We start from the raw sequence: 55,707 nt of genomic DNA, 5'->3' as shown, positions 1-55,707 counted from the left end.
CTTGGGCCGGGAGCGACCGGTTGTCAAGGGCGGTTGCCTCCCGGGGCTGCAAACGTACGCTCGCGGGACGGGGGATGGCACCGAGGAGGATCGCACCATCGTGAAGGCAAGTCAGCAGCGTCTCGTCGGCGGGTTCGGGAGGGATGCTGATGGTCGCGGGTGAGGGGCACCGGGGCCGATCGCTGATCACCCCCGACACCGAGAGGAACGACGCGTCGGCACGAGCGCTCGCGGACGCGGCCCATCTCCAGGAGTTCGGTCGCGACATCCCGTCCACCATCGACTGGTGCGTGAGAGTCGGCCGGAGCGCACCGTCTGCGGGCGCCGGCGAGACGGCGATGCTGTGGGATCTGCTGGCGGCGACCGCGCGGCGCGACGTCGCGGCCGCCCGCGTGCTCGAACCGCACCTCGACGCCCTCGGCATCCTCCGGCAGGCGGGAGCCGACCGCGACAGCGATCCGTGGCACATCTCGCGGATCGGCGCCGACGAGCACTCGTCGTGGGGCGTGTTCGCCGCCGAAGGCGCGGGCATGCGCGTCGACGCGCGCGAGACCGATGCCGGCTGGACACTCACCGGCACGAAGCCCTGGTGCTCTCTGGCGACGCACCTGTCGCATGCCCTCGTGACGGCGTTCGTCGGCGACGAGCGGCGGCTGTTCGCGGTCGCGCTGCGCGGGCCGGGCGTCAGCCCGCACAACGGGCCGTGGGTGGCGCGCGGACTGCCCGACATCGTCAGCGCTCCCGTCGACTTCGACCACGCCCCGGCGGCGCCGATCGGCGAAGTCGGCTGGTACCTCACCCGTCCGGGCTTCGCGTGGGGCGCGATGTCGGTCGCCGCGTGCTGGTGGGGCGGCGCCCTCGGGCTTCGCGACGCCCTCCGCGTCGCAGCGTCATCGGAGCGGGCCGATCAGGTCGCGCTGGTGCACCTCGGACGAGCGGATGCGGCGCTCTGGGCTGCCCGCGCGGTGCTGCGGGAGGCGGCCGACCTCGTCGACGCGCGGGCGGGGATCGATGAGCGACTGCTGGCCGAGCGGGTCCGCGGCGCGGTCGTCCACGCGGCCAGAACGGCGCTCGCCGAGGCGGACGCGGCGCTCGGTCCGGGCCCGCTCGTGTCGGACCCGGCCTATGCGCGCCGGGTCGCCGATCTGCACCTCTACCTCCGGCAGCATCACGGCCTGCGCGATGCCGCCCGGCTGGGCCGGCTCGCCGTCGAGAGCGAGGTCGAGGCGTGATGCCCACGTTCAGCCACCTCGATCCGGGCACCCCGGAGGCGCTCTGGCGCGACGAGATCGCACGACACGGCCTGCAGCCACTGAAACCCGACTTCGACCTCCTCGTCGTGGTCGCCGCCCACCCCGACGACGAGACCCTCGGCGCCGCAGGCCTCATGCGTCGCGCAGCGGGAATGGGTGCGCGGGTCGTGGTGGTGGTCGCAACCGATGGCGAGGCATCCCATCCCGACTCGACCACCCACGCTCCCGCGACGCTCGCCCGACTGCGCCGTGACGAGGTGCGCGAAGCCGTCGACCTGCTCGCGCCCGACGCCGACATCAGATTCCTCGGGCTGCCCGATGGCGGCCTCGACCGGTCCAAGGCCGAGCTGCGTGAGCGCCTCGGCGCGATCTTCGATCAGCACCGCAGAGTCGACCCGCAGCGGGTGCTGGTCGCCGTCCCCTGGGCGGGTGACCGCCACCGCGACCACCGGATCGCCGCCGACGTGGCCGGCACCATTGCCGGCCAGCGGCGTCTCGATCTCCTGGAGTATCCGGTGTGGGCCTGGCACTGGGGCTCGCGCGACGACCTGCCGTGGGAGCGGATGGCCGCGCTCACGCTCACGTCGGACGAGCTCCAGGCCAAGCGCGACGCCCTCGCCCGCCATGTCACCCAGGTCGCGCCCCTGTCGGGCCGGCCGGGCGACGAGGTGCTGCTGCACGCGGGCATGCGGGAGCACTTCGATCGCGAAGTCGAGATCTTCGTCATGCCGGCGGGGGAGGAAGACCCGGAACAGAGCCTCGACGCGCAGTGGTTCGACGAGTTCTACCGCCGCAATGGCGACGATCCGTGGGGTTTCGAGACGCGATGGTACGAGGAGCGCAAGCGGGCGCTGCTGATGGCGGCGCTGCCCCAGCGCGAACTCGGGCGCGTCTTCGAGATCGGCTGCGCGACCGGACTGCTCACGCGCGAACTCGCCGATCGGGCGCGATCGGTGATGGCGATGGATGCCGCGACCCCGGCCGTGGCGGCCGCGCGCTCGCGGCTGGAGGGCACGCGCGGGGTCACGGTGCGACAGGGCGGCATCCCCGCGGATTGGCCGGAGGGCAGCTTCGACACCATCGTGCTCTCCGAGGTCGGCTACTACCTGTCGCCGGCCGATCTGCAGCGCACCTGCGCGCTGATCGAGCAGTCCCTCGCGGATGACGGATGCCTCGTCGCCTGTCACTGGCGTCACGCCGTTGCGGAGTACCCGCAGTCCGGTGACGCGGTGCACGAGACCCTGCGCGCGGTCGCCGCGTGGGAGACGGTCAGCCTGCACACCGAGAAGGACTTCGTGCTCGAGGTCTTCGCCCGTCGTCCCGCGCAGTCGGTGGCAGAGCGCGAGGGGCTCGCATGAGCCGCACCGAAGCCGACGTCATGATCGTCGTCGTGCCAGTCCGCGACGAGGAGCTGCTGCTGGAGGCTTCGCTGTCGGCGCTCGTCGATGCGGTGGACGCGGCGTCGTACGCCGGGATCCGCACCGAGGTGCGCGTCGTGCTCGACAGGTGCACCGACGCCTCCGCCAGGATCGCGGCCGACTTCCGCTTCCCCACGCTCACCTCCGACGCGGGGCGCGTCGGGGCTGCGCGGGCGCTGGGCGTCGACCACGCCCTCGGCGCAATGGCCGGCACATCGATCGACCGCATCTGGATCGCGAACACGGATGCCGATTCCCGCGTCCCCGTGGGATGGCTCACGCACCTCCGAGCGATGTCGCAGACCGCCGACGTCTGCGTGGGAACGGTGCGGCCCGACTTCGACGACCTCTCCGCGGCGCAGCGCGCGCTCTGGTTGCGCACCCACACGCCCGGCCGCCCCAACGGCCACGTGCACGGCGCCAACCTGGGGCTGAGCGCTCGCGCGTATCTCGCCGCCGGCGGCTTCGCGCCCCTTGGGGAGCACGAAGACGTCGACCTCGTCGCCCGCTGCCGCAACCGAGGCGCTCTGGTCGTGGCCAGCGATGCGGCCGAGGTGCTCACGTCAGGCCGTCGCGCCGGGCGGACCCCCGGAGGCTACGCGCGCTATCTGCGGCAGCAGGCCGCGGATCTCGCGCTCGACGCCGCCGGCGGGGGAGAGGACTGAGCCGTGTGCTATGGTTGTATGTTCCCTTCGGGAGCGCGCGTCCGTCTCTCTGCCTCAACGTGGAGACGCAGACCTGGACGCCTCCATCCTCATCCGCGGCTTCTGCACGCCGCACGTCGCGAACGCTCTCGCCGCTTCGCGCCCCTCGAACGAAACACATGATCATGCATACCCCCACGCCGGCGCTCGCCTGGCGACAGGCCGACGACGATGTCTTCGTCGCGACCCGCGCCGACGAGTACGCCGGCTTCATCGACGTGACGCCGCAGGGCTTCCATGCCTACGGCGCGCGCGGCGAGGATCTCGGCCTCCACACGACGCCGGACCTCGCGCGCGCGGCGGTCGCGGCATCCGTCGCCTCATCGACGACCGCGTCGTCCCTCCACCGTCCGCACCGCATTCGTAGGCGCGGCACCCCTGGTCGCTCGAGCGGCCCGAAGAATAGGAAAGACACGATGGCCACTGGCACCGTGAAATGGTTCAACTCCGAGAAGGGCTACGGCTTCATCGCACCCGATGACGGCTCGGCCGATCTCTTCGCACACTTCAGCGCGATCGCGGGTGAGGGCTTCAAGGAGCTCCGCGAAGACCAGAAGGTCGAATTCGACGCTGAGCGTGGCCCGAAGGGCATGCAGGCGGCGAACATCCGCCCGCTCTGATCCGCACGCACAGGCGCCCGCACCGGCTTCGGCCGGGGCGGGCGCTTCTGCTTCCTGAGCATCGCCGCAGAGTCCCGACGTATGCCGGCCGCGGGATGCAGCGACACGTAGCCTGGGGGCAGCGATGGGCAACCGCCTCTGGCTTTCAACGGCCGAACGGTCCCCACCGGAACTGGTGCATCATCTCCTCCACCGTCCTCGAGCCGCGGCTCGGTCCTGTTCGTCAGACCTACGCCGGCACCACGGAATTCCCCCCGATGGCCCGCGCCTACACCGAGGTCTCGCAGGTCGTCCGCGAAAGCGGCCTGCTCGCACGCACACCCTGGTTCTACGCCATCGTCGGTCTCGCCGTCGCGCTGGGCTTCGGCGGCGCGATCACCGGGTTCGTGCTGCTCGGCGACAGCTGGTTCCAGCTGCTGATCGCCGGCGCGCTGGGCATCCTGTTCACGCAGGTCGCCTTCCTCGGCCATGAGGCCGCCCACCGGCAGATCCTGTCGTCCGGACCGGCCAACGACCGGCTCGCGCGCCTCCTCGCCAACGGCGTCGTGGGGATGAGCTACTCGTGGTGGACGTCCAAGCACACTCGCCACCACGCGAACCCCAACCGGGTCGGGAAGGACCCCGACATCGAGGTCGACACGATCTCCTTCCTGGATGCCGACGCCGCCGGCGCTCGCGGCATCCGTCGCCTGATCACCCGGCGTCAAGGCTGGCTGTTCTTCCCGCTGCTCACGCTGGAAGGGCTGAACCTCCACTTCCTCGGCCTGCGGCACCTCGTCGGCCGTGAGGCCGTGAAGGGCCGCTGGACCGAGCTCGGCCTCATCGCCGCGCGGTTCGCCGTGATCTGGACGCCGGTCTTCGTCTTCCTGCCGCTCGGGATGGCCTTCGCGTTCCTCGGCGTGCAGCTGGCCGTCTTCGGCGTGTACATGGGGGCGTCGTTCGCCCCCAACCACAAGGGCATGCCGGTCATCGCGAAGGACGCGAAGCTCGACTTCTTCAGCAAGCAGGTGCGCACCTCCCGCAACGTCAGCGGCGGGTGGTGGGCGACCTGGCTCATGGGTGGACTCAACTACCAGATCGAGCACCACCTCTTCCCGAACATGCCGCGGCCGCACCTGGCCCGCGCGCGCGAGATCGTGATCGAGCAGTGCCGTGCGCTCGACGTTCCGTACGCCGAGACCACGCTGTGGCGCTCGTACGGGATCGTCATCGGGTATCTCAACCGTGTCGGACTCGCAGCGCGCGACCCGTTCGACTGCCCCGTCGTCGGGACCTACCGCCGGGCCTGACGACGCCGTGGACATCGTGAAGAGCCCGGGCGCGCACGCGGATACGAACCCGGGCTCTCGTGTGTGGGCCCCGTAGTAGCTTTCCCGTGATGACGCATCTTCGACTGCTGGGAGCGGGGCGCTCGGCCGACGTCTTCGCGATCGACGAGACATGGGTCCTGCGTCGCACCCGCGACGGAACGGACACCGGTGCCGAGTCCGCGATCATGACCTTCGTCGCGCAGTCGGGGTTCCCGGTACCGCGGCAGAAGGTCCGCGTCCCGGGTGCGCGTCCCGAAGACCTGGTGCTCGAGCGACTCCGCGGACCGACGATGGCGGACGCCGTCCTGGCCGGTGCACTGGATCCGGCGACCGCGGGCGGCCTGCTGGCGGAGCTGCTCGATCGGCTGCACGCCATCCCGGTGCCTGACGCGGCCGATCGTGACGACCGCGTGGTGCACCTGGATCTGCACCCCGAGAATGTCATCCTGACCGCCCGCGGGCCCGTGGTCATCGACTGGACGAATGCGACCGTCGGTCGGCCCGGGGTCGACCGCGCGATGTGTGCGCTGATCCTCGCGCAAGTGTCCCTCACGATGCCGTCCGCTCCGGGCGCCGCCGTGCGAGCCACGCTGGCGGCGCTGTGCGAGGAGCTCTCGGCGAGCGGAGGAATCAGCGGTGAAGATCTGAGCATCGCGGTGGACCGACGGGTGAGCGATCCCGGCCAGACATCCGCCGAGCGCGATCTGATCCACGCCGCGCGAGCGCTCGTGGCGAGTGAGGCGGGTCGCGACGCGGCGCGGTGACCGCAGCATCACGGGTCAGGCGACCGCCACATCCGCTGCCGCGGCCTGGATGTGCTGGACACCAATGTGGACACCGTATACATTGAGTCAGTGTCCCAGGTGATCCTCTACGCGTCGATGTCGCTCGACGGCTTCTCGGCCGGTCCGGACGATGACCTCACTGTGCTCCACGGCTGGGCGTTCGGGGACGAGACGATGGCGATGCACCCGCAGGTCACCGCCGAGTTCTTCGCCGCCGGCGCGGTGATCTTCGGCGCCCGCACCCTGCGCGCGGGCGACGCGGCCTGGGGCGACGAGCCGATCTTCCCGATGCCGGTGTTCGTCCCGATGCACGAACGCCGGGATCCGGTGGTCAGGAACGGCGCGCTGTTCACCTTCGCCCCGTCGGCACAGGAGGCGCTGCGCGGCGCGCTCGGGGCGGCCGGCGATCGAGACGTCTACATCATGGGCAGCGCCAACGTCGCGCAGCAGCTGATCGCCATCGACGCCGTCGATGCCTTCGAGCTCGCGATCACCGGAGTGGTGCTGGGTGCCGGGGTCAAGCTCTTCGATCGCCTGCCGCACCTTCCGCTCCGGCTCGAGCCGACCCGCGTCCTGGCGTCGAAGAGGATCACGCACATCAGGTACGACGTGCTGCGGTGACGAGCCGTCTGCCGCCGACGGCGCGGCGGCTCATGCGGCGTCGATCCCCAACGCCGAGAACCGGTCGCGTCCGAGCGGGGTGACGGTGAGCGCCCGGTCGTCACGGCGACGGCGCAGCCATCCGGCCTCGAGCATCCCCGAGAGCACCGCAGCGCCGATCTTCCCGGCGATGTGCGGTCGGCGCTCCGTCCAGTCGAGACAGGGGCGCACCATGGGGCGGGACGACGGGGCGAGCGTGATCGGCACCCCGAGCACGTCGCCGACCGTCGCGGCTTCCACGGTGAGCGACCACACGCCGTCCCGGTCGGCGATCCACTCCTCCGAGAACGCCCGATCGACGAGAGCGATCGCGAGGTCACCGGCGAGGTGGTCGTAGCACCGGCGTGCGCGGCGCAGCGCGGTGCGCCGGTCGTGCGCGGAGAGCGAGGAGACGGAGTCCTCGCCGGAGAGCCGGAGGATGCCTTCCACCGTGTCGGCGACGGTCGGGTCGGCCAGGCGCACTTCGCGCGCGCGGCCGACCGTCTCGATCTCGACCAGGCCGGTCTCCGCCAGGCGCGAGATGTGCGCGCTCGCGGTCGACGGGGCGACCCCGATCCGTGCGGCGAGGGCGCCCGCGGGCAGCGCCGTGCCGCCCATGAGCTCCCGCAGGATGCGCAGCCGCATGGGCTCGGCGAGTGCTCGCGCGAGTTCGTCGAGCGACGGTCGCGCCCGTTCGGTCATGTCAGCGCCCTCCGTGCGGCCTCGACGTCGTCCACGACGAACACCTTGCGGTTGTCGTGGTCACTGTACTGAGCGTGCACGCGGATCCCCGCGTCCGCCAGCGCGGTCATCATGCGACCGAGGGCGCCCGGGCGGTCGGCGGGCAGAGGCGCCACCACCACCTCGCTGCTGGCCGCGCCGACGATTCCGGCATCCGTGAGCGCGCGGACGGCGGCGGCGCCGTCGTCGACGAGGTAGTGCGCGACCTGCCCCCACACCCCGCCTCCTTCCAGCCCGACGCCCGCCGCGCCGAGCATCGTGCCGATGCGCGCGATGTCCGGCGCGATGTCATCGACGAGGATGCTGACGTCGTTCACGGCGCGACCTCCACGGTGATGTCCATCTCGACGGATGCCGCGAGCGAATGCGCGATGAAGCAGCCGGCGTGGGCGTCGTGCATGAGCTGCACGATCCTCTCCGGTTCGCCCTCACGCACCGTGACCGTCGGACTCAGGATGATCTCGGTGATCCGCATGGGGTGGCTTCCCGAGGGCATGATCGCGGTCGCCTCATCGCGGTAGTCGATCACGTCCACGCCGGCCCGCGCAGCGACGGCGAGGAACGACAACAGCTGGCAGGAGATCGCCGCCGCCAGCAGCAGCTGCTCCGGGTTCGGCAGCGAGGCGTCGCCGAGGAACGCCTGATCCGCGCTGAGCGACAGCGACGACCCACCGGCCGACACGACGTGTTCGCGGCCGTAGCCGGCGTAGCCGGCGCCGGTCGATCCCGACCACTGCAACGCTGATTCGTAGACGTGAGCCTTCATGCCCCCACGCTATGGCGGGGACGTTTCGATGGCCGTCGAAGTGTCGCCGAGCGCGGTGCGGGTTCCCGCTGCACGGGCATGCAGGCCGCTCAGCCGCGGCGCAGAGGGCCCTCGATGAACGCGGAGAAGGCCGGGAGAGACGGTCGGCCGACCTACCAGATGGTGCCGCCGCCGACCGAGATGCCGGCCCACGTCAGCGCGATGAAGATGCCGGCGAAGACGACGGGCGCGATCCCCTTGCCGCTGCGAGCCAGGCCCTTCAGCAGGGCGATCACGGCGAGGACCGCGGCGACGATCGAGAGCCCGCCGCCCAGGATCAGCCCGATGAACAGGGGGATGGGCATGAGCACGAGGCCGGCCAGCGCGAACCAGAATGCGGCCCAGGCCGTCGGGTTGGAGCGGCGTTCGACGGAGGAGGACATCTCCCCATTATCTCGAACCCGCCGCCCGGAGCTCCGGAGGCTCGGCGGATGTGCCCGTGGCGAGGCACAGCGAAGCCGGCCCGGCTTCGCTGAGTCGAATCCGGAAAGAGAGCGATCTCGTCAGATATCGGCGCGCGCCCGGCGCCATTCGATGAGGCCCGCAGGCGGAGATGACGGATGCCTCGACCCGGCGCGCGCGCGGGGTCGAGGCATCCGATCTCCAGCCTCAGCGACCGGTGGAGGTCATCTGGCGAGCGCCTCCGAGAGCTTCACGCGGGCGCCCATGCGCAGCAGCGAGTTCTCGTAGATGCGCGCGCCGATCACGATCGCCCCGACGCACGTCGCCACGAGGATCGCGAGCGAGACGAGCGGCTCCCACCACTGTGCCTCACCGAGGAAGATGCGCATCGGCATGCCGACGGGGGCCGAGAACGGCACGTACGACATGATCGCCAGCACAAGCGGGTTGTCGTTGAAGAAGATCACCAGGAAGTACGGCGCCATGATGAGCATCGTCAGGGGCGTAGTGGTCGACCCGACGTCCTCCATGCGCGAGACCATCGCCGCCGCAGCTGCGAACAGCGACGCGAGCAGGATGAAGCCGAACAGGAAGAACACCGCGAACCACGCGATGGGTCCGCCGAGACCCTGGAGGAGCTCGGTCTGATCGGTGACGGTGAGACCGACGATCGCGACCGCCGCGAGGAGCAGGATCTGTCCCATCGCGAGGATGGTGTTGCCGATGACCTTGCCGGCCAGGAGCGAGCGCACCGGGATCGCCGAGATGAGCAGCTCCACGACGCGCGTCTGCTTCTCCTCGACGACGCTCTGCGCGATCGTGCCGCCGAACATCGACGCGGCGAACAGGAACACGATGCCGAAGCCGAGGGCGGCGATGTAGCCGAGGGCGGCGTTGACGTCGTCAGGCTCGAGCAGCTCGACCGGCGGCAGCTGCGACAGCTGCAGCAGCAGCTGCGTCGGCGCCGACGACTCCGCGACGACGGTGAAGCCGAGGGGCGACGACGAGTCGTCGACGATCGCCGCGTCGACGTCGCCGCTCGTGACGAGCGACTCGGCCTCGGCGCGGTCGGCGACCTCGGTCACCTCGAGCCCCTGGGCGCTGGAGACGTACTGCGTCGCTCCGGCGGTCACCGCGACGGGCGTGCCGCTGGCGTTGGAGGCCTGGAACCCGGCCCAGACCACGAGCGCCAGGGCGCCGAGGACGAGGATCGCGGTCGAGATGACGAAGGCCTTGCTGCGCAGCTTCGAGCCGATCTCACGCTCGGCGACGAGCCAGATCGCCTGCCCGCTGCTGAGGGCGCCGCCGCCGCGGCGGCTGTCTGCGGTGCTCACTGGATGACCTCCTTGAAGATCTGGGCGAGGGACGGATGCTGCGGCGCGAAGCTCGCGACATCCCCTTGTGCGACGGCCCGGCGCAGCACCCGCTGGGCCGTCTCGTCGCTGTCGGCGTCGAACACGGCGTAGCCGCCGTCGAAGTCGAGCACCTCGACGCCGGCCTCGGAGCGGAGCCAGCCGGCGTCGCCCGCCGAGACCAGCTCGAACCGGCGCGACGAGTGCTGCGCACGCAGCGCGTCGCGGGCGCCGGCCGCGCGGATCGTGCCGCCGGCGATGATGACGAGGTCGTCGCACAGGCGCTCGACGACGTCGAGCTGGTGCGACGAGAACAGCACGGCGGCGCCGTCGGCGGCCCGCTGCTGCAGAACGCCCGCCACGACGTCGACCGCGAGGGGGTCCAGGCCCGAGAACGGCTCGTCGAGGATGAGCACCTGCGGGTCGTGCACGAGCGCGGCGGCGATCTGCGCACGCTGCTGGTTGCCGAGCGAGAGCGTCTCGACGTTGTCGCCCAGGCGCTCGCCGAGTCCGAGCTGCTCGAGCAGGGTGCGGGCGCGGGTGGAGGCATCCGTCTTCGAGAAGCCGTGCAGCCGCGCCAGGTAGACGATGTGCTCGAGCACCTTCATCTTGGGATACAGACCGCGCTCCTCGGGCATGTAGCCGAAGCGGCGGCGGTCGGATGCCGTCACCTCCGCCCCGTCGAGCGTCACGGAGCCGGCATCGCCGGCGAGCACGCCCAGGACGATCCGCATCGTGGTGGTCTTGCCGGCGCCGTTGCCGCCGACGAAACCGGTGAGCCTGCCCGGACGCACGTCGAACGACACGTCGTCGAGCACGCGGCGGCCCCCGTAACTCTTCTCGATACCGCGCAGCTGCAGCATCCTGTCTCCTCTCGCCCCGGTGGTGAGCCTGTCGATATCGACGGTACGCAGGGCGTGGTCTCGCGTCCTCCCCCCGGGGGCGGATTCGCTCCCGCTCCGCCCGAAGGAGGAGGGGGTGGTTGAGAGGGCGGATGAGAGAATTTTCATGCATCGGAATAGATCTCAGCTCCATGTGCTTGCATGGAGGTGGAACGTCCACGGTGGTCCCCACCGGGGACCTTTGTCATTTCAGGGAGAGAATCCATGTCCGATCGGACCATCGGCTACATCGTCGGCAGCATCTCGTCGACCTCGATCAACCGCAAGCTCGCCAAGGCGCTCGAGCGCCTCGCGCCGGAGGGCACGACCCTCGTCGAGATCCCGATCAAGGACCTCCCCTTCTACTCGCCCGACTTCGACGCCGACTTCCCGCAGGTCGCGCGCGACTTCAAGCAGGCGATCGACGATGTCGACGGCGTCATCATCGTCACCCCCGAGTACAGCCGTTCGCTGCCCGGCGTGCTGAAGAACGCGCTCGACTGGGCCGCCCGCCCGTGGGGCCAGGGCTCGTTCAACGGCAAGCCCACCGCCGTCATCGGCACCTCGCAGGGCGGCATCGCGACCGCCGCCGCCCAGCAGCACCTGAAGGCGATCCTCAGCCACTACAACGCGCCCACGCTCGGCCAGCCCGAGGGCTACGTGCAGATGACCCCGGGCCTCTTCTCCGACAACGGCGAGGTCACCAACGACCAGACGGCCGAGTTCCTCGTCGGCTACCTCGAGGCGTTCGGAGCCCTCGTCGACCGCTACGCCGCCGTTCCCGTCGCGGCGTAATCCCCCCGCCCGGCCCTTAGAGGGCCGGTCTGTTCCAGCCGATCGGATGCCCCGACCTGGCGCCCCTCGCGGGCGCAGGGCCGGGGCATCCGTGGTTCCTCCCGCTCCCGCCCGGTCGAGCGGTTCCCCCGGAAGGCGGAGGCGCGACGAGCCGGGGTGCGGGAGGCTGGGAGCCGGAATGCGCAGGCCGGCGGTGCCGGCGGAAGGAGGGCGGCGATGCCCGACCCCGACAAGCTGCTGTGGGGAGACCTCAGCGATCCCCGAGTCGAGCTGGAGAAGCTGTTCCCCTCCGGCGCCGAGGGTCGTCTCACTGGTGCGCGGACGTGGGCGGCGGGAGTGCTCGCCGCGGCGCGCGTGCCCGCCGACGACGAGCTGCGCGTGATCAGGACGCTCCGGCAGGCCGAACCGCGGCTCTCGCTGAAGCCGGCGACCTACCTCGCCGCGCAGCTCGCGCACTGAGGACGCGCCTCCGAGTCTGCGGGACCGCGAGGCGGACGCGTTTCGTCTCGCTCGTCCCTCGCTCGCTCAACGACCGGGGGTTGGGGGGACGGGCGTTTCGTCTCGCTCGTTCCTCGCTCGCTCAACGACCGGGGGTCGGGGGCGGGGCTACACCAGGCCGTGACGGTGGGCGTACACCACGGCGGCGACGCGGTCGCGGGCGCCGAGCTTCTGCAGCACGTTCGACACGTGCGTCTTCACGGTGGCCTCGCCGATGAACAGGCGCCGCGCGATCTCGGCGTTGCTCATCGCCTGCGCCACGAGCCGCAGCACCTCGGCCTCGCGCTCGGTGAGATCCCCCCCGGGCGCGTCGATCCCCCCGCCTTCCCGCGAGGGTACAGCTGGTGGACGAGAGGTAGGGAACGCCCCCGCATCTCGGCGACCAGTTGTACTCTCGCGGTCGGAGGGAGGCTGCACGTCGGGTGCGGGCGCGTGGGCGAAGCGGGCGATCACGCGACGGGTCACCTCGGGCGCCAGCAGCGCGTCGCCGGCGGCGGCCACGCGGACCGCCGAGATGAGCTCTTCCGGCCCGGCGTTCTTCAGCAAAAACCCGGTCGCCCCGGCGGCCAGCGCGTCGAAGAGGTAGTCGTCGCGGTCGAACGTCGTCACGACCACGACGGCGGCGTCCATCGACGAATCCGCCGTGATACGGCGCGTCGCCTCCACACCGTCCATGTCCGGCATCTGCACGTCCATGCAGATCACGTCGGGGCGGAGATCGGATGCCGCGGCCACCGCCTCGACCCCGGTCGAGGCCTCACCGACCACGGTGATGTCGCCCGCCGACTCGAGGATCATGCGGAAGCCCGCACGCATCACGGCGTGGTCGTCGACGAGCACCACGCGGATCGGCGCGCTCACGCGTCGGCTCCGACGCGCGCCGCCAGCGGCACCCGCAGCCGTACCAGGAACCCGCCCCTGCCCCTCGGGCCGGCCTCGAGCTCCCCGCCCGAGGCCGCGGCGCGTTCGCGCATGCCGACGAGCCCGAGGCCGGGACGCATGGGCGTCGCGACGGCGCGCCCGGTGTTCACGACCTCCAGCTCGATCGCGTCGTCGGCGTAGCGCAGGCGCACGTCGGCCGCGGCATCCGGTCCGCCGTGCCGGCGCGCGTTGGTCAGCGCCTCCTGGGCGACGCGATAGACGTTCACCTGCACGAGCTCGGGCAGCTCGACCGGCTCCCCGACGATCGTCAGCGTGGTCGGCAGACCGTTGTCGTTCGCATGGGCGACGAGTTCCGCAAGCCCGGAGAGATGCACCGTCGAGCCGCCCTCGGTGTCGCCGGAGGTGCGGAGCGTCTCGAGCAGCTGGCGCAGCTCGACGAGCGCCGAGCGCGCGGACGCCTCGACTCCGAGGAGGGCTGTGCGCGCGGCATCCGGATCCCGCTCCAGCACCGCGCGCGCGGCGCCGGCCTGCACGCCCATCGCCGAGACGTGGTGCGCCACGACGTCGTGCAGCTCGCGCGCGATGCGCACGCGGTCGAGCGCGACCGCCTGGGCGGCCGTCACCTCGCGCTCGAGCTCGAGCTCCCGCGTGCGCTCCTCGAGGGCCGCGCGCGACATGGCTGCGGCGTAGGCGCGGTCGCCCATGTAGTACGCGCCGCCGAAGAAGGCCGCGTTGACGAGGAACTGGATGAGCATGAACGCGGCGAACGGAGAGAACAGGCCCGCCTGCGACAGCGCCTCGTCGCTCGGGTCGATAGCGGCCTGGAACGTCGTGATGATCAGCCACACGAACATCGCGATGATGACCGCGATCCGCACCCACGTGGCCCGGCGCCGGTCGTCCACCCAGGCGCCGACGGTGTACATCGCGATGAAGAGGGCGATGTTCGCCACGTACAGCTCGGGGATGCGCGCCGAGACGCCGACGAAGAACACCACCGCGACGACGACGACAACGAGCTCGGGGAAGCGGCGGCGCACGGCCAGCGGCGCGGTCAGGCCGAAGCTGTACAGCAGCGACCACTGCAGGCCGGTAGAGCTGTCGGTGCCGTAGACGCCTGCGACGGACCCGAGCGCGGCGCTCAGCACGGCCGCGAGGAACAGAGCCCCCGCCAGCCAGATGTCGGTGCGCAGTTCGCGCGGCGTCGGCCGCGGACGCCGGGTCTGGCTCGCGGCAGGGAGGTCGGACATCCCTCCACGCTACGGGGGAGGGGCGCACCGGGCATCCCCCGTGGGACGGAGAGCGAGCCGGGCGCCGCGCGCGAGGCTCCGCCGGTTCGTGCCGGCCGCGGGGCGGGCTGCACGTCCGCCCCGCGCCGGGTAAGTTAGCCAGCGTTCACCCGGCGTCGACAGGGGTTGCCGTGACCGACCGAAATGCGGGGCTCGACCCCGAGACCGACTTCGTCGAGATCTACCGGAACCTCGGCACGTACGACTTCCCGTGGGATCTCAACCAGTCGCTGAGCTTCGCCCTGTTCCGCACGTACGCGGTGCCGTCGATCGGGCGCCTGCTCGATGAGACCGGCGAGTTCGCGCGCAGGGCGCAAAGGCGGTATGACGACACGTCGCTGCTGCTGGAGGTGCCGCTGCTCGACGGCTTCGACAGCCCGCGCGGTCGTGCGGCCATCCGCCGCATCAACCAGATGCACCGGATGTACGACATCTCGAACGACGACATGCGGTACGTGCTGTCGACCTTCGTCGTCGTGCCGGCGCGGTGGGTGCACGCGTTCGGCTGGCGGCCACTGACACCCGGCGAGCTGCTGGCGTCGGTGCGGTACTACCAGACGCTCGGCCGCCATATGGGGATCAAGGACGTTCCCGAGACGTACGAGGGCTTCGCCGCGCTGATGGACGACTACGAGCGTGAGCACTTCGCCTACGACCCCGCCTCCGCGCGCGTCGCCGACCAGACGCTCGCGCTGCTCGTCTCGTTCTACCCGCGCGTACTCGCGCCGGTGATCGAGGTGTTCAGCCGGTCGCTCATGGATCCGCCGCTCCTCCGGGCGTTCGGCTATCGCGAGCCCGGCCGGCTGGCGCGTCGCCTCTCGGCCGGGGCGCTCCGGCTCCGCGCGCGAGTGGTCGCGGTTCTGCCGAAGCGGCGGACCCCGCTGCACGTCTCCGACCTGCCCCGCATCCGCAGCTACCCCGACGGCTTCGAGGTCGAGCGGATGGGAACGTTCGGCCCGGGGTGCCCCGTGCCGCACGCAGCGCGCGGGGTGGAGGCATCCGTCGACTGACTTACTTGCTATTGACAAGCGAGCTTGTTTTTTGCAACCATGGCAGCGACGGCCGGTCGGCCGCCCCGATCGAGCAGGAGCAGAGCAATGACGCACATCTTCATCAACATCCCGGTGACCGACCTCGAGCGCGCGAAGGCCTTCTACACGGGGCTCGGCGCCGGGATCAACCCGCAGTTCACCGACGAGAACGCGGCCTGCATCGTGTGGGACGACAACGTGTACTTCATGGTGCTGACCAAGGAGTACTACTCGACCTTCACCGACAAGCAGATCACCGACCCGCGGACGCAGTCGCAGGTGCTGATCGCCCTCAGCCGCGAATCGCGCGAGGACGTCGACAAGATCATCGCGGCCGGCATCGCCGGCGGCGGCACCGAGCCCACAGAGGCCAAGGACTACGGCTTCATGTACAGCCGCGACCTCGAAGACCCCGACGGCAACGGCGTGGAGTTCTTCTTCATGGAGCCTCGCGCCGCCGAGCAGGGCACCGACGCCTACGTGGCGGAGCAGGCGCAGGCGTAGGTGGCGTCCCGCAGCTACGGGCAGTACTGCGGGGTGACGACGGCCGTCGAGCTGATCGGCGAGCGGTGGGCGCTGCTCATCGTCCGCGATCTGCTCGTCGGCCCGCGCCGCTACACCGACCTCAAGCAGGGGCTGCCCAAGATCCCCACCAACATCCTCTCCACGCGACTCAAGGAGCTGCAGGAGGGCGGCGTCGTGCGCCGCGTGCCGCTGCTGCACTGCGGGCTGGTGTACGAGCTGACGTCGTACGGGCGCGAGCTCGAGCAGATCGTGCTGGCGCTCGGCCGGTGGGGCTTCGCGCAGATGGGCGATCCCGAGCCCGACGACGTCGTCACGGCGGACTCGCTGACGATGGCGCTGCGGACGGCGTTCCGAACGGATGCCGCGGCCACGCTGCCGCCGGCCGACTACGAGGTGCACGTGGCCGACGTCGTGCTGAGGGTGCAGGTCGCCGGCGGCGCGCTCCGCATCGCGCAGGTGCAGCCGGCCGGACGCCCGGTGGATCCGAAGCTCGGCACGCAGGCTTCGACCGCCGGCGAGCCCGATCTGACGTTCGCGGCGGGTCCCGGCATCCGTCGCCTCATCTCGGGCGAGCTGACCGCCGCGGAGGCGATCGACCGGGAGGTGGTCGCCGTCGTCGCGGGCGACGCGACTCTCCTGGAGAGGTTCGCCGAGACGTTCTCGATTCCCTTCGACCGGGGGACTACCCTCGTCGCCTGAGCGACGTCACTCATGGAGGAGCCCGAATGACCGGCCGCATCTACATCGATCTGTTCACGAGTCTCGACGGCGTCGCCCAGGCGCCGGGCGGCCGCGACGAGGATCCGTCGCACGACTTCCCCTACGGCGGCTGGCAGGCGCCGTTCCCTGACGAGACGATCGGCGCCTCGGTGTGGGAGGGCATCTCGGAGCTCGACGCGCTGCTGCTCGGTCGGCGCACCTACGACATCTTCGCCGCGTACTGGCCGCAGCAGTCCCACCGCATCGCGGATGTGTTCAACCGCGTGCCCAAGTACGTGGCGTCGCGGGGCCTGCCCACGCTCGATTGGGAGGGCACGTCGCAGCTGGGGATGGACCTCGTCCGCGAGGTCGAGGAGCTGCGCGAGCGGCACGAGAGCATCCACGTGATCGGCAGCGTCGACTTCGTGCAGACCCTTCTGAAGGAGCAGCTGTTCGATGTGCTCACGCTGTGGGTCCACCCCGTCGTGCTCGGACAGGGCAAGAAGGTGTTCCCCGAGGGTGCGCACCCGGCCACCGTCACGCTGCTCGAGCCGGCGATCACCGGTCCGCTGGGCGTCGTGCAGCTGCGCTACGGGCCGAAGCGCGGCGACGTGCAGACCGGCGAGGTCGAGGACTGACTCGGGCCTGAGTGAGCGGGCCGGTCAGCGCTCGCTGAGCCTCTGCGCCGGTCGCTGAGCTTGTCGAAGCGCGCGTTCTAGAAGATCATCGGGCGATCGTCGTCATCGGGACCCTCGAGGTCGAGGTCGACGACGACCGGCACGTGGTCGCTCGGGAGCTCGCCCTTGCGCTCGTCGCGGTGGATCGTCGCGCCGGTGACGGCGTCGGCGAGCGCGTGCGAGCCGAGGATGAAGTCGATGCGCATGCCCTCGTTGCGGGGGAACTTCAGCCGCTTGTAGTCCCAGTACGTGTAGCCGGTGGGGATCAGCGGGCGCACGACGTCGTGGAGCCCCGCCGCCTGCAGCGCCGCGAAGGCCTCGCGCTCGGGCGGCGACACGTGGGTGGAGAAACCCGCGACCACCGCCGGGTCGCCGTTGTCGGCATCCGTCGGCGCGATGTTGAAGTCGCCGACCAGCGCCAGCGCCAGGTCGGGGTTCGCGGTGAGCGACTCGCGCGTGTACTGCTCGAGCGCCGACAGCCAGTCGAGCTTGTAGAAGTAGTGCGGGTCGCCGAGCGAGCGCCCGTTGGGCACGTACAGGCTCCACACCTCGACGCCGCCGACGGTGGCGCCGATCGCGCGCGCCTCCTGCGGTGCGTCGGGACCGTTGTGGCCCTTCTCGAAGCCAGGCATCCCAGGGAAGGCGGTGCGCACGTCGGTGACCGGCTCTCGGCTGGCGATCGCCACGCCGTTCCACTGCGAGAAGCCGTGCGCCTCGACGTGGAAGCCGGCCTCCTCGAACCGCTCGAACGGGAACTGCTCCGCCTTGCACTTGATCTCCTGCATCGCGAGCACGTCGATGTGCTCGCGCACCGCGAAGTCGACGATGCGGTCGACCCGCGCGCGGATCGAGTTGACGTTCCAGGTGGCCAGGCGCATGGGATCCAGCCTATTCGCGAGCGCCGACGTGGCACGGCCCGCACCGAGGATGGGCGCCGTGACGCGGCATCCGTAAAATCGATCCCATGACCGTCGCCTCCACGCCCGAGCTCGAAGCCGACCGCCAGTACCTGATCGCGCTGATCCAGGACGAGGCGGTCTTCCACGGGGACTTCACCCTCTCGAGCGGCAAGAAGGCCACGTACTACGTCGACATGCGCAAGCTGACGCTCGACCACCGCGCCGCGCCGTCGATCGGGCGGATCATGCTCGACCTCATCCGCGATGTCGACGGGATCGTCGCCGTCGGCGGCCTGACGCTCGGTGCCGACCCGATCGCGAACGCCGTGATGCACGAGTCTGCGCGCACCCACAAGCCGCTCGACGCGTTCGTCGTGCGCAAGGAGCCCAAGGACCACGGGCGCGGACGCCAGGTGGAGGGGGCGGATGTCGCGGGCAAGCGCGTCGTCGTCGTCGAAGACACCTCGACCACGGGCCAGTCGGCGTTGAAGGCCGTCGAGGCGCTGCGCCGCGAGGGCGCCGAACCCGTCGCCGTCGCCGTCATCGTGGACCGCAAGACCGGCGCGCAGGCCGCCGTCGAGGCCGAAGGCCTGCAGTGGCTCGCCGCGATCGACCTCGACGACCTGGGTCTCGACCCGCAGTAGGGGCGCGCTGCGGCCGCAGGCCGCGACCCGCAGGAGCCGGGTGGTCGACACCGCGGCCCCGACCGCGGCAGTTTCCTGCGTCCGCCACAGAGATCGGCGCAGCGGTCGCAGGTAAGTGCAGCGCTCGCGCCACGGCGACGGCTCTCGTGCCCGCTGTCACACGCGGGCGCCGGCCGGTGTCTCCATGTCGAAGGACTCGTTCCCACGACACGGAGGAAGACATGAGCACCGACACCCGCATCCCCGCCGCAGAGGTCACCGGCGTCTACGGCGCCCTCATCAAGGCGGCCGCGAAGAAGATGATCGGGCGCGTGCCCGCCTCGATCGGCGTGCTGTGGCATCACCCGGGCGTCATGAAGGACTCGATGGGCATCGGCCGCAAGGTCGAAGGCTGGCACGAGCTCGACTCGAACCTCTCGACCTTCGCCGCCATGGCGTCGGCCGCGACGATCGGCTGCAGCTTCTGCCTCGATTTCAACTACTTCATGTCGCGGAACCGCGACGTCGATGCGGCCAAGGTGCGCGAGGTTCCGCGCTGGCGCGACTCCGACGTCTTCACGCCGCTCGAGCGCCGGGTCATGGAATACGCCGAGGCGGCGAGCCAGACTCCGCCGGCGGTGACCGACGAGCTCTCCGACGCGCTGCTGGCCGAGCTCGGCCCCGCGGGGCTCGTGGAGCTGGCCGCCCGCGTCGCGTTCATGAACATGTCGGCCCGCATGAACATCGCGCTCGGCATCCGTTCCGAGCACTTCGCGGATTCGTGCGGCCTGCCGCCGCTCGCGACCCGGCCCGCCACGGCGACGGCCGCCGCGTAGGCTCGCGCCCATGAGCACCGCCGCCGTCGACGACCCGTTCGTCGCCCACCGGAGCCTGCTGTTCACCGTCGCGTACGAGATGCTCGGCTCGGCCGCCGACGCCGAGGACGTGCTGCAGGAGTCGTGGCTGCGGTGGGCGGCCGTCGACCGCGGCACCGTCCAGGAGCCGCGCGCCTACCTCGTGCGCATCGTCACGCGGCAGGCGCTCAACCACCTGCGCACGGTGTCGCGGCGGCGCGAGGAGTACGTCGGCGAGTGGCTCCCCGAGCCCTTGCTGACCAGCCCCGATGTGGCCGACGACGTGGAGCTCGCCGAGAACCTCTCGATCGCGATGCTCACGGTGCTCGAGACGCTCGGGCCGGCCGAGCGGGCGGTGTTCGTGCTGCGCGAGGTGTTCGACGTGCCGTACGACGAGATCGCGGATGCCGTGGGCAAGACTCCGGCGGCCGTGCGGCAGATCGCGCACCGGGCCAAGGACCATGTCGCGGCGCGACGGCCGCGCGTGAGGGTCGTGCCCGCGGAGCACGTGGAGGTGGTGGAGCGTCTCGTCGTCGCCCTCAACACGGGCGACCTCCAGGGGCTCATGGACGTCCTCGCGCCCGAGGTGGTCTCGGTCGCCGACGGCGGCGGCAAGGTGCGCGGGGCCGCGCGGCGCCCGGTCGTCGGTGCCGACAAGCTGGCCCGCTACCTCGTGGGCGGGATGGCGAAGGTGGAGGGCATGCTCGTGGCGTCGTCGACGTGGGTGAACGGGCAGCCGGGCATCCGCATGGAGCTCGATGGGCAGCTCGTCGGTGTCGTCAGCCTCACGGTCGAGGGCGGCCGCATCACACAGGTGTACTCGATCGCGAACCCCGACAAGCTCGGGCGCGTCGACGCGGAGGCGGCTCTGGCCCGCTGAATCAGGCCGGGGTCAGTCGCCGGATCAGGCCAGGGTCAGTCGCCGGATCAGGCCAGGGTCAGTCGTCGCGTCGGCCCCGCCAGCGCCACCACTGCCACAGGATCACGGTCAGCGTGCCCAGAGTGATGAGGGCGGCGGTGAGGAGGAGGAGCGTCTGCTCGGTCTCGGAGATCACGTCGGGCGCTTCCCTTCGGCGGCGTCGGCCACGATCTTCGCGACGCGCGCGGCGCGCGTCTCGGGGCGCCGGGCCATGTCGACGGCGGCGATGCCGAGCTTGCGGGTCGACGGCGGGAACGCGTCCCACGCGGCGCGCGCCGTCGGTGCGGCCTCGAGCGCGGCGGCGAGGTCGTCGGGCTCGCGCAGGGCGTCGGCGTTGTCGAAGACGCTCCACGACCCGTTCTGCTTGGCTCGCTCGATGGCCTGGATCCCTGCCTCGGTCAGCAGTCCGTCGGATTCCAGCTCCGCCACCCGCACCTTGTTGGTCGCCGCCCAGCCGCTCGAGGGCCGTCGTGGCGCGAACCAGAGTCCGCCGCGCTCGTCGTCGAACGAGCGCACGGGGCCGTCGATCCAGCCGAAGCACAGCGCCTGGCGGATGGCGTCCTCGTAGCCGATGAACTCGAGCCCCGAGCCGGGCCGCGCCCGCACGAGCCAGGCCCCCTTCGAGGTGCGATGGTTCGCCTCCAGCCACGAACGCCAGGCCGCGGCATCCGTCACTTCGACTTTCTCGCCGTCATCGAGCGCGCCCATGACGCGACCCTACCGGGCGGTTCCGACGTCGTGCACCGTGCGGGCGAGGAGGCGCACGGCCTCGTCGACGAGAGGGTCGGCCAGGTCGCCGTAGCCCAGCACCAGGCGCTCGGGCGCGGGGGCTTCGGGCGAGACGCGATAGCGGCGGATGTCGGTGAGGCCGAGGTCGTGCGCCTCGGCCGCCCGCACGACGTCGGCAGCGCGCACGCCCGGGGGAAGATCGAGCACGACGTGCAGGCCGGCGGCGATGCCCGAGACCCGGCAGCCGGGGAGGTCGCGCTCGAGCGCCGCCAGCAGCGCCTCGCGGCGGCGCCGGTAGCGGGCGCGGGCGCCGCGCAGATGGCGATCCAGACCGCCGGAGCCCAGGAACCGGGCGAGGGTGAGCTGGTCGAGCGTCGACGGCGCCGCCGCTCCTGCGTCGCGCACGGTGCCGCGCAGCCACGACGGCAGCACGAGCCAGCCGAGGCCCAGCGCGGGCGACGCGGTCTTGCTGAGGCTGCCCGCCAGCACGACGCGGTCCGGCGCCATCGCCTGCAGCGCCCCGATCGGCCGTCGGTCGTAGCGGAACTCGGCGTCGTAGTCGTCCTCGACGACCACCCCGTCGCCCGCCCGTGCCCACGCGATCAGCGCCTCCCGGCGTTCGGCCGACAGGGGCACGCCGAGCGGGAACTGGTGGGCGGGCGTCACGAGCGCGGCGCGGGCGCCGGTGCGGACGGATGCCTCGACCAGCGCCGCGACGTCGGCGCCCTGCTCGTCGACCGGGACGGGCACCGCGGTCAGTCCCTCCGCCGCTGCCACCTGGCGCATCCGCTGCCACGACGGATCCTCGACCAGGAGCGCCGTGTGCCCGAGCGCGCGCAGCGCGCGGGCCACGCGCCGCATCCCGTCGGCGGCGCCGTGCGTGACCACGACGGCGTCGGCGTCCGCCCGCGCGAAGCGGGACCGCGACAGGTACGCCGCGAGGGCGGCGCGCGCGGCCGGCACGTCGCCGTCGAGGCGGAAGAGTTCCGCATCCGGGGTTTCGGCGAGAGTCTCGGTCATCGCCCGCAGCCACAGCGCCCGGGGTGCGTGGCGCAGGTCGGGCACGCCGGGAGCGAGGTCGTACCGCGGGCGTCGCAGCGCGGCGGCGGGTTCGGCGGCGGCGCGGGGAGCCGTGGCGCGGACGGATGCCGCCACCCGCGTCGCCGATCCGGTCCGGGCGTCGAGGATGCCCTCGGCGGCGAGGCGCCCGTACACCTCGGTCACGACCCAGCGCGAGACGCCGAGCGAGGTGGCGAGCAGCCGGCTCGGAGGCAGCACCGCGCCGGCGGGCAGGCGGCCGGTGGCCACGGCATCCCGCACCGCCAGCTCGAGGCGGACGTGCCGCGGGCCGTCGTATGCGGCGAGGTCGAGCAGGGTCTCCCACGCCACGTGATTGGTCTGGATTTGTGCCATCGAATCGGATCGTACTCCCGGACCGCTGGCGTCCCACGATGGAGTCACGAACTCAGGAAAGGGCAGCGCCATGCACTACCGCACCATCTCCAACGGGTCGACCTCATTCGAGGTCTCGACCCTGTGCCTCGGCACCATGTTCTTCGGCACGCGCACCGACACCGCGACGTCGCTGCAGATCCTCGACCGGTTCGCCGAGGCCGGCGGCACGTTCATCGACACGGCGAACAACTACAACGCGTGGGTCGGCGGGCACGGTCGCGACAGCGAGGACGTCCTCGGCCGATGGATCCGCCGACGCGGCGGGCTCGGCGACGTGCGCCTGGCCACCAAGCTCGGCGCCGCCAAGAAGGACCCTGCGCTCCCGCTGCAGAACGTCGAGCCGACGAATTTCCAGGGGTTGTCGGCCGAGGTCGTCGCCCGCGAGGCCCGCCTCAGCCTCCAGCACCTCGGCGTCGAGCGCATCGACGTGCTGTACGGCCACGTCGATGACCGCGAGACCCCGATCGCCGAGACCGTCGCCGCGTTCGGGCAGCTCCAGCGCGAGGGGCTCGTCGGCATCTCGGGCATCTCGAACGTCGCGCTGTGGCGCCTGATCGAAGCGCGCGAGGAGGCGCTGCGGGAGGGCATCGACCCCTACGGCGTCGTGCAGCAGGGCTACAGCTACGTCTATCCGAGCCCGGGCGTCGGGCGCACGAACGACGTGTCGGTCGAGCTGCTCGACTACGTCGCGGCGGCGGGTGTCGACGGACGGCCGCCGCTCACGATCACGGCGTACTCGCCGCTGCACCAGGGCGCGTTCGCCCGCGACGACAAGCCGGTGTGGGCGCCCATGCGTCACGCGGCGAACCGCGAGCGCGTGCGCGTGCTGCACGACGTCGCGGCCGAGATCGGCGCGACGGCGAACCAGGTCGCGCTGGCGTGGCTGCTCGGGGCGGAGGTGCCGGTGATCCCCGTCGTCGGCATCTCGAGCATCGCGCAGCTCGAGGAGGCGCTGGCCGTCTCCGACCTGGTCCTCGACGCCGACGTGCGCGCGCGGCTCGACACCGCCGACCTCGACGTCCGCGCCACGGTCGCGGCCTGAACGAGCGGGAGCGGCCTGAGCTGCCGGGTGCGGCCTGAGCTGTCGGGTGTGGCGGGCGCTGCGGAGCCCGCCGCACCCGCGCTTCGGGCTCAGGGCGGCGGGCCCGCGACGACGGACCGCATACCGGCTCGGGAAGTGACGGATGCCTCGGCTCGGGGCATCCGTCTCCTCATTCGAGGACGTGAGCCGAGGAGAGGATCGTCACCCGGCGTGTCGGTCCGCATCTGGGACCGGATCCTCGTTCGAGGAACGGGCCCCACGGAAGAGAGCGGCGGATGCCTCGGCTCGAGGCATCCGTCTCCTCATTCGAGGACGTGAGCCGAGGAGAGGATCGTCACCCGGCGTGTCGGTCCGCATCTGGGCGCAGATCCTCGTTTGAGGAACGGGCGCCACGGAAGAGAGCGGAACGGATGCTGCCGGCTTGAGTCCCTACAGGAGCTGGGGGTCCTCGGACTCCACCGGCTCGAGGTCGAGGAGCTCGGCCACCGAGTCGAGCACCTCGTCGGGACGGAACGGGTAGCGCGCGACCTCGGCCGGATCGCTGATGCCGGTGAGCACGAGCACGGTGTGCAGGCCCGCCTCGATGCCGGCGACGACGTCGGTGTCCATGCGGTCGCCGATCATGCCGGTGTTCTCGGAGTGGGCGCCCAGGCGGTTCATCGCCGAGCGGAACATCATGGGGTTCGGCTTGCCGACGACGTAGGGCTCCATGCCCGTCGCCTTGGTGATGAGCGCCGAGATCGCACCGGTGGCCGGCAGCAGACCGTCGGTCGAGGGGCCGGTGGGGTCGGGGTTGGTCGCGATGAATCGCGCCCCGCCGACGATGAAGCGGATCGCCTTGGTGATCGCCTCGAACGAGTAGTTGCGGGTCTCGCCGACGACGACGTAGTCGGGGTCGGTCTCGGTCATGATGAAGCCTGCCTCGTGCAGGGCGGTGGTCAAGCCCGCCTCGCCGATGACGAACGCCGAGCCGCCCGGCATCTGCGACTTGAGGAAATCAGCGGTGGCCAGCGCGGAGGTCCAGATCGACTCCTCCGGGACGATGAGGCCGGAGGCCCGCAGCCGGGCCGAGAGATCGCGCGGCGTGAAGATCGAGTTGTTGGTCAGCACCAGGAAGGGAACGCCCTGGTCGCGCCATTGCTGCAGCAGCGCGGAAGAGCCGGGAATCGGCGTGTTCTCGTGCACCAGCACGCCGTCCATGTCGGTGAGCCAGCATTCGATGTCGGACCGCGTGCGCATGCGTCCAGACTAGGTGCGCGTCGGGCGTAGGGTCGAAGCCGTGACGTGGGATCCCCGCAGCCTTCCCGACCTCGCGGGTCGTGTGTATCTCGTGACCGGATCCAACGCCGGTCTCGGCTATTTCGCGTGCGAACAGCTCGCGCGGGCGGGTGCCCGCGTGATCATGTCGGCCCGCCATCCGAATCGCCTTTCCACGGCGCGCGCGGCGATCCGCCGTCGGGTTCCGGATGCCGCAGCCGACGCGACCGAGCCCCTGATCCTCGACACCAGCAACCTCGCGTCGGTGCGCTCGGCCGCCGCGAGCGTGCGGGGTCGAGGCGGGCTGGACGGCGTGCTGCTCAACGCCGGCATCGTCCACGCGCCGAAGGTGCGCGAGACCACGATCGACGGGCACGAGGTCGTGTTCGCGACGAACGCCCTGGGGCATTACGCGCTCGGCGGCGAGCTGCTGACGGCGCTTGCCGAGGCCTCCGGTCGCATGGTGTGGGTCGGCAGCATGTCGACCTCGCTCACGCCCTACGACCCGGTCGACCCGCAGCTGGCCGACGGATACACGGCGTGGCGGGCCTACGTGCAGTCGAAGGTCGCGACGGCGGCCCTCGGCTTCGAGGCCGACCGGCGCCTGCGGGCGGCCGGGGTTCCGGTCGCGAGCGTCGTCGCACACCCCGGCTACTCGACCGGCGGCCGCACGCCCGGGATCGTCGGCGTCAACGAGCCGTCGCGCGCCAAGCGGTTCCGTGACAACCTGCAGGCTGCGATCGCGCAGTCCAAGGAGCACGGCGCATGGACCCTCGTACGCGCCCTGACCGACCCCGACATCGAGGGCGGCGAGTTCTGGGGCCCGCGCACCGGCTCGCGCGGCGAACCCCGGCGCCAGACCGCGGCCAAGATCACGCGCGACCCCGACGTCGCCGCCCGCCTGTGGGAGTTCGCCGAGACGGCGACGGGCGTGCGCTGGCCGCTGACGCGGGCCGCCGCGGTTCGTCAGGGCTGAGCCCGCCCGCTTGCCGGGGTTCCTGGGGGTGGCTGCGCTGTCGGCGTGACACGCTGCGCCGCGGCCGGCGATGCTGACGACACGCAGCGACCCTCACGGTGGTGTCGCCGCCGCTGGCCGCCACCCCGGCTGTCAGACTGACCCCGGGAGGTCGCATGGCCGAGGTCGCCCCGTCGCTGTGGGCCCGCTTCGTCGCGCGCATGCGCGAGACCTCGTGGGCCATCGACGCGAACGACGGCATCATCGCGACGGCGGGTCTGCTGCAGGGCTTCGCCGGCGCCGGCGCGGGCGACCGGCTGCTGCTGTTCACCGCCGTGGCCGCCATGATCGCCGGTGGGCTGAGCGCCGGCGGCACCAAGTGGGCGGAGGTGGCGGCCGAGCGGGAGAGCGAACTCGAGCTCGCCGCCGAGCAGCAGGCGGAGCTCGATCGAGACCCCGGGGGAGAGCTCGCCGAGCTCGCCGCGCACTGGCAGTCGCGCGGGCTCTCGCCCGAGCTGGCGCTCGAGGTCGCGCAGCAGCTCACCTCTCGCGACGCCCTCGGCGCTCAGCTCGACGCCGAGCACGGGCTCGAGGAGATCACCCACCGGTCGGCGCCGTGGTGGGCGGGGCTCGAGACCGCGCTCGCCTTCATGGTCGGGGCGGCGATCCCGGTGCTGATCACGTTCCTCGCGCCGGTCGCGATCGAGACCTGGGCGATCATCGTCGCGGTCGTGGTATCGCTCGCGCTCACGTCGCTCGTCGCGGCAGGCGTGGGTCGCCTGTCGGCGCTGCGCATGCTCATCCGCAGCCTCGCGGTCGGCCTCGGCACCATGGGCGTCAGCTACCTCGCCGGCGTCATCTTCTTCTGACCCGGCTTTCGGGTGTCACGACTCGCGCTGCGCGCTCCTGGGTTGCGGCGCGTTGTGCCACCTGGAGCGCGGGGCTGAGGTCGACCCCCGGCGCTCGGGTGTCACGACTCGCGGTGCGCGCTCCTGGGTTGCGGCGCGTTGCGCCACCTGGAGCGCGGGGCTGAGGTCGACCCCCGGCGCTCGGGTGTCACGACTCGCGGTGCGCGCTCCTGGGTTGCGGCGCGTTGTGCCACCTGGAGCCCGGGCTCAGGTCGACCCCGGCGCTCGGGTGTCACGACTCGCGGTGCGCGCTCCTGGGTTGCGGCGCGCTGTGCCACCTGGAGCGCGGGGCTGAGGTCGACCCCCGGCGCTCGGGTGTCACGACTCGCGGCGCGCGCTCCTGCGTTGGCGCGTGTCGTGCCACCTGGAGCGCGGGCTGAGGTCGACCCCGGCGCTCGCGTGTCACGACTCGCGCTGCGCGCTCCTGCGTTGGCGCGTGTCTTGCCCCCTGAAGCGCGGGCTCAGGCCAACCCCCCGCTCAGGTGTCACGACTCGCGGTGCGCGCTCCTGCGTTGCGGCGTGTCGCGCCCCCTGAGCGCCCTCAGGCGCTCAGCCAGACGGCTCCTGCTGCGGCGGCCGGCAGCGCGACTTCGGCCCCGTCGGCCCCGTCGCCGGTCGTCAGGCGCAGGGATGCGGCATCCGTCACCGTCACGATCGCGCCGACGGCCACGCCGGCGATCTCGACGGCACGCAGCAGCTCGGGGTCGCGGTCGCTCACGCGCAGCACGCGCCCGACGTGCCCGACCGGGGCGGCGCCCAGCAGCACGAAGGGCTCGCGGTGGACGTGCCCGTCGGCGTCGGGGATCGCGTCACCGTGCGGGTCGAACCGCGGCCTGCCGAGGCGCTCGTCGATGCCCTCGAGCAGGCGGTCGCTGATGGCGTGCTCGAGCACCTCGGCCTCGTCGTGCACCTCGTCCCACGCGTAGCCGTACTCGCGCACCAGCCACGTCTCGATGAGCCGATGGCGGCGGATGATGGCGGCGGCGCGGCGTTCGCCCGCGTCGGACAGCGCGATGGGCCCGTAGGGGCGGTGGGTGACGAGGCCCTGCGCGGCGAGCTTCTGCACCATCTCGGTGACGCTCGACGGCGCGAGGCCCAGCTCGGCGGCCAGCTGCGACGGCGTGATGCGATCGTCCTGCCACTCGGTGTGGTGGTAGATCGTCTTCAGGTAGTCGTCGACGGCGGGAGAGGGCACGCTCCAGGGTACCGGGCGCCCCTCACGCGCCGGTGAGCACGAGGAACAGCAGCACGCCGTTGAGGACGATGAGGAAGACGGATGCCGCGACCCCCGCGATCGTCGTCCAGATCCGGTTGCGGAAGCCGCCGAGCACGTCGCGGTTGGCGGTGAGCGAGACGAGCGGGATGAGAGCGAACGGGATGCCGAACGACAGCACCACCTGGCTGAGCACGAGCGCCACGGTGGGGTCGAAGCCGATCGCCAGGATGATCAGCGCCGGGATCAGCGTGACGAGGCGCCGGGCCAGCAGCGGCACGCGCACATGCAGCAGGCCGTGCATGATCTCGGCGCCCGCGTACGCGCCCACCGAGGTGCTCGCCAGGCCGCTCGCGAGCAGGCCCACCGCGAACAGGGTCGCCACGAGCGGTCCGAGCCCCGCGTACAGCGCGGCGTGGGCGCCCTCGAGCGAGTCGGTGCCGGGGACGCCGGCGAGGTTCGCCGCCGCGAGGAGCAGGATGCAGAGGTTCACCGTGCCGGCGATGAGCATCGCGATGGTGACGTCCCACTTGGTGGCGCGCAGGAGCCGCCACGTTGGGATGCCGCGCAGCTCCGCCAGCGACGGGTCGGGCGCGTCCCGCTCGCTGACCGGGCTCACTGCGCGCGCGCTCGACGACAGCGGACCCGCGGCACGCGGCGGCGCGAAGCGGTCACGGGCGAGCGCGCTGTGGGCGTAGATGGCGTGCGGCATGATCGTCGCGCCGAGGATGGACGCGGCCAGCAGCACCGAGTCGGTGCCCTCGAAGCGGGGGACCAGGCCGCCGACGACGCCCGCCGGATCGGGCGGCGCGATGAAGACGCCGAACGAGAAGCCGATCGCGATGATCGCGAGCAGCCCGATCACCACGAACTCGAAGGGGCGCGGGCCGCGACGCGACTGCACGAGGAGCAGCGTGATCGAGACGGCGCCGGTGATGGCACCGCCCCACACCAGCGGGATGCCGAAGAGCAGGTTCAGCGCGACCGCGCCGCCGATCACCTCGGCGATATCGGTCGCCATCGCGACCAGCTCCGCCTGCAGCCAGTAGGCGCGGCGGGCCCACGGGTTGCGGATGCGGGTGCCGAGCGTCTCGGGGAGGCTGCGGCCGGTGACGATGCCGAGCTTCGCGGAGAGGTACTGGATGAGCCACGCCATGACGTTGCCCAGCACGACGACCCACACCAGGAGGTAGCCGTAGCGGGCGCCGGCGGTCATGTTGCTGGCGACGTTGCCGGGGTCGAGGTAAGCCACCCCGGCGACGAGCGCGGGCCCGATCAGCCACGCCAGGCGGGGCAGCGTGATCGGTCGGCGGCGCTCGCCTTTCGCGGCATCCGTCGTCCACTCGGCAGTTTTCGGCATGCCGAAACCATAACTGTTTTTCGGCGCGCCGAAAAGTGCGGCGGCTTGCGAGCCGAGGTGCCGCAAGGCAGAGGCGTTGGAGCCGACTCAGTGGCGGGCGGCGGGCGGGCCCGGGATAGCCTGGGCCGGTGACCGCGCCCGACCCCTCCCCCGAGCCCGCAGCGCCCACGCTCCCGGTGGGCGTGGGACCGTGGCCGGGCGGACCCGAGGCCTGGCCCGACGACGACCGCTACGACCGCGAGCTCCTCGCCCACGGCGACGCGCGCAACGTCGTGGACGCGTACCGGTACTGGACCATGGACGCCATCGTCGCCGACCTCGACACGCGCCGCCACGCGTTCCACGTGGCGATCGAGAACTGGCAGCACGACATGAACATCGGCTCCATCGTGCGCAGCGCCAACGCGTTCCTCGCCGCCGAGGTGCACATCATCGGCAAGCGCCGCTGGAACCGGCGCGGGGCGATGGTCACCGACCGCTACCAGCACGTCCGCCACCACGAGACCGTCGAGGCGTTCGCCCAGTGGACGGATGCCGCATCCCTGCCGATCATCGCGATCGACAACGTCGAGGGCTCGCGGCCGCTCCCCGACGCCGACCTGCCCGAGGCGTGCGTGCTGCTCTTCGGGCAGGAGGGACCGGGGCTGTCGCCGGAGGCGCTGGCCGCGGCATCCGGAACCGTCCAGATCGAGCAGTACGGCTCGACGCGCTCGATCAACGCCAGCGCCGCCGCGGCCGTCGTCATGTACGAGTGGTGCCGGCGCTGGGCCTGAGCCTCCGGTCGCTGCGCCCGTCGATGCGCCCTTCGTCGACCTGACGGGCGCAATGCCCGCGGTCAGGCCGGATTCAGGGCAGGGCCGGGACCGGCTCCGGCGCGCCGGCCGCGACCGGAACACGCGGCGTGAAGGCGAAGCGCGAGAGGTCCGCGACGACGCCCGCTGCCCGCGCGGGGGAGGGCATGAAGCGCAGGAAGAACACCAGCCGCAGCATCCACGCGATCGCACCGGTGAAGGGCACGCCGTACAGCTCCGAGATGCCGCGACCGAAGCCGAACGACGCCGCACGGCCGAGCCCGCGATAGGCGAACCGACGCGCCGATCGGCCGTCCAGCCGCCGCGCGATCGCGCGGCCGATGTGGTCGCCGCCTTTCATGGCCCAGAGGGCGTTGGCCGGCACCGGCTCTCCGGTGACGGGATGCCCGACCCGCGCGCCGTCGCCGGCCGCCCACACGCCGTACCTGACGGCGAGCGTCTGCTGGGTCAGGAGCCGGCCCCGTTCGTCGCGCCAAGGGTCGAGCCCGGGGATGCGCACGGGGCGCTGCCCGGTCGCGGCGACGACGGTCGCCGCGGGGAGCGACGACCCGTCGGAGAGGACGGCCGCGGTCGCCGTGACCTCGGTGAGCCGGACGCCCGTGATCACCCGCACCCCGAGCCGATCGAGCTCGGCCGCGGCGCGCGCCACGAGTCCCGGCTGGTCGGACCACTCGGGAATGATGCGATCGCCGGAGTGCACGAGCGTCGTCGGATGCCCGCGGTCGGCGATGGCCGCCGCCAGCTCGACGCCGGCGATCCCGCCGCCGGCGACGACCACGGGGGATCCCGGCGCAGTGGCGAGGTGGTCGGCGAGCGCGGCGATCTCGTCCGGACCGCGCAGGGCACGGCCGTACTCTGACAGCCCGTCGACCTCGGCGACCGGCTCGCGGGCGCCCGTGCCGACGACGAGGTGGTCGTAGCGGAGCGTCTCGACAGCGCCCTCGCCGCGTCGGTAAGACACCGTCTGGCCGGCGGCGTCGATGCTCAGCGCGACGCCCTCGACGATGCGCGCGAGCGGCATCGCCTCGGCCAGCGGAGTGGCCACGCGATCGCGGCCGATCATGCCGGCCACGAGCTCGCCGGTGAAGCCGTGGAAGCGGTGCGCGGTGTCCGCAGAGATCACGACGATCTCGAGCTCGCCGGTGCGCAGCAGGGGCGCGGTGCGACGCGCGAGCGTCGCGTAGGCGTGGAGGGTGACGTAGCCGCCGCCCAGCATCACGACGCGCATCACGCGATCACCGCCCCGTGGCGCTCGAGCGCGACCGGTGCGCCGAAGCTCGTGGGGTCGGCCGCCCGGAAGCCCAGGTGGGCGAGCTCGCCCGCGCGGGCGCGGACGGCGTCGATCTGCTCCAGCGTGGGGTTGCCGATGGAGAAGTGGCCGCGGTGGCCGGTGAGGGCGAGGATCGCGGTCTCGGCGAAGCACGCGTACGAGCGGCCGTTCGGCAGGCCGATGTCGCCGCCGACGAGGCGCAGGCTCGGGATGGTGACGATGCCGCCGTCGACCACCAGCACATCAGGGCGAGCGGTGGCAAGGCCCGGCGAGGTGTTGCGCGGCTGCGTCGCGTCCAGCACGATCGCGCCGGGCGCGAGGTGATCGGGGCCGAGCAGCGTGTCGGCGGACGCGGTGAGCAGCACGACGAGGTCGGCATCGCGGACGGCGTCGATGGAGAGGGCGACCGACACGTCGACCTCGCTCGAGACCGCCGTCGCGAGCGCTTCCAGACGCGGTGCCGTGCGGGCGATCAGAGTGAGGCGCGCCCCGGCGGGATCGCGGGCGAGGAGCTTGGTGACCGCGGTGCCGACGCTGCCGCTGGCGCCGACGATCGCGATGTGCGGACGCCCGGTGCGGGCGGAGACGTGGGGGAGCAGCATCCGGATCTGGTCCTCGACGATCGCCGCCGTGAACGCGTTGCCGTTCGTCACCCCGATGTCGGAGCGCTCGCGCAGCGAGGCCCCGCCCGCCGTCACCGTCGCGGTGAGCGCGCCGAGCCCCACGACGTCTGCGCCGAGCGCGACGGCACGGTCGACCGCCCGGCTCACGCGGCGGCGTCCGCCCGGGATGTCGGAGAGGAGATGACGTGCGCCGAACGGCACCAGCACGACGTGCCCCACGCGCTCGCCGCCGATCTGCACGCCGGACATCGTCACCGGCGGCAGCGGCAGGCGCCGCAGCGCGGCGTCGTAGACCGGTTCGGGCATGAGCCCCAGGGGCCGCCAAACGCGAGCGAGGTCTTCGCTCAGGCGTGCACGGGGGTGGACGGTGAACGCGAATGTTCCGGTGCCAGGCACGGGGAGCTCCTTCCGGCGTCGGCGAGTGGACGCCATGTGACCCAGGAGCGGTCGGCTGCCGGCGTGATACGTCGGCGCGCGGGTGCGCCGTCAGACGCCGACGGTGAGCCAGGTCGAGCCGCGCACGCGCCAGCCCAGGGTGACCAGCCGCGCGAGCATGTAGACGCCGAAGAACGCCACCGCGAGCCACGCGAGGCCCGCTGCGCCGACGGGATGCAGCCATGCCACGAGCGCCAGCGCCGGCACGAACGGCACCAGGTTCAGCACGCCGACGATCGCGAGGTACTTCGCGTCGCCCGCGCCGATCAGGACGCCGTCCAGCACGAACACGATGCCGCACACCGGCTGCGCGATCGCCAGGACGATGAGCGCCGGCTGCACGAGCGTCGCGATGCCGGGGTCGCCGGTGAAGAGCAGCCCGATCACGCCCGACAGCGCACCGATCACCGCACCGGTGATCACGCCGAACCACGCGCCCCACGCAACGGTGCGGCCGAGCACGCGCCGCACGAGGCCCGTGTCTTCGGCGCCCAGCCCCTTGCCGATGAGCGCCTGCGCCGCGATCGCGAGCGCGTCCAGCGCGAACGCCGCCGTGGAGAAGATCGTGAAGGCCACCTGCCAGCCGGCGAGCTCGACGGTGCCGAGGCCCGTCGCGACGGCGACCGTGGCCAGCAGTGCGATGCGCAGCGACACCGTGCGCAGGAACAGCCAGCCGCCGGAGCGCGCCGAGCCGCGCAGTCCCTCGCGCTGAGGACGGACGGATGCCTCGTGCCGCCGCGCGAGGCGGCCCACGACAACCGCGTACGCGGCCACCATCCCCCACTGCGCGACGACGGTGCCGACGGCCGACCCGGCGATGCCCCAGCCGAGGCCATAGATGAACGCCCAGTTGAGGAGCGCGTTCGCCGCGAAGCCGAGCCCGGCGATCCACAGCGGCGTCACGGTGTCCTGCATGCCGCGCAGCAGTCCTGTCGCGGCGAAGACCACGAGCATCGCGGGAAGGCCCCACATCGAGATGCCGAGGTAGATCTCGGCCTGCTGCGCCACCTCGGGGCTCGCGCCGAACAGGGCGACGAGGAACGGCGTCGCGACGTAGCCGACGAGCGCCAGCACCGCGCCGATGCCGAGGGCCAGCCACACGCCGTCGATGCCCACCGACACCGCACGCGAGGGGTCGCCGGCGCCGAAGCGGCGCGCCACGGCAGGCGTCGTCGAGTAGGCGAGGAACACCATGAGCCCGACGATGGTCTGCAGCACCGCCGACGCGATGCCCAGGCCCGCGAGGGGCTCCACCCCGAGATGGCCGACGAGCGCGGAGTCGACGATCAGGAAGAGCGGCTCGGCGATCAGGGCGCCCAGCGCCGGCACCGCGAGCCGCAGGATGTCGCGGTTCAGGGTGTCGGTCCTCACGCCTTCGAGCCTAGGAGGTGGCGCCGACGCCGGGTGGCGGCATCCGTCCGTTCATCACGATGTCGTCACGGCCCGTGATCGGCCCGCTCCCGAGAGTCGCCCAGGTTTCGGGCGGCTAACCTGGAACGCATGACCGATGCCCCCCGCTCCGGTCTCGCGCTCGAGGAACTCAGCGCCGAGATCCGCCCTCAGGACGACCTGTTCCGCCACGTCAACGGCAGCTGGCTGGAGAGGACCGAGATCCCCGAGGACAAGGCGCGGTGGGGATCGTTCCACCTCATCGCGGAGCAGGCCGAGAAGGATGTGCACGCGATCGTCGAGGAGTCGCAGCAGGCCGAGCCCGGCACCGAGGCCCGCAAGATCGGCGACCTCTACACCAGCTTCATGGACACCGAGCGCATCGAGGAGCTGGGCGCCGCCCCGCTCGGCGACGAGCTGGCCCGCGTGGAGGCGATCGACAGCATCCCGTCCTTCCTGCGCACGATCGGCGAGTTCGAGCGCGACGGGATCGCCGCGCTGATCCACCTCTACATCGAGCCCGACCCGGGCAACCCGCAGCGGTACGTGCCGTTCTTCATCCAGGGCGGCCTGTCGCTGCCCGACGAGAGCTACTACCGACTCGACAACTTCCAGGAGACGCGCATCGCGTTCCGCTCCCACGTGCAGCGGATCCTGGAGCTGGCGGGCGTGACCGAGGCCGAGGCATCCGCCGACCGCATCGTCGCCCTCGAGACGGAGCTCGCGACGCACCACTGGGACAACGTCTCGAGCCGCGATGCGGTCAAGACCTACAACCTGAAGAGCTGGGACGAGGTGCAGGAGCTCGCCGGCGTCGACCTCACCCCGTGGCGCGAGGGCGCCGCGCCCGACCACGCCGAGGCGTTCGCCGAGATCAACGTCTATCAGCCGAGCTTCCTCGAGGGACTCGGCGCGCTGCTGGTCGAGGACCGCCTCGACGACTGGAAGGCCTGGCTGCGCTTCGCCGTCGTGCACTCGGCGGCGCCCTTCCTGTCGGACGACTTCGTCGCCGAGAACTTCGGGTTCTACGGCACGCAGCTCACCGGCGTCCCCGTCAACCGCGAGCGGTGGAAGCGCGGCGTCAGCCTCAGCGAGGCGGCGCTGGGCGAGGCGATCGGCCGCGTCTACGTGGAGCGGCACTTCCCGCCCGCCGCGAAGGAGGCGATGGACGAGCTCGTCGGCAACCTCATCGAGGCGTACCGGCAGTCGATCGCCGAGCTCGAGTGGATGAGCCCCGACACGCGCGAGCGCGCGCTGGCGAAGCTCGACGCGTTCACGCCCAAGATCGGGTACCCGGTCAAGTGGAAGGACTACTCCACGCTCGAGGTCGACGCGTCCGACCTCGTGGGCAACGTGCGCCGCGCGCACGTCTGGGAGCACGACCGCCAGCTCGCCAAGGTCGGCCAGCCGATCGACCGCGACGAGTGGTTCATGACGCCGCAGACCGTCAACGCGTACTACAACCCGCTCATGAACGAGATCGTGTTCCCCGCGGCGATCCTGCAGTACCCGTTCTTCGACGCCGAGCGCGACGCCGCAGCGAACTACGGCGGCATCGGCGCGGTCATCGGCCACGAGATCGGCCACGGCTTCGACGACCAGGGCAGCCGCTTCGACGGCGACGGGTCGCTGCGCGACTGGTGGACCGACGAGGACCGCGCCGCCTTCGAGGAGCGCACCAAGAACCTCATCGCGCAGTACGACGCGCTGGTGCCGCAGGGTCTCGCCGACGAGAACCACGTCAACGGCGCGCTCACGATCGGCGAGAACATCGGCGATCTCGGCGGGCTCGGCATCGCGATCCGGGCCTACGAGCTCTCGCTCGGCCGCGACTCGGCCGGCGAGCGTGTCACGGCGCCGGAGATCGACGGGTTCACCGGCATCCAGCGCCTGCTGCTGAGCTGGGCGCAGATCTGGCAGCAGAAGGGGAGGGATGCCGAGACCATCCGTCTCCTCACCATCGACCCGCACTCGCCCAACGAGTTCCGGTGCAATCAGATCGTGCGCAACATCGGCGCGTTCTACGATGCGTTCGGAGTGACCGAGTCGGACGCTCTCTGGCTCGACGAGGACCAGCGCGTCACCATCTGGTGAGGTCCGGGCCGCCTGGGCGGCCAGGGCGACCCCGCAATCACATACAGGAGAGGAAAGTCCGTGGGCATGGAGCCCAGAAGGGACGCCGAGTCGCTGCGGGGGGCGCGACGAAGCACCGGACGCCGGCTGCCGAAGAGGGCAGCAGCCGGACGTCGTTCATTCACGTCGACGCTGAAGTCGCTCGACGACCTCGCCACGTCCGGAGCCAAGATCTCCGTGCGCATCACCGACCTCGACCGCGGCACGTCCGTGCTCTCGGGCGACGACTTCGTGACCCTGCCGGTCGCGGGGCTCGGCGTGGTGCCGCTGCTCATCGAGGTCGCCGCCGCCTTCGAATCGGGGCGGCTGGAGCCGCTCGAGATCATCGACCGCGCGCACATCGAGCCGGTGGGCGTCGGGGGAGTGTGGCAGCACCTCAAGGCGCCCGCCCTGCCGCTGGTCGACCTCGCCGTGCTCACGGCGTCGACGGGCGACGCGCTCGCCGCCAACGCCCTGCTGAAACGGGTCGGACTGCCGGCGGTGCGCGCCCGCATCGAGGAGCTCGGGCTCGCCCGTTCGGCGCTGCTCGACCGCTTCCGCGACGAGCGCGGACCCGACGACGCGCCGCACTTCGCGCTCGGCTCCGCCCGCGAGCTCGCGGAGGTCTTCGCGGCCCTCGTGAACTCGCAGGTCGTCTCGCCGAGCGTGAGCGCCCAGGTCGCCGAGTGGCTGAGCCTCAACCACGACCTGTCGCTCGTGGCATCCGCCACCGGTCTCGACCCGTTCTCGCACGAGAACGACGAGCACGGCCTGCTCTTCATCAACAAGACGGGACGGGATGCCGGCATCCGGGTCGAAGCCGGTGTGCTGGCCGGCCCGCGGGCCGGGGTGTCGTACGCGCTCATCGTGTGCTTCGACGACCTGTCGATCTCGCACCGCCTGCGCGCGCACGAGGCCTTCCGCGTGCTGGGCACGGACCTCATGGAGTACGTCTTCTAGCTCCCTCGCCCCGCGCCCCGTTCGCGCCTGCGCCTGCGTGCGCCCTTGCACCTGCCTGAGCCTGCGCCCCTCGACCCGCGCCCCCCTGTGCGAACCCACACCTTCCGGGCGAGCCCACACGTTCGCGCCGCTCGCAGCGTGTGGGTTCGCGCCGACGATGTGGGTTCGCGGGGAGGAAGGTTGGCATCGCGGGCGGAGATGCGGGGCCGCGGCGTGACGCAGGGTGACGCGCGAGTACCTATGGCGGGAGGGATCGGCTAGCCTCGCAAGGGTGTCAACACCGCCGTTCCGCGCCGACATCGTCGGCAGCTTCCTCCGCCCGACCGCCCTCGCCGAGGCGCGCCGCCGTTACGCGGCGGGCGACATCGACGCCGACGCCCTGCGCATCGCCGAAGACACCGCCATCGCCGAGCTCGTCGTCCGCGAGGCCGACGCGGGACTGAAGCTCGCCACCGACGGCGAGTTCCGCCGCTCGTGGTGGCACTTCGACTTCTTCGGGCTGCTCGACGGCGTCGAGATCGTCGAGCTCGACCACGGCATCCAGTTCCAGGGCGTGCAGACCAAGCCGCGGGGCATCGACGTGACCGGACGGATCGGCTTCAGCGACACGCACCCGTTCCTCGACCACTTCCGGTCGCTCAAGAGCCTGCTCGAGCGCACGACCGGCGCGGTGCCCAAGTTCAGCATCCCGGCGCCCACCGTCCTCGACTTCCGCATCGAGCCGGGGCACCTCGCCGCTTCGGGGTACGCCGGGCACGACGACATGGTCGACGACCTCGTGCAGACCTACCGCGACGCGGTGGCTGCGTTCTACGAGGCGGGATGCCGCTACCTCCAGTTCGACGACACCGCGTGGGCCTATCTGTGCTCGGAGGTCGAGCTCGAGAAGGCACGGGAGCGCGGCATCCGCACCGACGGCATCGCCGAGCGCTACGCGACCATGCTCAACCGCATCCTGGACGGCAAGCCCGACGACCTCACCATCACGACCCACGTATGCCGCGGCAACTTCCGCTCGACGTGGATCTCGTCGGGCGGCTACGAGCCGGTCGCCGAGCAGCTGCTCGGCAACACCGCGTACGACGGATACTTCCTCGAGTACGACAGCGAGCGCGCCGGCGGTTTCGAGCCGCTGCGCTTCCTGCCCGAGGGCGACAAGACTGTCGTGCTGGGGCTCATCACGTCGAAGACCGGCGAGCTGGAGAACGTGGATGCCGTGAAGCAGCGCATCGACGAGGCGGCCGCGTTCGCCCCGCTCGAGCAGCTGGCCCTGAGCCCCCAGTGCGGCTTCGCCTCGACCGAGGAGGGCAACGTCCTCACCGAGGACGAGCAGTGGGCGAAGGTGCGCGAGGTCGTCGACATCGCCGCCGACGTCTGGCGCTGACCCGGGACCGTTTCGTCCCTCGTTCCTCGCGGCTCAACGGCCGGAGAGGCTTCGGTCGTTGAGCCGCGGTGCCTCGAGATCGCACGTCCTCGACGAGCGACCACGTCGTGGGCGCCTAAAACGTGCTGTCTCGGCGACATCGTGCGTTCTCGGCAGACCACCACGTCGTCGCCGAAGCCTGCGGTGTCGAGGTCGCGGGATCTCGACGATGCGGGCGCCACTGAGCCGGCGTAGCCGGGGTCGGTGGGCGAAGGTGCGCGAGGTCGTCGACATCGCCGCCGACGTCTGGCGCTGACCACGAGTCCCCCGCCGCGAGGTGTCCGCCCGCGGCGTCTGTTTCGCGGCGATGGCTCGTGCTGTCGCCGAACGCCCGTGTTCTGAGCGGTTCAGGACGTGGGCGCTCGATGAGAGCACCGGCTATGACCACTCTGGCGCGTAACCAGTCGTTCGGGGCGCGGAGTGGCTGACGTTCGGTGAGAGCCCGTGCTGTCACCCAAAGCGCGTGTCGTCAGCAGTTCAGGACGTGGGCGCTGGGTGAGAGCACGGGCTCTGGCCGTGCGGCCTCGGGCGGAGACGCGAGGCGGTTGGGGGCGAAGCGGCTGGGCACGCCGGGGTCAGTGAGCCGGCGGGGCATCCACCACGGGGGTGCCGTGGGTGTGGAAGGTCTCGATCGTCTTCATGCCCCAGGCCTGGCCCTTGCGGCGCTCGGCCTCGGACCACTCGACCACGGGCTGGTCGGGGTCCAGCAACAGCCGCGCGCCGGCGTTCGCGAACTCGATGCGGTTGCCGCCGGGTTCCCAGACGTACAGGAAGAACGTCTGGTTGATGGCGTGCTTGTGCGGGCCGGACTCGATGTGGATGCCGTTCTCGAGGAAGATGTCGGCGGCCTTCAGGATGTCCTCGCGGGTGTCGGGCGCGAAGGCGATGTGGTGCAGGCGGTTGCCGTGCTTCGTCCAGTCGTCGGAGTACACGACGTCGTACGACTTCAGCGAGAAGTGGAACCACCAGGCCGCGAACTTCCCGCTGTCGAGCCGGATCCGCTCCGACTCCCGCATCGCCAGCGCATCGCGAAGGAACGCGCCGTTCGCCTCGACGTCCTTCGCGAGGTAGTTGATGTGGTCGAGCCGGCGTGCGTTGACGCCCCGGCCCGGGAAGCGGGAGGCCTGGTTCTTCAGCGCCGGCCGGTCGTCGTCACCGGCTGCGTACCTCTCGGCCTCGTAGAAGATGCCCATCGCATGGCCGTCGGGGTCGGTGAACTCGTACGTCGGCCCGCATCCGACGTCGCCGTCGGTCCACCCGACGCCGAGCCCGGTCGCCTCGATCGCGGCCACGCGCCGCTCCAGCGCCTGCGGCGACGAGGCCCGGAACGACGTGCGACCCACGCCCGCGGCATCCGACCCCGTCAGTTTGATCGTGTACAGCTGGTACTCGTCCCACGTGCGCAGGTACACCGAGTCGCCGTCCTCGGCGACGACGCGCATCGCGAGCAGGTCCTCGAAGAACCAGCGGCTCTCGGCGGGGGTGGGGGTCAGCAGCTCGACGTGGGCGAGGTGGGCGACGTCGAACGACGTGTCGGCGGTCATCGTGGTGTCCTCTCTGACGTGGTTCACCGGTGCCGTGGGCGCTCGGGCGGACGGGGCGACCGGTGAGTGGGGATCATCGGCGCGGTCTCGGGAACACCATGCCGTCGAAGAGCTTGCGGGCCGTGCGCAGCGAGAACGAGGTCGCGCGCCACGTGCCGTCCGGATCGCGTGTGACCCGCACGCGCGACGGGAAGGTGCCGCTCGGGTGCTCGATCGCGGTGTCGTCGTCGTCGAGCGGGCCGGCGAGGTCGGAGCCGACGGCGCCCGGGATCCGCAGCGCGGCTGCGACGGATGCCGCCATCAGAACACCCATCGCCGTGTGCACGCGTGCCGGGATGAAGGCGCGCGTCGAGATCGTCCCGCCGTCGCGCGGCGGCGAGAGGAGGATCATCTTGGGCACGGTCTGATCGGCGACGTCGCCGAGCCCCATCAGCGGCCCGGCTGCGCGCCGCACCTGCTCGACGGCCGCGGCGAGGTCGGTGTCGCCCTCGAGGGTCGCGGGCGACTCCGTGCCGTCCACGCCGAACTCCTCGGCGCGCAGCAGCACCACGGGCATGCCGTTGTCGATCAGGGTGACGGTGTGCCCGGCGACCTCGTCTGCGGGACTCCCGGTCGGCAGCAGCGGCTTGTCTGCGCCGCCTCCGACCTCGAGGGATATGGCGGATGCCGTGCCCGGGACGCCGTCGATGGCCGCGTCGCCGTCGTACTCGGGGCGGCCGCCCGCCGTGGCGAGCACGGCGGTCGCGACGTCGCCGGTGTTGAGGAGCCGGATGCGCACCGTCGTGCGTGCGCCGGTGGCGGCGATGAGCCCTCGCTCGACGGCGAACGGTCCGATGCCGGCAAGCAGGTTGCCGCACGTCTGGGCGTCGCCGACCGTGGCCGTGTCGACGCCGACCTGCAGGAAGAGGTAATCGACGTCGATGCCGTCGGCGGTGGAGCGCGACACGATCGCGACCTTGCTCGTGAGCGGGTGCGCTCCGCCGATGCCGTCGATCTGGCGCGGATCGGGCGAGCCCATGATCCGCAGGAGCAGGTCGTCGCGCGTCGGGGGGTCGGCGGGAAGGTCGGCCGCGAGGAAGTACGCGCCCTTGGACGTGCCGCCACGCATGAGCATGCAGCGGATGCCGTCGCGCACCGCCGCCGCGGCCACGGCCGGGCCGGGTTCAGCAGCCGCCGCCACGCCAGCCGTGTCGGGGCCGGGTTCAGGAGCCGCCATCGCCGCGCGCCTCGTACTCGGCCTGCGTCAGGTACTCGACGCCGAGGTCGGCCAGGAGCGGCCGCAGCCCCTTGCGGTCGAGGCTCAGCTCGGCGCCCGACCCGTAAGCCTCGCGATCGGCCGCCTCCTTGGCGACGCGCGCATCGGCGGCGGCCAGCACGGCAGCAGCCCGCTCGCGGGCGACCACCACCACGCCGTCGTCGTCGGCCACCACCACGTCACCGGGACGCACCGTCGCGCCGCCGACCACGACCGGCACGTTGACCGATCCGGGCGTCGCCTTCACCGTGCCCTGCGCGTGCACGGCGCTCGACCACACCGGAAACCCCATCTCGCGCAGGTCAGCGGTGTCGCGGACGCCGGTGGTCGTGACGAGGCCGCGCACGCCGCGGGCCTTGAGCGCGGTGGCGAAGAGGTCGCCGAACGCGCCGTCGCTCGAGGGCGACGTCGTCGCGACGACCAGCAGATCGCCGTCGCGGCACTGCTCGATCGCCGCGTGGATCATGAGGTTGTCGCCCGGCCAGCTGAGCACCGTGACGGCCGTCCCCGCGACCCGCGCTCCGGTCTGGACGGGACGGATGCCGGGACCCACGAGTCCGGTCCGGCCCATCGCCTCGTGCACCGTGGCCACGCCGCGCACGGCGAGCGCGTCGGCCGTCGCGAGATCGGCCCGAGCGATGTCGGTGATGACGACGGGCCCCGTCATCGCGGCATCCGTCCTCGCCCTGCGATCGCCGCGGAGCCATCGGCAATGGCGGCACCGCTCACGACAGCACCCCGGTGACCTGCGGGAAGAACCGCATGTACGCCTCGCCCATCGTCTCGTGGGCGAGGCCGAGGTTCGGGCCGGCGTTGCGCTTGAGCTGCACGCCGCGGCGCACCGCGAGGTCGGTGTAGTACGACCACATGTGCTTCTGCGCCGGCAGGCACTCCATCGCCGCACGCTTGCGTGGGAACGCCTCGGTGATGTCGAGCAGCACGTTCGGCGTGAAGTCGCACTGCTCGGGCTGATGCGGCTCGAAGAAGAACACGGGTGGCGCGCCGATGATGTCGTCCTTGGACGGATAGCTCCCGTCGGAGTTGGCCACGCCGATCGCCTGGGCCAGCACTCGGGCGTCGAGCGCCATGCGCGCCGCGGCCGGGTGGTCGCCGTTGTAGGGGTCGCGCAGCGTGTGGGTGAGCACCACCGTGGGCTGCACGCGCCGATAGAGGTCCACCAGCCGCGAGACCGCTTCGCGCGACTCGACGAGCGGGTAATCACCGAGGTCGAGGAACTCGATCTCGGCGCCGAGAGCGGATGCCGCAGCCTCGGCCTCGTCGCGCCGCACACGCTTGATCTCATCGAGCGCCTTGCCTTCGAGCCACTGGCTGGCGGACTCGCCGCGCTCTCCATACGACAGGCACGCGACCACGGCACGCTCGCCGCGGAGGGTCGCGGACGCGATCGCACCGCCCGCACGCCACACGAAATCACCGGCGTGGGCACTGACGACGAGGAGCGTGTCGGCGGTGTCTGTCATGGGGCCAGCGAAGCACACCTATGGCGAAATGGTCAACAAATTGTCTACAATCGTGGCGACCAAATACCTTTGGACGTAGGTAAAGCGGACACGTAGCATCGCGGTCAGGTCACCGGCAGGAACCACTGGACGAGGAAGTCGAGACAGCGCAATGGCGAGCAATCTGCAGGAGCTCTTGGACGAGCGGACGGCCGAGCGGGGGAGCGTCGTCGACATGCTCCGCGACTCGCAGCTCGGCACCTACATCTACCCGGTGGTCCCCGCCGAGTTCACGAACTGGCGGCGCGAGCAGAAGGCCTGGCGCGAGACCGCTGTGCTCTACGACCAGACCCACCACATGGTCAACTTCTTCATGACCGGGCCCGACGCGCTGAAGCTGCTGTCCGATACCGGCATCAACTCCTTCACGAACTTCCCCGTGAACACCGCCAAGCAGTTCGTGCCCACGTCGTCGACCGGTGGCGTGATCGGCGACGGCATCCTTTTCCACCTCGCGGAGGACGAGTACGTCTACGTCGGGCGCGCGCCCGGCGCGAACTGGCTGCAGTTCCACGCCGAGACCGGCGGCTACGACATCGAGACGCGCTACGACGACCGCTCGCCGTCGCGTCCGTACGGCGCGGCGGTCACGCGGGAGTTCTACCGGTTCCAGATCCAGGGCCCGAACGCGTGGCCGATCATCGAGAAGCTCGCCGGCCGCGAGGTCGAGCAGGTGCGGTTCTTCCACATGGGCGAGCTCGAGATCGCCGGGCAGCAGGTGCGCACCCTCCGCCACGGCATGGCCGGCGCGCCGGGCCTCGAGATCTGGGGACCCTACGCCGAGCACGGCCGCATCCGTGACGCCGTGCTCGAAGCCGGCCGCGAGTTCGGCATCGAGCCGTGCGGGTCGCGGGCGTACTCGTCCAACACGCTCGAGTCCGGCTGGATCCCCTCGCCTCTGCCCGCGATCTACACCGGGGGCGACATCGAGCGCCGCTACCGGGAGTGGCTGCCCGCCGACAGCTACGAGGCCATCAACGCGCTCGCCGGGTCGTTCGTCTCGGACGACATCGAGGACTACTACCTGAACCCGTGGGACCTCGGCTACGGCTCGTTCGTGAAGTTCGACCACGACTTCATCGGCCGAGACGCGCTCGAGCAGCTCGACCCCGAGGCGCAGCGCAAGAAGGTCACGCTCGCCTGGAACGACGAGGACCTCGGCCGCATCCTCACCAGCGTGATCGACCGCGAGGGCCCGGGCTACCAGTTCTTCGACCTGCCGAACGCCAACTACGGCTCGTCGAACTACGACGCGGTGATCGACGCCGACGGGAACACCGTGGGTCTCTCGCTCTTCACCGGCGTGACCGCGAACGAGAAGCGGGGGCTGTCGCTGGCGACCGTCGACCGCGACGTGCCCATCGGCGCCGAGGTGCGCGTGGTGTGGGGCGAGCCGGACGGCGGGTCGCGCAAGACCACGGTCGAGCCGCACGAGCAGCTCGAAGTACGCGCCGTCGTGAGCCCCGTGCCCTACGCCGAGACCGCCCGCCAGGAGTACCACGGAGGGTGGCGCACGGCCGGCGCGGCCTGAGACGCAGCGCCCAGCGGTCAGGGCGGGCTGACAGGCCAAGGGCGAGCCGAGCGGCCGGAAGAGGGAGGGCGACGTGGCACGCGGATCGGACGGCGAGTCCGTCCTGCACAAGCACCTGCGGGTGCTGCAGGCCTTCGACGTGCTGCGCCCGTTCCTGACCCTCACCGAGATCGTCGAGGCGACGGGCCTGGCGGTGTCGACCACGCACCGCCTCGTGTCGGAGCTCGAACGCGAGGGGCTTCTCGAGCGGATGCCGGACCGCTCGTATCGGCTCGGCATCCGGCTGTGGGAATTCGCGTCGCGGACGCCCGGCGCCATCGGCCTGCGTGAGCTCGCCCGGCCGTGGCTCGAGGCCGTGCACTCGCGCGTGCGCCAGCACACGCAGCTGGGCGTGCTGAGCGGCCGTGACGTGCTCTTCATCGAGCGCCTGTCGACGCGCGAGGCGGTCGTCAATGCCACCGTCATCGGTGGCCGCGTGCCGCTGGCGGTGAGCTCGAGCGGTCTCGTGCTGCTCGCCCATTCCTCGCCCGGTGTCGTCGACGACGTCATCGCAGCGGGATGGCCGGCCTACACGACGGCGACGATCCGCACCGGCGACGAGCTGCGTGCGCGCCTGCGGCGGGTGCGCGCCGACGGGTTCGCCGTCACCGACGGGCACATCCACCGCGAGTCGCGGGGGATCGCCGTGCCGGTGCTCGACGCGCGCGGGGCCGTGCACGCGGCGCTGGGCGTCGTGGTGCCCAACGACGGCACGTCGCCGCAGGCGTCGGTGGAGCTGCTCACGGTCGCAGCGGCGGGCATCGCCCGCGCGCTCGAGGAGGCCGGCGCCGCCCGGGGCGGCCACGGCATGCGGACCCTCGCCAGCACCTCGCGGCGCTCGCTCGACTACTTCTCGTCGCTGGACGCGCGGTCCGCGGGCTGACGCCCCTCAGCGTGCCGCGCCGCGCCCGCCTGGTTCGGGTGTCACGAAGTGCTGCGTCGCGAGCCGGGTGACGGCGTGTCGTGACACCTGAGCACAGGGGCTTCCGGTTCAGGGGTCACGAAGTGCTGCGTCGCGAGCCGGGTCACGGCGTGTCGTGACACCCGAGCACAGGCGCCGATCTGGTGGGGAAGTTGCGCCGGCATGGTGGGGCCCCGGCATCGTGCGGATGCCGGGGCCCCGGGCGTGCGTCAGGGGGCGGTGTCGCCCGTCACACCGTCACGCAGGTGAACGAGCTCGCGTCGTCGATCGACCCCGTGCCGGTGTACTGCGGCCATGCCGGGTACTCGCACATCGGCCGCGTGCGGTCTGCGCCGGCGTTGCCGTCGCTCGCGACGAGACCCGACGGGGCGACGCCGTTCTCGACCCAGTTCACGATGGCGCCCAGGGCGTCGTACTGGGCGACGAAGCGGCCCTGTCCGTGACCCCAGCCGGGCACCATGTAGAACTTCGCGAACCGGTCCAGGCGCTTGCCGAACTCGTACTCGAGCGCCTCCCAGTACTGCACCGTGTTGTGCGGCGTGATGAAGTCGTCGATGGTGCCGTGCGTCAGGATGACCTTGCCGCCGTGCGCGCGGAACTGGTTGAGCGAGACATCCGTTACATCCATGATCTCGCCCACCTCCTGCACCCGGTCGGCGTAGTCGAGCGGGTCGACCGTGTACGGGTCGAACCCGGGCGGGTCTCCCGCGACGCCGTACCGCATCGTCGCCGAGAACACCTGGAACTGCAGCCCTTGCGACTGTGCGCTGGTACCGAAGCCCGCGAAGCCCTGGTACAGCGCGCCCTGCAGCAGCGCGCTCTTGGCGAAGATCGAGTTGCCCTCGATCTCGATGCCCAGGTCGTAGTCGGTCGTGATCTTCACGACGGCTTCGATCTCGACGTCCGACAGGCAGGTGTCGACCGTGGCCGGGTCGACGCCGGCGGGGCAGGCGAGCGTCTGGATGTCGAACGTCTCGTCGCAGCCGGCCACATCGCTCACGATGCCGTCGGCGGCGCCGTCGAGACCATCGCAGGCCGCGTAGACCGCGTTCGTGATCGTCGCCGTCTCGGCGGCGTTCAGGTGGCCGGCACCGCCCTCGAGCTGCAGCGCGTCGCGGAAGTTCACCGCGCCGACGTGCATCATCGTGACGTTGTAGGCCGGGTAGTTTGCGACGATCCCGTCGTAGTCCTTCGGGTATCGCGCCGCGGCGTCCAGCGCCTCGTGCCCGCCCTGAGACCCGCCGATGAAGTACGACCACTGCGCATCGACGCCGTACGCGGCGTCGATGACCGCCGCCGCCGCGTCGTGGGCCTTCTTCACCGACCACTGGCCGTAGTTGAGGAACAGCTCCTCGTCCAGCTGGAAGGTGCCGTCGAATCCCGGTCCGCCCTGGTGGCCGCCGTCAGAGCCGAGCGTCACCCAGCCCTGCGAGAGCGCGGTCGGCGTGCCCGCCGGCTGCGCGGTGTAGGCGCCGGTCGCCGTGACGAGCGAGCCGTCGAAACCGCCGCCGCCGAACTGGAGCGTGCGGCCGTTCCACGAGGCGGGGAGGTTGACCCGGAACTGCATGTCCTGCGGTGCGGTGACCGCCCGGATCCAGCCGGTGACGGCGCAGTAGCTGCCCGCAGCATCCCACACCGCCGTCTCGATGTCGGCTCCCTGCGTCGGCAGGTCGATCGCCTTCGCGGGGATGGTGAGGTCGGCCAGTGCGGCGCACCCGGCCGCGGTGAGGATGGGTGGGGCGGCGTGGGGACCGCCCTTGCCGCCGCCGGGGGCGGCCGCTGCCGAGGTGGCCCCGGCGGTGAGGGCGACGGCGGCGACGATGCCCACCGACACCGCCACCAGCCGTCTGAACGTTGACTTCATGACGCTCCTTCGCGTTCCGAGTCGCCACCGCCCTGGGGTCGGCGGTGTGCGTGTGCCGCGACGATGTCAGCCGCTTCACGGCGGCACAACGCGATTTCCGCCCAATGCCGTTGCTCGTTGTGCACCGGGGTGATTGCGGGTAGGTTCTCCGCCCTGCGTCAGGCGTCGCGCTCGGCGACAAGACGCTCGAACCAGGAGAGCGTCGCGCGCGTCATGTCGGCGGGCTGGCCCGACGCCTCGAGCGCCGCCAGGGCGGCGCGCACCTCGTGCTCGCGGCGCACCGCGTGCGTCGTGGAGCCCTCCACGAGCCGGTCGACGAGCGCCGCGCCGTCGGGGCCGAGCTCCTCCGCCATCTGCGTGCGGAGCCAGTCCTCGGCGCCGACGGCTCGCGCGGCGCCGAGCCCCTCCAGCACGAGCGCGGCGAGCCCCTTCATGAACACGCTCCGCAGCAAGCGCAGCCGTGCTGCCTCGCCCGCCTCCCCGTCGACGACCTCGACCGGCACCTCGAACGGACCCACACGCTCGGCGAACGCGTGGGCTCCCGGGCCACTGGCCAGAAGCGGCGTGCGATGCCCCGCGCGCACCACCGGCGCGAGCACGGCGACGTCGGCCATCGCGAGCCCGCGATCGGCGGCCAGCCGCGCGATGCGCTGCTTGAGCTCGGGGGCGGCGGTGTTGAGGTCGGCGTAGACGGCCCCCTCGGCGACGTGCGGGAGGGCCTCGCGGGCGACGGATGCCGCGGCGTGGCCGGTCACGAGGCTGAGTGCCACGTCGGCACCGGCGAGGGCGTCGGCGATGGTCGCGAACTGGGGCACGTCCGGGTCGCCGAGATCGTGCGCGGGATCGAAACCGCGGACCTCGGCCCCCGCGCGCGCCAGCCCCCGCGCGTAGCGGCGGCCGGCTTCGCCGAGCCCGAGGACCGCGATCGTCGTCATGGCCGACACCCTAGAGCACGGCCGTGGGGTGGAGGCCTGCGGCCGGACCCGGCTCGTGCGGATCGGTGTCGAGGCTCTCGAGGTACTCCAGCGACCGTCGCGATCCGCTCACGAGCGAGCGGATGCCGTGGGTGCGCTCGTCGACATCGGGCCGGTACGCGACCGCAAGGTCGCGGGCGATCCCGGCGGCCGCGCGTCGCAGCAGCTCGACGTACGCGTGCGGCGACGCGCCGTCGTTGTGCACGACCACGCCGATCGCGGCGTAGACCGTGCCGCCGGGGCCGGTCACCGGCACGGCGATCCCGCGGGACTCCGGGTGGATCGCACCCTCGGTCACGGCGTAGCCGTCGTCGCGCACGCGACGCTGCACGGCACGCAGCTCGGCGCCGGTGCGGATCGTGCGCTCGGTGTAGGGCCGAAGCCCCCGTGCGACGACCTCCGCCACGAGCGACCCGTCGGCGTGGGCGAGCAGCACGAGTCCGCTCGACGAGGCGTGCAGGGGGATGCGGCCGCCGATCAGCGTGGCGTTGACGACGGCCTCGCGGGTCGACATCCGATCGATGAAGAGCACGTCCCGCCCGCTCAGCACGCCGAGCTGCGTGTGCTGCCGCACGCGCTCGTGCACGGCGCCCAGCCACGGGCGCGCGATCTCGCGCAGGCCGACCGCGCCGGGCGTGCGGCTGGCGAACTCCCACAGCCGCACCCCGAGGCGGTACGTGCGATCCGGCAGACGCTCGAGAAGACCCTCGTGCTCGAGCTCCGCGATCAGGCGGTGGGCGCTGGAGCGCGGGATCCCCGCGGCGTCGGCGATCTCGGTGAGCGTGAGGAACGGATGCCACGCGTCGAAGCTCTCGAGCACGCGCAGGTGCCGGTGCAGCACCGACTCGCCGGCCGATCCTCGTGCCACGGCATCCTCCCGCCGTCAGGCGTTCTGGCGGTACACCGTCCGCGCGTAGTCATGGTACGGGGCTGGGGCGACGGTGGCCCGGATCCGCACCTGCCGGTGCTCCGCCTCGACGGAGTCCTTGCGGGAGATGGGGTCCTCGCCCCACACCACCTCGACCTCTTCGCCGTCGGCGATGTCGGCGTCCAGGGTCGCCAGCGACATGTAGAGCTGGTCGTACGCCACGTATCCGGCATCCGTCGAGATCCCCACCCGCCGGCCGTCCTTCTGGATCTCGTCCATCTGGTACAGCCCGTAGCGCGCCTTCGGGAAGTCGAGGTACTTCGCCGGCGTGCCGGGCTCGAGCTGCGAGCGCACGACGTCGGCGACGTCGTCGGCGTGCCAGATGAGCGTGACCTTGCGACGGCGTGGCGACTCGGCGTGCTTCTCGAGCGCCTCGCGGCCGTGGAAGTCGTGGTCGAACCGCACCGAGCGGCCGAGCCCGATGTCGAACGGCGTCATGTAGTAGTCGTGGATGTCGGTCGAGTACAGCGATCCGCCCACCGACCCGATGCGGGCGGCGGGGAGCCATTCGCGGTACTCGGCGAAGTCCTCGTCGAACACGGCCGGGAAGGGCGTGGGCACCCATCCGGACTCGAGCGGCGACGACGAGTACGCCTTCGCGCCGACGCGGCGGATGCCGTGCTCCTCGCCCGCCTCCATGAGGGCGTCCAGCACGATCTCGTTGTCTTGCCACGGACCGTAGAACTCGAAGCCTGGCTGTCCGGCCATTCCGTGCCGCAGCGCCTTGACCGGCCGGCCGGCGATCTCGACGTCGCCGATGTGGAAGAACTTGATCTCGGGTGCCGGCCCGCCGAACACCTTCTCCATGACGACGTCCGCCTTGGGGCCCTGCAGCTCGTAGCGGTAGAACGTGGGCGGTCCCTGCCGCATGTGGGAGTTGGCCTCGAGCCGGTAGCGCACGTCCTTGCCGTCTGTCTGCGCCTTCTCGACGTTGAACCGCACCCAGTCGATGAGGATGTGGTGCCCGATGAGCACCAGGCCCTCCGGACCCTCGGAGTTGTAGAACAGGATGCCGTCGCCGATCAGGTAGCCGTCCTTGTTGACCGAGATCAGCTGCTTGGCCACGCCCGGCCGGAACGTCGTGAACGTGTTGGGCGAGATCGAGCCGAGGAGGGGGATCAGATCGTCGCCGTCGAGGAACAGCTGGGTCATGTGGTGCGACTGGTCCATGAGCGCGACCGTGGTGTTCCAGGCCCTCTGCTCATCGCGCCAGTTGGTGAACTCGGGTGCCACGGGGAACGTGAACGCCGGCCAGTTCTGGTTGCGCAGCAGCTCCACGGGGCTGCCGGCGCGCTCGATCGCCTGCGCGAGCGTCTCTGCCTTCGAGTCGGTCATCATCGACCCTCCTTCGGGATTCGGGGTGGCTGCGGTCAGCGTAGGAGCGTGCCGTCCGGCGGTCGCGGTGCAGTTCCGTTCATCGGAAACGGATGCCGCACCCGCCCCCTCCGCGCGGCACGATCGACCTCAAGGTCACGGTCGCGGAACTTCGCACCAAAATCGTTGACAATCTCGCCGTGAATCCGTAGTTTCCCAACCAGGGGAGGACTCGAGTCCCCTGGGATCGACCGCGACGACGCGACGACGCGAAAGGTGGAGCCATGGGCGCTCGGCTCGCAGTCCGCGACGTCAGCCTTCACTTCGGCGGCGTCAAGGTGCTCGAAGACGTGACCTTCACCGTCGAGCCCGGCCAGATCTTCGGCCTCGTCGGACCCAACGGCGCCGGCAAGACCTCGCTGTTCAACTGCGTGAGCGGTCACTACCGGCCGAGTGCCGGCTCCATCGCCATCGACGACGACGAGGTTCTCGGCTCGCCGCCGGCGACACTCGCACGGCACGGGCTCGCGCGCACGTTCCAGCACCCCGCGCTCCAGCTGCGCGAGACCGTCCTCGAGAACGTCCTGCTCGGCGCCCACAGCCGCCTGCCCGGCGGCCCGGCGGAGTGGTCGCTGCGCCTGCCGCGCACGGTGCGCGCCGAGAAGGCGCTGCGCCGGGAGGCCCTCGACCTGCTCGACGGCCACGGCCTCGGCTGGGCGGCGAAGATGCGGGCCGACGAGCTCTCGCACGGCCTGCACAAGGGCATCGAACTGTGCCGCGCCCTCCTCATGAAGCCCCGGCTGCTGCTGCTGGACGAGCCCGCTGCCGGTCTTCCGCACAGCGAGGTCGAACAGCTCATCGAGACGGTGCGCCGCGTGCGCGACGACGACATCACCGTCGTGATCGTCGAGCACAACATGGGTCTCATCTCCGCCCTCACCGACCGCGTGGTGGTCCTGGACCACGGGCGCAAGCTCATGGAGGGCTCGGCCGCCGACGCCCAGTCCGACCCGCGCGTCATCGAGGCCTACCTCGGAAAGGACGCCGTCGATGACGCTGCTTGAGCTCGCCGATGTGCGCGCCTTCTACGGGCGCGTGCAGGTCCTGGAAGGGGTGTCGCTCACGGTGCCCGAGGGCGGCGCGGTCGGCATCCTCGGCGCCAACGGCGCGGGCAAGACGACGACGCTGCGGGCGGTGTCGGGCACCGTCCGCTCGACGGGCACCATCCGCTTCGACGGCAAGGAGCTGCGCGGGCTCCGGCCCGACCAGGTGGCGGCGCTGGGCATCGCGCACGTCCCCGAGGGCCGGGGCACGCTGTCCGACCTCACGGTGCGCGAGAACCTGCGCGTCGGCGCGTACCGGCGCAAGGACGCGAAGGCGATCCGCTCCGACATCGACTACTGCCTCGACCTGTTCCCGCAGCTCGCGGACCGTGTCCGCTCCAACGGGTCGGCGCTGTCCGGCGGCGAGCAGCAGATGCTCGCCATCGCGCGGGCCATCATGGCCCGGCCGCGGCTGATGCTGCTGGACGAGGCATCCCTCGGCCTCGCCCCCAGCACCGCAAAGACCGTGTATCAGGCGATCGGAAGGCTCCGCAGCGAGTCGGGCATCGCGATGGTCGTGGTGGAGCAGAACGCGAACCTGGCCTTCACCCTCGTCGACAGCGCGACCGTGCTCGAGACCGGCCGCAACGTCCTCACCGGCTCGACGGCGGAGCTCAAGGGCATGGACGAGATCCGCCGCGCGTACCTGGGAGGCTGACGGTGGGCACCTTCATCCAGCTCGTGATCGACGGCCTCTCGACCGGCTCGATCTACGCCGCCCTGGCACTGGCGATCGTGCTCGTGAACCAGGCGACGGGCCTCATCAACTTCGCGCAGGGCGGCATGGCGGTGCTCTCGGCGTACATCGCGTGGGCTCTCAACGGCTTCGGCGTGCCGCTGCTGCTGGCGATCCTCATCGCGGTGGTCGCCTCGTTCTTCCTCGGCGCCCTGATCGAGCGCTATCTCATCCGCCGGTTCGAGCGCGGCGACCCCGACACCGCCGTCGTCGTCACGATCGGTCTGCTCACGCTCATCACGGGCCTCTGCGCGTGGCTCTGGACCTACAACAACCGGCTCTTCCCGTCGCTCTTCCCGCTGGAGACCATCCAGTTCGCCGGCGCCGTCATCAGCGTCCGGTCGCTCGGCACCATCGCTGTGATCGTCGTGATCATGCTGCTGCTGCAGGCGCTGTTCCTCGGCACGAAGCTCGGCCTGGCGCTGCGAGCCGTCGCGATCAACCCCGGATCCGCGGCGTTCTCGGGCATCAACGTCGGGCGCAACCTCATGGTGGGCTGGGGCCTGGCGGCGGTGCTCGGCGCCGTCGCCGGCGTGCTGGTCGCGCCGCAGCTCACGCTCACCCCGGGGATGATGGACTCCGCGCTGGTCTACGCGCTGGCCGCCTGCATCCTCGGCGGCCTCTCCAGCCCCATCGGCGTCGTGGTGGCGGCATGGCTCATCGGCGTGCTCGAGAACCTCGCCGCCGTCTACATCCCCTTCATCGGGCACGACCTCAAGATCGCCGTGCCGTTCATCCTCATCTTCGTCGTGCTCATCGTGCGGCCTCAGGGCCTGTTCGGCCGGAAAGCGGTGGTGCGGGTGTGATGGCCTCGACGGCGGAGACCTCGAACCGGGCGCCCTTCCTCACCCGCCCGTGGGTGAAGTGGGCGGGGATCGGCCTCATCGTCGTGCTGCTCCTGGTCGTGCCGCTCATCCTCCCCGAGTTCGCGAACCAGACGATCGCGCGCATCGGCGTCTTCGCCGTCGCGGTGCTCGGCCTCAACGTCGTGATGGGCTACACCGGGCAGGTCTCGCTCGGCCAGATCTTCTTCGTCGGCGTCGGCGCGTACGCGACCGCCTACGGGGTCAACGCCGACTGGAACATCGTGCTCGTCTTCCTTTTCGCCTGCGTGCTGCCGGCCGTGTTCGGGCTGCTCGTCGCGCTCGCCGCAGCGCGCCTCGGCGGCCTCGCGATCGCCATGGTGACGATCGCGCTCCCGCTCGTGGGCCTGCCGCTGGCCAAGCGGCTGTCGGACTTCACCGGAGGATCGCAGGGCACATCCGCCCGCTTCTCGAGCGCGCCGGAGTGGACGGGCCTGTACGACGACCAGTGGCAGCTGTACATCGTGATCCTGATCGGCGGCATCACCTTCCTCCTCACCCGCAACCTCGTGCGCGGCAAGTACGGCCGCGCGTTCGCGATCGTCAAGGGCAACGAGGCCGTGGCAGGGTCCATGGGCGTCTCGCCCTACCGGTACAAGGTGCTGGCGTTCACGATCGCGTCGCTCATCGGCGGGGTCAGCGGCTTCCTCTACATGGTCGTGATCCAGTACACCTCGCCCGAGACGCTGCACTTCGGACACTCGATCGAGCTCCTGGCCTCCATGGTCATCGGCGGTGCCGGAAGCATCGTCGGCTCGCTCCTCGGCGGCATCTGGTACGTCCTCGTGCCGCAGATCACGAACATCATCGACCCCAACATCACGGCGGTGCTGCAGGGCGCGATCCTCCTCGTCGTCCTGTTCATCCTCCCCGGTGGGCTCGTCTCGCTCCCGCGGCTGTGGCGCCGGCGCGCCTCCGGGCGCGGGGCCGGGCCGGGAGGCGCTGCGGCCGGCGGAGAGCGGACGGATGCCGCGGGCGCCGTCTCGGGATCCTCCACGGTCGGCGAGGCTCTCGGTGCACCCGCGGCCGCCCCGCCCGCGGCGGCCGGCCCGCCGGCGTCGACACCGCCGCCGTCGCCTGCGCCCCCGTCCACCCAGCCCTGATCACCATCGACGCAATCCCGATCAACACAGAGAGGCAAGACCCATGAGCATGAACCGCAGGAAGATGCGTGTCGCCTCGGTCGTCGCGGGGATCGGCATCGTCGCCGTCCTCGCCGCCGGATGCGCGCGCGGCGGCGGCACGCCGAACAGCACGGACGACGGCGGCGGCGCCGAGGCCAGCCCCGGCATCACCGACGACTCGATCACCCTCGGCATCACGACCCCGCTGTCGGGCCCGACCGCCGGACCCGGCACGTGCACCGTCGCCGGCATCACCGCCTACTTCGGCGCGAAGAACGCCGACGGCGGCGTGGAGTTCGGCGACGGCCAGACCCGCACGGTCGAGATCGAGGCGCTCGACGACGAGTACGACCCGCAGAAGGCCAAGGCGAACTACGACCAGCTCAAGAGCAGCGTGTTCGCGATGACCGCCGGCCTCGGCACGCCGACAAACCGCGCGTGGCGCGAGGCGGCGATCGCCGATGAGGTGCCGCAGGCGCTCATCATGACGGGCGACCCGATCTTCAGCAACCAGGAGGAGAGCCCGTGGCAGCTCGGCTTCGTGCCGATCTACCAGAACGAGGGCCAGGCCTTCGGCGAGCTGCTTGCGGGCTCCGCCGAGGAGCACAAGGTCGCGATCCTGTCGCAGAACGACGACTACGGCGAGGGCTACGTCGAGGGCTTCATGACGGCCATCGAGGGCGCCGACAACATCGAGGTCGTCAAGGAGCTCACGTACGAGGCCACCGACACCTCGGTCGACGCGCAGCTGACCGAGCTCGCCGGCTCCGGCGCCGACGTGTTCTTCAACGCCATGTCGATCACGCCGCTCGTGATCTCGTCGCTGCAGAAGACGCAGGAGCTCGGGTGGCTGCCCTCGTGGTTCCTCCCGTCGAACACGTCCAGCCCGAGCGCGATCCTCGAGCCCGGCGGCGCCGCGGCGTTCCCCGGCGTCTACACGGTCGCCTTCGCGCAGTCGGCGGCCGCGCCGACCTTCGCCGAGAGCGAGGAGGGCGCCGCCTTCCTCGAGCAGCTGAAGGAGTACGCGAACTACCCCGACGTGCCCGCGTTCCCACACTGCGTCTGGTCGTACCAGGTCGGCGCGACCCTCGAGGAGGTGTTCGGCAGCATGACCGAGCCGACGCGCGACAGCTTCATGGAGGCGCTGCGCGACGTCTCGGGCTTCACGGCACCGCTGATGCTCGAGGGCTCCACCGTCGACACGACCGAGGACGGCCAGCCCGCGGTCTCGACCGTGCAGGTGCAGAAGTACAACGGCAAGGGCTACGCACCCGCCGAGTCATGGGGCGAATGACCTGAACCCGGCGGAGGGGCGGGCGGAGGCATGAACTGCTCCCTGGAAATTGGACTGGAGAATCCAGTTCCGATTTTCAGGGGGCAGTTCTGTGCATCCGCGTAGTTCATTGTCTGAGCCGCAGCGTGTGGCGGCGATAGCGTTGTTCGAAT

The 55,707-nt window shown here is 71.4% G+C and carries 55 protein-coding genes; 30 read left to right on the top strand and 25 right to left on the bottom strand.

Annotated features, from left to right (window positions below; genetic code table 11):
• The first annotated feature begins 149 nt into the window (after positions 1-149).
• The 7 genes from IM767_RS19250 (at position 150) to IM767_RS19220 (ending at position 6,711) form a co-directional block, all read left to right on the top strand.
• On the top strand, positions 150-1,232 hold the full coding sequence (locus tag IM767_RS19250; protein WP_239453066.1) for an acyl-CoA dehydrogenase family protein: 1,083 nt from the start codon (positions 150-152) through the stop codon (positions 1,230-1,232).
• On the top strand, positions 1,232-2,611 hold the full coding sequence (locus IM767_RS19245; RefSeq protein ID WP_109208547.1) for a bifunctional PIG-L family deacetylase/class I SAM-dependent methyltransferase: 1,380 nt from the start codon (positions 1,232-1,234) through the stop codon (positions 2,609-2,611). Before IM767_RS19250 ends, IM767_RS19245 begins: the two co-directional genes overlap by 1 nt.
• On the top strand, positions 2,608-3,336 hold the full coding sequence (locus tag IM767_RS19240) for a glycosyltransferase family 2 protein (protein ID WP_239453064.1): 729 nt from the start codon (positions 2,608-2,610) through the stop codon (positions 3,334-3,336). Before IM767_RS19245 ends, IM767_RS19240 begins: the two co-directional genes overlap by 4 nt.
• A 455-nt stretch (positions 3,337-3,791) precedes the next feature.
• Positions 3,792-3,995, top strand: coding sequence for a cold-shock protein (locus tag IM767_RS19235; protein WP_109208830.1), 204 nt, complete (start codon positions 3,792-3,794; stop codon positions 3,993-3,995).
• A gap of 95 nt (positions 3,996-4,090) precedes the next feature.
• On the top strand, positions 4,091-5,284 hold the full coding sequence (locus tag IM767_RS19230) for a fatty acid desaturase family protein (protein WP_109208546.1): 1,194 nt from the start codon (positions 4,091-4,093) through the stop codon (positions 5,282-5,284).
• Positions 5,285-5,373: 89 nt separating this feature from the next.
• Positions 5,374-6,069 carry a phosphotransferase gene (locus IM767_RS19225; RefSeq protein WP_109208545.1) on the top strand — a complete coding sequence of 232 codons (696 nt, stop codon included), beginning with the start codon at positions 5,374-5,376 and terminating at the stop codon, positions 6,067-6,069.
• A gap of 90 nt (positions 6,070-6,159) precedes the next feature.
• Positions 6,160-6,711: a dihydrofolate reductase family protein gene (locus IM767_RS19220; protein WP_109208544.1), complete on the top strand. Its 552-nt coding sequence runs from the start codon at positions 6,160-6,162 to the stop codon at positions 6,709-6,711.
• A gap of 30 nt (positions 6,712-6,741) precedes the next feature.
• Here IM767_RS19220 and IM767_RS19215 read toward each other — a convergent pair whose 3' ends face one another.
• The 6 genes from IM767_RS19215 to IM767_RS19190 form a co-directional block, all read right to left on the bottom strand.
• Positions 6,742-7,431, bottom strand: a complete 690-nt coding sequence (locus IM767_RS19215; protein ID WP_109208543.1) for an ArsR/SmtB family transcription factor — start codon at positions 7,429-7,431, stop codon at positions 6,742-6,744.
• Positions 7,428-7,787 (bottom strand): amino acid-binding protein, encoded by a 360-nt coding sequence (locus tag IM767_RS19210; protein WP_109208542.1) that lies wholly within the window; start codon positions 7,785-7,787, stop codon positions 7,428-7,430. Before IM767_RS19210 ends, IM767_RS19215 begins: the two co-directional genes overlap by 4 nt.
• A complete protein-coding gene (locus tag IM767_RS19205; RefSeq protein WP_109208541.1) occupies positions 7,784-8,236 on the bottom strand; it encodes an OsmC family protein in 453 nt (150 codons plus the stop codon). Before IM767_RS19205 ends, IM767_RS19210 begins: the two co-directional genes overlap by 4 nt.
• A 152-nt stretch (positions 8,237-8,388) precedes the next feature.
• Positions 8,389-8,658, bottom strand: a complete 270-nt coding sequence (locus IM767_RS19200) for a hypothetical protein (protein ID WP_109208540.1) — start codon at positions 8,656-8,658, stop codon at positions 8,389-8,391.
• Positions 8,659-8,901: 243 nt separating this feature from the next.
• Entirely contained in the window at positions 8,902-10,011 is a 1,110-nt protein-coding gene (locus IM767_RS19195) for an ABC transporter permease (RefSeq protein ID WP_109208539.1), read from the bottom strand.
• Entirely contained in the window at positions 10,008-10,892 is an 885-nt protein-coding gene (locus tag IM767_RS19190) for an ABC transporter ATP-binding protein (protein ID WP_109208538.1), read from the bottom strand. Before IM767_RS19190 ends, IM767_RS19195 begins: the two co-directional genes overlap by 4 nt.
• A gap of 243 nt (positions 10,893-11,135) precedes the next feature.
• Between IM767_RS19190 and IM767_RS19185 the strand changes: the two genes are divergently transcribed.
• Complete coding sequence (locus IM767_RS19185; RefSeq protein ID WP_109208537.1) at positions 11,136-11,705, top strand: NADPH-dependent FMN reductase; 570 nt, start codon at positions 11,136-11,138, stop codon at positions 11,703-11,705.
• A 216-nt stretch (positions 11,706-11,921) separates the two neighbouring features.
• Entirely contained in the window at positions 11,922-12,164 is a 243-nt protein-coding gene (locus tag IM767_RS19180; RefSeq protein ID WP_109208536.1) for a hypothetical protein, read from the top strand.
• Positions 12,165-12,311: 147 nt separating this feature from the next.
• On the opposite strand, the gene IM767_RS19175 is transcribed toward IM767_RS19180, so the two are convergent.
• On the bottom strand, positions 12,312-13,064 hold the full coding sequence (locus IM767_RS19175; protein ID WP_109208535.1) for a response regulator: 753 nt from the start codon (positions 13,062-13,064) through the stop codon (positions 12,312-12,314).
• Positions 13,061-14,335: a sensor histidine kinase gene (locus IM767_RS19170; protein WP_109208534.1), complete on the bottom strand. Its 1,275-nt coding sequence runs from the start codon at positions 14,333-14,335 to the stop codon at positions 13,061-13,063. The genes IM767_RS19175 and IM767_RS19170 overlap by 4 nt, the downstream gene beginning before the upstream one ends.
• 170 nt (positions 14,336-14,505) lie before the next feature.
• Here IM767_RS19170 and IM767_RS19165 point away from each other — a divergent pair, with 170 nt between their 5' ends.
• The 4 genes from IM767_RS19165 (at position 14,506) to IM767_RS19150 (ending at position 17,267) form a co-directional block, all read left to right on the top strand.
• Positions 14,506-15,384, top strand: coding sequence for an oxygenase MpaB family protein (locus IM767_RS19165; protein WP_109208533.1), 879 nt, complete (start codon positions 14,506-14,508; stop codon positions 15,382-15,384).
• Between the two features lie 87 nt (positions 15,385-15,471).
• A complete protein-coding gene (locus tag IM767_RS19160) occupies positions 15,472-15,909 on the top strand; it encodes a VOC family protein (protein WP_109208532.1) in 438 nt (145 codons plus the stop codon).
• Positions 15,910-16,629 carry a winged helix-turn-helix transcriptional regulator gene (locus tag IM767_RS19155; RefSeq protein ID WP_109208531.1) on the top strand — a complete coding sequence of 240 codons (720 nt, stop codon included), beginning with the start codon at positions 15,910-15,912 and terminating at the stop codon, positions 16,627-16,629.
• A 26-nt stretch (positions 16,630-16,655) separates the two neighbouring features.
• Positions 16,656-17,267: a dihydrofolate reductase family protein gene (locus IM767_RS19150; RefSeq protein WP_109208530.1), complete on the top strand. Its 612-nt coding sequence runs from the start codon at positions 16,656-16,658 to the stop codon at positions 17,265-17,267.
• Between the two features lie 77 nt (positions 17,268-17,344).
• Here IM767_RS19150 and IM767_RS19145 read toward each other — a convergent pair whose 3' ends face one another.
• Entirely contained in the window at positions 17,345-18,184 is an 840-nt protein-coding gene (locus IM767_RS19145) for an exodeoxyribonuclease III (RefSeq protein ID WP_109208529.1), read from the bottom strand.
• A gap of 86 nt (positions 18,185-18,270) precedes the next feature.
• On the opposite strand from IM767_RS19145, the gene pyrE reads away from it, so the two are divergent.
• The 3 genes from pyrE (at position 18,271) to IM767_RS19130 (ending at position 20,562) form a co-directional block, all read left to right on the top strand.
• Positions 18,271-18,849 (top strand): orotate phosphoribosyltransferase, encoded by a 579-nt coding sequence (gene pyrE / locus IM767_RS19140; protein WP_109208528.1) that lies wholly within the window; start codon positions 18,271-18,273, stop codon positions 18,847-18,849.
• Positions 18,850-19,070: 221 nt separating this feature from the next.
• Complete coding sequence (locus tag IM767_RS19135; protein ID WP_109208527.1) at positions 19,071-19,664, top strand: carboxymuconolactone decarboxylase family protein; 594 nt, start codon at positions 19,071-19,073, stop codon at positions 19,662-19,664.
• Positions 19,665-19,674: 10 nt separating this feature from the next.
• Positions 19,675-20,562 (top strand): RNA polymerase sigma-70 factor, encoded by an 888-nt coding sequence (locus IM767_RS19130; protein WP_109208526.1) that lies wholly within the window; start codon positions 19,675-19,677, stop codon positions 20,560-20,562.
• Between the two features lie 171 nt (positions 20,563-20,733).
• Here the strand turns inward: IM767_RS19130 and IM767_RS19125 are convergent, their stop codons facing one another.
• Entirely contained in the window at positions 20,734-21,309 is a 576-nt protein-coding gene (locus IM767_RS19125) for a YdeI/OmpD-associated family protein (protein ID WP_109208525.1), read from the bottom strand.
• 9 nt (positions 21,310-21,318) lie between these two features.
• Positions 21,319-22,743, bottom strand: coding sequence for a MocR-like pyridoxine biosynthesis transcription factor PdxR (pdxR, locus tag IM767_RS19120; protein ID WP_109208524.1), 1,425 nt, complete (start codon positions 22,741-22,743; stop codon positions 21,319-21,321).
• Between the two features lie 70 nt (positions 22,744-22,813).
• On the opposite strand from pdxR, the gene IM767_RS19115 reads away from it, so the two are divergent.
• Positions 22,814-23,827: an aldo/keto reductase gene (locus IM767_RS19115; protein ID WP_109208523.1), complete on the top strand. Its 1,014-nt coding sequence runs from the start codon at positions 22,814-22,816 to the stop codon at positions 23,825-23,827.
• Positions 23,828-24,256: 429 nt separating this feature from the next.
• Here IM767_RS19115 and IM767_RS19110 read toward each other — a convergent pair whose 3' ends face one another.
• Positions 24,257-25,066: an HAD-IIA family hydrolase gene (locus IM767_RS19110; RefSeq protein WP_109208522.1), complete on the bottom strand. Its 810-nt coding sequence runs from the start codon at positions 25,064-25,066 to the stop codon at positions 24,257-24,259.
• 40 nt (positions 25,067-25,106) lie between these two features.
• On the opposite strand from IM767_RS19110, the gene IM767_RS19105 reads away from it, so the two are divergent.
• Both IM767_RS19105 and IM767_RS19100 read left to right on the top strand, forming a co-directional pair.
• Positions 25,107-26,060, top strand: a complete 954-nt coding sequence (locus tag IM767_RS19105; RefSeq protein WP_109208521.1) for an SDR family NAD(P)-dependent oxidoreductase — start codon at positions 25,107-25,109, stop codon at positions 26,058-26,060.
• 155 nt (positions 26,061-26,215) lie between these two features.
• Complete coding sequence (locus tag IM767_RS19100) at positions 26,216-26,908, top strand: VIT1/CCC1 transporter family protein (protein WP_109208520.1); 693 nt, start codon at positions 26,216-26,218, stop codon at positions 26,906-26,908.
• 580 nt (positions 26,909-27,488) lie between these two features.
• Here IM767_RS19100 and IM767_RS19095 read toward each other — a convergent pair.
• Together IM767_RS19095 and IM767_RS19090 are read right to left on the bottom strand one after the other, a co-directional pair.
• Complete coding sequence (locus tag IM767_RS19095) at positions 27,489-28,142, bottom strand: metal-dependent transcriptional regulator (protein ID WP_109208519.1); 654 nt, start codon at positions 28,140-28,142, stop codon at positions 27,489-27,491.
• A 22-nt stretch (positions 28,143-28,164) separates the two neighbouring features.
• Positions 28,165-29,520: an Nramp family divalent metal transporter gene (locus tag IM767_RS19090; RefSeq protein WP_109208518.1), complete on the bottom strand. Its 1,356-nt coding sequence runs from the start codon at positions 29,518-29,520 to the stop codon at positions 28,165-28,167.
• Positions 29,521-29,648: 128 nt separating this feature from the next.
• Between IM767_RS19090 and IM767_RS19085 the strand changes: the two genes are divergently transcribed.
• Entirely contained in the window at positions 29,649-30,293 is a 645-nt protein-coding gene (locus IM767_RS19085) for a TrmH family RNA methyltransferase (RefSeq protein ID WP_109208517.1), read from the top strand.
• A gap of 73 nt (positions 30,294-30,366) precedes the next feature.
• On the opposite strand, the gene IM767_RS19080 is transcribed toward IM767_RS19085, so the two are convergent.
• From IM767_RS19080 to IM767_RS19070, 3 genes are all read right to left on the bottom strand, one after another.
• The gene (locus IM767_RS19080; RefSeq protein ID WP_109208516.1) at positions 30,367-31,560 is read right to left on the bottom strand and encodes an NAD(P)/FAD-dependent oxidoreductase; all 1,194 of its coding nucleotides are present in this window, start codon (positions 31,558-31,560) and stop codon (positions 30,367-30,369) included.
• Positions 31,560-32,621 carry a semialdehyde dehydrogenase gene (locus IM767_RS19075; protein ID WP_239453062.1) on the bottom strand — a complete coding sequence of 354 codons (1,062 nt, stop codon included), beginning with the start codon at positions 32,619-32,621 and terminating at the stop codon, positions 31,560-31,562. Before IM767_RS19075 ends, IM767_RS19080 begins: the two co-directional genes overlap by 1 nt.
• Positions 32,622-32,711: 90 nt before the next feature.
• Entirely contained in the window at positions 32,712-34,031 is a 1,320-nt protein-coding gene (locus IM767_RS19070) for an MATE family efflux transporter (protein WP_109208514.1), read from the bottom strand.
• 129 nt (positions 34,032-34,160) lie between these two features.
• Between IM767_RS19070 and IM767_RS19065 the strand changes: the two genes are divergently transcribed.
• The 3 genes from IM767_RS19065 (at position 34,161) to IM767_RS19055 (ending at position 38,505) form a co-directional block, all read left to right on the top strand.
• Positions 34,161-36,143 carry a M13 family metallopeptidase gene (locus tag IM767_RS19065; RefSeq protein WP_109208513.1) on the top strand — a complete coding sequence of 661 codons (1,983 nt, stop codon included), beginning with the start codon at positions 34,161-34,163 and terminating at the stop codon, positions 36,141-36,143.
• Positions 36,144-36,209: 66 nt separating this feature from the next.
• Positions 36,210-37,121, top strand: coding sequence for a serine hydrolase (locus IM767_RS19060; protein ID WP_109208512.1), 912 nt, complete (start codon positions 36,210-36,212; stop codon positions 37,119-37,121).
• Positions 37,122-37,392: 271 nt separating this feature from the next.
• Positions 37,393-38,505 carry a 5-methyltetrahydropteroyltriglutamate--homocysteine S-methyltransferase gene (locus IM767_RS19055; RefSeq protein ID WP_109208511.1) on the top strand — a complete coding sequence of 371 codons (1,113 nt, stop codon included), beginning with the start codon at positions 37,393-37,395 and terminating at the stop codon, positions 38,503-38,505.
• A 614-nt stretch (positions 38,506-39,119) separates the two neighbouring features.
• On the opposite strand, the gene IM767_RS19050 is transcribed toward IM767_RS19055, so the two are convergent.
• The 4 genes from IM767_RS19050 to IM767_RS19035 all read right to left on the bottom strand — a co-directional run bounded on the left by IM767_RS19050 (position 39,120) and on the right by IM767_RS19035 (position 42,824).
• Positions 39,120-40,088 (bottom strand): VOC family protein, encoded by a 969-nt coding sequence (locus IM767_RS19050; RefSeq protein ID WP_109208829.1) that lies wholly within the window; start codon positions 40,086-40,088, stop codon positions 39,120-39,122.
• 73 nt (positions 40,089-40,161) lie between these two features.
• Positions 40,162-41,304 carry a 4-oxalomesaconate tautomerase gene (locus IM767_RS19045; RefSeq protein WP_109208510.1) on the bottom strand — a complete coding sequence of 381 codons (1,143 nt, stop codon included), beginning with the start codon at positions 41,302-41,304 and terminating at the stop codon, positions 40,162-40,164.
• On the bottom strand, positions 41,291-42,010 hold the full coding sequence (locus IM767_RS19040; RefSeq protein WP_109208509.1) for a 4-carboxy-4-hydroxy-2-oxoadipate aldolase/oxaloacetate decarboxylase: 720 nt from the start codon (positions 42,008-42,010) through the stop codon (positions 41,291-41,293). The genes IM767_RS19045 and IM767_RS19040 overlap by 14 nt, the downstream gene beginning before the upstream one ends.
• Positions 42,011-42,068: 58 nt before the next feature.
• Positions 42,069-42,824 carry a PIG-L deacetylase family protein gene (locus tag IM767_RS19035; RefSeq protein ID WP_109208508.1) on the bottom strand — a complete coding sequence of 252 codons (756 nt, stop codon included), beginning with the start codon at positions 42,822-42,824 and terminating at the stop codon, positions 42,069-42,071.
• 151 nt (positions 42,825-42,975) lie between these two features.
• On the opposite strand from IM767_RS19035, the gene ligM reads away from it, so the two are divergent.
• Positions 42,976-44,394 (top strand): vanillate/3-O-methylgallate O-demethylase, encoded by a 1,419-nt coding sequence (gene ligM, locus IM767_RS19030; protein WP_109208507.1) that lies wholly within the window; start codon positions 42,976-42,978, stop codon positions 44,392-44,394.
• A 73-nt stretch (positions 44,395-44,467) separates the two neighbouring features.
• Positions 44,468-45,316 (top strand): IclR family transcriptional regulator, encoded by an 849-nt coding sequence (locus IM767_RS19025; protein ID WP_109208506.1) that lies wholly within the window; start codon positions 44,468-44,470, stop codon positions 45,314-45,316.
• A 268-nt stretch (positions 45,317-45,584) separates the two neighbouring features.
• Here IM767_RS19025 and IM767_RS19020 read toward each other — a convergent pair whose 3' ends face one another.
• The 4 genes from IM767_RS19020 to IM767_RS19005 all read right to left on the bottom strand — a co-directional run bounded on the left by IM767_RS19020 (position 45,585) and on the right by IM767_RS19005 (position 50,456).
• Positions 45,585-47,219: a tannase/feruloyl esterase family alpha/beta hydrolase gene (locus IM767_RS19020; RefSeq protein WP_109208505.1), complete on the bottom strand. Its 1,635-nt coding sequence runs from the start codon at positions 47,217-47,219 to the stop codon at positions 45,585-45,587.
• A gap of 158 nt (positions 47,220-47,377) precedes the next feature.
• Positions 47,378-48,154: an NAD(P)-binding domain-containing protein gene (locus IM767_RS19015; RefSeq protein WP_109208504.1), complete on the bottom strand. Its 777-nt coding sequence runs from the start codon at positions 48,152-48,154 to the stop codon at positions 47,378-47,380.
• Between the two features lie 10 nt (positions 48,155-48,164).
• Positions 48,165-49,061 carry an IclR family transcriptional regulator gene (locus tag IM767_RS19010; protein ID WP_109208503.1) on the bottom strand — a complete coding sequence of 299 codons (897 nt, stop codon included), beginning with the start codon at positions 49,059-49,061 and terminating at the stop codon, positions 48,165-48,167.
• Positions 49,062-49,076: 15 nt separating this feature from the next.
• A complete protein-coding gene (locus IM767_RS19005) occupies positions 49,077-50,456 on the bottom strand; it encodes an aminomethyl transferase family protein (protein ID WP_194398948.1) in 1,380 nt (459 codons plus the stop codon).
• 263 nt (positions 50,457-50,719) lie between these two features.
• Here IM767_RS19005 and IM767_RS19000 point away from each other — a divergent pair, with 263 nt between their 5' ends.
• Genes IM767_RS19000 through IM767_RS18980 form a run of 5 tightly spaced genes read left to right on the top strand, consistent with a single transcriptional unit; the run spans position 50,720 to position 55,555 of the window.
• Positions 50,720-51,499 (top strand): ABC transporter ATP-binding protein, encoded by a 780-nt coding sequence (locus IM767_RS19000; RefSeq protein ID WP_109208501.1) that lies wholly within the window; start codon positions 50,720-50,722, stop codon positions 51,497-51,499.
• Positions 51,486-52,196, top strand: coding sequence for an ABC transporter ATP-binding protein (locus IM767_RS18995; RefSeq protein WP_109208500.1), 711 nt, complete (start codon positions 51,486-51,488; stop codon positions 52,194-52,196). The genes IM767_RS19000 and IM767_RS18995 overlap by 14 nt, the downstream gene beginning before the upstream one ends.
• 2 nt (positions 52,197-52,198) lie before the next feature.
• A complete protein-coding gene (locus tag IM767_RS18990; RefSeq protein WP_109208499.1) occupies positions 52,199-53,080 on the top strand; it encodes a branched-chain amino acid ABC transporter permease in 882 nt (293 codons plus the stop codon).
• Positions 53,080-54,240 (top strand): branched-chain amino acid ABC transporter permease, encoded by a 1,161-nt coding sequence (locus tag IM767_RS18985; RefSeq protein ID WP_239453060.1) that lies wholly within the window; start codon positions 53,080-53,082, stop codon positions 54,238-54,240. The genes IM767_RS18990 and IM767_RS18985 overlap by 1 nt, the downstream gene beginning before the upstream one ends.
• A 43-nt stretch (positions 54,241-54,283) precedes the next feature.
• On the top strand, positions 54,284-55,555 hold the full coding sequence (locus IM767_RS18980; RefSeq protein WP_239453058.1) for an ABC transporter substrate-binding protein: 1,272 nt from the start codon (positions 54,284-54,286) through the stop codon (positions 55,553-55,555).
• The last annotated feature ends 152 nt before the right edge of the window (positions 55,556-55,707 follow it).

It is taken from the genome of Microbacterium ureisolvens (assembly GCF_015278315.1).
Lineage (GTDB): Bacteria > Actinomycetota > Actinomycetes > Actinomycetales > Microbacteriaceae > Microbacterium > Microbacterium ureisolvens.
This window is presented reverse-complemented; position numbering and strand designations above follow the sequence as displayed.

What these genes read in the sequence shown, in the direction of transcription:
- IM767_RS19250 (WP_239453066.1), top strand. Translation starts at nt 150, where the DNA reads ATGGTCGCGGGTGAGGGGCACCGGGGCCGATCGCTGATCACCCCCGAC.
- IM767_RS19245 (WP_109208547.1), top strand. Translation starts at nt 1,232, where the DNA reads ATGCCCACGTTCAGCCACCTCGATCCGGGCACCCCGGAGGCGCTCTGG.
- IM767_RS19240 (WP_239453064.1), top strand. Translation starts at nt 2,608, where the DNA reads ATGAGCCGCACCGAAGCCGACGTCATGATCGTCGTCGTGCCAGTCCGC.
- IM767_RS19235 (WP_109208830.1), top strand. Translation starts at nt 3,792, where the DNA reads ATGGCCACTGGCACCGTGAAATGGTTCAACTCCGAGAAGGGCTACGGC.
- IM767_RS19230 (WP_109208546.1), top strand. Translation starts at nt 4,091, where the DNA reads ATGCAGCGACACGTAGCCTGGGGGCAGCGATGGGCAACCGCCTCTGGC.
- IM767_RS19225 (WP_109208545.1), top strand. Translation starts at nt 5,374, where the DNA reads ATGACGCATCTTCGACTGCTGGGAGCGGGGCGCTCGGCCGACGTCTTC.
- IM767_RS19215 (WP_109208543.1), bottom strand. Translation starts at nt 7,431, where the DNA reads ATGACCGAACGGGCGCGACCGTCGCTCGACGAACTCGCGCGAGCACTC.
- IM767_RS19205 (WP_109208541.1), bottom strand. Translation starts at nt 8,236, where the DNA reads ATGAAGGCTCACGTCTACGAATCAGCGTTGCAGTGGTCGGGATCGACC.
- IM767_RS19200 (WP_109208540.1), bottom strand. Translation starts at nt 8,658, where the DNA reads ATGTCCTCCTCCGTCGAACGCCGCTCCAACCCGACGGCCTGGGCCGCA.
- IM767_RS19190 (WP_109208538.1), bottom strand. Translation starts at nt 10,892, where the DNA reads ATGCTGCAGCTGCGCGGTATCGAGAAGAGTTACGGGGGCCGCCGCGTG.
- IM767_RS19185 (WP_109208537.1), top strand. Translation starts at nt 11,136, where the DNA reads ATGTCCGATCGGACCATCGGCTACATCGTCGGCAGCATCTCGTCGACC.
- IM767_RS19180 (WP_109208536.1), top strand. Translation starts at nt 11,922, where the DNA reads ATGCCCGACCCCGACAAGCTGCTGTGGGGAGACCTCAGCGATCCCCGA.
- IM767_RS19170 (WP_109208534.1), bottom strand. Translation starts at nt 14,335, where the DNA reads ATGTCCGACCTCCCTGCCGCGAGCCAGACCCGGCGTCCGCGGCCGACG.
- IM767_RS19160 (WP_109208532.1), top strand. Translation starts at nt 15,472, where the DNA reads ATGACGCACATCTTCATCAACATCCCGGTGACCGACCTCGAGCGCGCG.
- IM767_RS19150 (WP_109208530.1), top strand. Translation starts at nt 16,656, where the DNA reads ATGACCGGCCGCATCTACATCGATCTGTTCACGAGTCTCGACGGCGTC.
- IM767_RS19145 (WP_109208529.1), bottom strand. Translation starts at nt 18,184, where the DNA reads ATGCGCCTGGCCACCTGGAACGTCAACTCGATCCGCGCGCGGGTCGAC.
- pyrE (WP_109208528.1), top strand. Translation starts at nt 18,271, where the DNA reads ATGACCGTCGCCTCCACGCCCGAGCTCGAAGCCGACCGCCAGTACCTG.
- IM767_RS19135 (WP_109208527.1), top strand. Translation starts at nt 19,071, where the DNA reads ATGAGCACCGACACCCGCATCCCCGCCGCAGAGGTCACCGGCGTCTAC.
- IM767_RS19130 (WP_109208526.1), top strand. Translation starts at nt 19,675, where the DNA reads ATGAGCACCGCCGCCGTCGACGACCCGTTCGTCGCCCACCGGAGCCTG.
- IM767_RS19125 (WP_109208525.1), bottom strand. Translation starts at nt 21,309, where the DNA reads ATGGGCGCGCTCGATGACGGCGAGAAAGTCGAAGTGACGGATGCCGCG.
- pdxR (WP_109208524.1), bottom strand. Translation starts at nt 22,743, where the DNA reads ATGGCACAAATCCAGACCAATCACGTGGCGTGGGAGACCCTGCTCGAC.
- IM767_RS19115 (WP_109208523.1), top strand. Translation starts at nt 22,814, where the DNA reads ATGCACTACCGCACCATCTCCAACGGGTCGACCTCATTCGAGGTCTCG.
- IM767_RS19110 (WP_109208522.1), bottom strand. Translation starts at nt 25,066, where the DNA reads ATGCGCACGCGGTCCGACATCGAATGCTGGCTCACCGACATGGACGGC.
- IM767_RS19100 (WP_109208520.1), top strand. Translation starts at nt 26,216, where the DNA reads ATGGCCGAGGTCGCCCCGTCGCTGTGGGCCCGCTTCGTCGCGCGCATG.
- IM767_RS19090 (WP_109208518.1), bottom strand. Translation starts at nt 29,520, where the DNA reads ATGCCGAAAACTGCCGAGTGGACGACGGATGCCGCGAAAGGCGAGCGC.
- IM767_RS19080 (WP_109208516.1), bottom strand. Translation starts at nt 31,560, where the DNA reads ATGCGCGTCGTGATGCTGGGCGGCGGCTACGTCACCCTCCACGCCTAC.
- IM767_RS19065 (WP_109208513.1), top strand. Translation starts at nt 34,161, where the DNA reads ATGACCGATGCCCCCCGCTCCGGTCTCGCGCTCGAGGAACTCAGCGCC.
- IM767_RS19060 (WP_109208512.1), top strand. Translation starts at nt 36,210, where the DNA reads ATGGAGCCCAGAAGGGACGCCGAGTCGCTGCGGGGGGCGCGACGAAGC.
- IM767_RS19050 (WP_109208829.1), bottom strand. Translation starts at nt 40,088, where the DNA reads ATGACCGCCGACACGTCGTTCGACGTCGCCCACCTCGCCCACGTCGAG.
- IM767_RS19045 (WP_109208510.1), bottom strand. Translation starts at nt 41,304, where the DNA reads ATGGCGGCTCCTGAACCCGGCCCCGACACGGCTGGCGTGGCGGCGGCT.
- IM767_RS19040 (WP_109208509.1), bottom strand. Translation starts at nt 42,010, where the DNA reads ATGACGGGGCCCGTCGTCATCACCGACATCGCTCGGGCCGATCTCGCG.
- IM767_RS19035 (WP_109208508.1), bottom strand. Translation starts at nt 42,824, where the DNA reads ATGACAGACACCGCCGACACGCTCCTCGTCGTCAGTGCCCACGCCGGT.
- ligM (WP_109208507.1), top strand. Translation starts at nt 42,976, where the DNA reads ATGGCGAGCAATCTGCAGGAGCTCTTGGACGAGCGGACGGCCGAGCGG.
- IM767_RS19020 (WP_109208505.1), bottom strand. Translation starts at nt 47,219, where the DNA reads ATGAAGTCAACGTTCAGACGGCTGGTGGCGGTGTCGGTGGGCATCGTC.
- IM767_RS19015 (WP_109208504.1), bottom strand. Translation starts at nt 48,154, where the DNA reads ATGACGACGATCGCGGTCCTCGGGCTCGGCGAAGCCGGCCGCCGCTAC.
- IM767_RS19005 (WP_194398948.1), bottom strand. Translation starts at nt 50,456, where the DNA reads ATGACCGACTCGAAGGCAGAGACGCTCGCGCAGGCGATCGAGCGCGCC.
- IM767_RS19000 (WP_109208501.1), top strand. Translation starts at nt 50,720, where the DNA reads ATGGGCGCTCGGCTCGCAGTCCGCGACGTCAGCCTTCACTTCGGCGGC.
- IM767_RS18995 (WP_109208500.1), top strand. Translation starts at nt 51,486, where the DNA reads ATGACGCTGCTTGAGCTCGCCGATGTGCGCGCCTTCTACGGGCGCGTG.
- IM767_RS18985 (WP_239453060.1), top strand. Translation starts at nt 53,080, where the DNA reads ATGGCCTCGACGGCGGAGACCTCGAACCGGGCGCCCTTCCTCACCCGC.
- IM767_RS18980 (WP_239453058.1), top strand. Translation starts at nt 54,284, where the DNA reads ATGAGCATGAACCGCAGGAAGATGCGTGTCGCCTCGGTCGTCGCGGGG.